45 protein-coding genes, 1 tRNA gene and 1 other RNA gene are annotated in these 44,116 nt (G+C 66.6%); 33 read left to right on the forward strand and 14 right to left on the reverse strand.

What is annotated here, in order from left to right; translation table 11 throughout:
• Positions 1 to 210, reverse strand: a 210-nt coding sequence (locus tag AZH51_RS14690; protein ID WP_291525596.1) for a hypothetical protein, incomplete at its 3' end; no start/stop codon positions are given.
• Positions 211 to 219: 9 nt separating this feature from the next.
• Between AZH51_RS14690 and ffs the strand changes: the two genes are divergently transcribed.
• The 6 genes from ffs (at position 220) to AZH51_RS14720 (ending at position 6,280) form a co-directional block, all read left to right on the forward strand.
• An RNA gene (gene ffs, locus AZH51_RS14695) (signal recognition particle sRNA small type) lies at positions 220 to 316 on the forward strand.
• A 43-nt stretch (positions 317 to 359) separates the two neighbouring features.
• On the forward strand, positions 360 to 2,558 hold the full coding sequence (locus AZH51_RS14700; RefSeq protein ID WP_291525598.1) for a DNA polymerase III subunit gamma and tau: 2,199 nt from the start codon (positions 360 to 362) through the stop codon (positions 2,556 to 2,558).
• A complete protein-coding gene (locus tag AZH51_RS14705) occupies positions 2,559 to 3,227 on the forward strand; it encodes a 1-acyl-sn-glycerol-3-phosphate acyltransferase (protein ID WP_291525599.1) in 669 nt (222 codons plus the stop codon).
• An 18-nt stretch (positions 3,228 to 3,245) separates the two neighbouring features.
• The gene (gene recR, locus AZH51_RS14710; protein ID WP_291525600.1) at positions 3,246 to 3,842 is read left to right on the forward strand and encodes a recombination mediator RecR; all 597 of its coding nucleotides are present in this window, start codon (positions 3,246 to 3,248) and stop codon (positions 3,840 to 3,842) included.
• 114 nt (positions 3,843 to 3,956) lie between these two features.
• Positions 3,957 to 5,225 carry an aspartate kinase gene (locus AZH51_RS14715; protein WP_291525601.1) on the forward strand — a complete coding sequence of 423 codons (1,269 nt, stop codon included), beginning with the start codon at positions 3,957 to 3,959 and terminating at the stop codon, positions 5,223 to 5,225.
• On the forward strand, positions 5,222 to 6,280 hold the full coding sequence (locus AZH51_RS14720; protein ID WP_291525602.1) for an aspartate-semialdehyde dehydrogenase: 1,059 nt from the start codon (positions 5,222 to 5,224) through the stop codon (positions 6,278 to 6,280). The genes AZH51_RS14715 and AZH51_RS14720 overlap by 4 nt, the downstream gene beginning before the upstream one ends.
• Positions 6,281 to 6,286: 6 nt before the next feature.
• On the opposite strand, the gene AZH51_RS14725 is transcribed toward AZH51_RS14720, so the two are convergent.
• Together AZH51_RS14725 and AZH51_RS14730 are read right to left on the reverse strand one after the other, a co-directional pair.
• Positions 6,287 to 6,763: a DUF2269 family protein gene (locus AZH51_RS14725; protein WP_291525603.1), complete on the reverse strand. Its 477-nt coding sequence runs from the start codon at positions 6,761 to 6,763 to the stop codon at positions 6,287 to 6,289.
• A 25-nt stretch (positions 6,764 to 6,788) separates the two neighbouring features.
• The gene (locus AZH51_RS14730) at positions 6,789 to 7,970 is read right to left on the reverse strand and encodes an acyl-CoA dehydrogenase family protein (protein ID WP_291525604.1); all 1,182 of its coding nucleotides are present in this window, start codon (positions 7,968 to 7,970) and stop codon (positions 6,789 to 6,791) included.
• Positions 7,971 to 7,994: 24 nt separating this feature from the next.
• On the opposite strand from AZH51_RS14730, the gene AZH51_RS14735 reads away from it, so the two are divergent.
• From AZH51_RS14735 to AZH51_RS14800, 14 genes are all read left to right on the forward strand, one after another.
• On the forward strand, positions 7,995 to 9,017 hold the full coding sequence (locus AZH51_RS14735; RefSeq protein ID WP_291525605.1) for a DUF2332 family protein: 1,023 nt from the start codon (positions 7,995 to 7,997) through the stop codon (positions 9,015 to 9,017).
• Positions 9,014 to 9,922 (forward strand): FkbM family methyltransferase, encoded by a 909-nt coding sequence (locus tag AZH51_RS14740; RefSeq protein ID WP_291525606.1) that lies wholly within the window; start codon positions 9,014 to 9,016, stop codon positions 9,920 to 9,922. The genes AZH51_RS14735 and AZH51_RS14740 overlap by 4 nt, the downstream gene beginning before the upstream one ends.
• Positions 9,923 to 9,972: 50 nt before the next feature.
• On the forward strand, positions 9,973 to 11,061 hold the full coding sequence (locus AZH51_RS14745) for a glycosyltransferase family 4 protein (protein ID WP_291525607.1): 1,089 nt from the start codon (positions 9,973 to 9,975) through the stop codon (positions 11,059 to 11,061).
• Entirely contained in the window at positions 11,027 to 12,157 is a 1,131-nt protein-coding gene (locus tag AZH51_RS14750; protein ID WP_291525608.1) for a glycosyltransferase, read from the forward strand. Before AZH51_RS14745 ends, AZH51_RS14750 begins: the two co-directional genes overlap by 35 nt.
• Entirely contained in the window at positions 12,154 to 13,047 is an 894-nt protein-coding gene (locus AZH51_RS14755; RefSeq protein WP_291525609.1) for a WcbI family polysaccharide biosynthesis putative acetyltransferase, read from the forward strand. Before AZH51_RS14750 ends, AZH51_RS14755 begins: the two co-directional genes overlap by 4 nt.
• Positions 13,044 to 14,021: a hypothetical protein gene (locus AZH51_RS14760; RefSeq protein WP_291525610.1), complete on the forward strand. Its 978-nt coding sequence runs from the start codon at positions 13,044 to 13,046 to the stop codon at positions 14,019 to 14,021. Before AZH51_RS14755 ends, AZH51_RS14760 begins: the two co-directional genes overlap by 4 nt.
• Positions 14,018 to 15,229: a glycosyltransferase family 2 protein gene (locus AZH51_RS14765; protein WP_291525611.1), complete on the forward strand. Its 1,212-nt coding sequence runs from the start codon at positions 14,018 to 14,020 to the stop codon at positions 15,227 to 15,229. The genes AZH51_RS14760 and AZH51_RS14765 overlap by 4 nt, the downstream gene beginning before the upstream one ends.
• Complete coding sequence (locus AZH51_RS14770) at positions 15,226 to 16,200, forward strand: glycosyltransferase (RefSeq protein WP_291525612.1); 975 nt, start codon at positions 15,226 to 15,228, stop codon at positions 16,198 to 16,200. Before AZH51_RS14765 ends, AZH51_RS14770 begins: the two co-directional genes overlap by 4 nt.
• Complete coding sequence (locus AZH51_RS14775) at positions 16,197 to 17,072, forward strand: glycosyltransferase family 2 protein (protein ID WP_291525613.1); 876 nt, start codon at positions 16,197 to 16,199, stop codon at positions 17,070 to 17,072. Before AZH51_RS14770 ends, AZH51_RS14775 begins: the two co-directional genes overlap by 4 nt.
• 7 nt (positions 17,073 to 17,079) lie before the next feature.
• Positions 17,080 to 18,141 (forward strand): LLM class flavin-dependent oxidoreductase, encoded by a 1,062-nt coding sequence (locus tag AZH51_RS14780; RefSeq protein ID WP_291525614.1) that lies wholly within the window; start codon positions 17,080 to 17,082, stop codon positions 18,139 to 18,141.
• Positions 18,142 to 18,181: 40 nt separating this feature from the next.
• A complete protein-coding gene (locus AZH51_RS14785; RefSeq protein WP_291525615.1) occupies positions 18,182 to 18,412 on the forward strand; it encodes a DUF433 domain-containing protein in 231 nt (76 codons plus the stop codon).
• 194 nt (positions 18,413 to 18,606) lie between these two features.
• Complete coding sequence (locus AZH51_RS14790) at positions 18,607 to 18,795, forward strand: hypothetical protein (RefSeq protein ID WP_291525616.1); 189 nt, start codon at positions 18,607 to 18,609, stop codon at positions 18,793 to 18,795.
• 21 nt (positions 18,796 to 18,816) lie between these two features.
• Positions 18,817 to 19,086, forward strand: a complete 270-nt coding sequence (locus AZH51_RS14795; protein WP_291525617.1) for a hypothetical protein — start codon at positions 18,817 to 18,819, stop codon at positions 19,084 to 19,086.
• 2 nt (positions 19,087 to 19,088) lie between these two features.
• The gene (locus tag AZH51_RS14800) at positions 19,089 to 19,571 is read left to right on the forward strand and encodes a pyridoxamine 5'-phosphate oxidase family protein (protein ID WP_291525618.1); all 483 of its coding nucleotides are present in this window, start codon (positions 19,089 to 19,091) and stop codon (positions 19,569 to 19,571) included.
• Here the strand turns inward: AZH51_RS14800 and AZH51_RS14805 are convergent.
• Positions 19,568 to 20,053 (reverse strand): 2'-5' RNA ligase family protein, encoded by a 486-nt coding sequence (locus tag AZH51_RS14805; RefSeq protein WP_291525619.1) that lies wholly within the window; start codon positions 20,051 to 20,053, stop codon positions 19,568 to 19,570. The genes AZH51_RS14800 and AZH51_RS14805 overlap by 4 nt on opposite strands.
• A 53-nt stretch (positions 20,054 to 20,106) precedes the next feature.
• Between AZH51_RS14805 and AZH51_RS14810 the strand changes: the two genes are divergently transcribed.
• Both AZH51_RS14810 and AZH51_RS14815 read left to right on the forward strand, forming a co-directional pair.
• A complete protein-coding gene (locus AZH51_RS14810) occupies positions 20,107 to 21,060 on the forward strand; it encodes a cation diffusion facilitator family transporter (protein WP_291525620.1) in 954 nt (317 codons plus the stop codon).
• A complete protein-coding gene (locus AZH51_RS14815) occupies positions 21,057 to 22,502 on the forward strand; it encodes a cryptochrome/photolyase family protein (protein WP_291525621.1) in 1,446 nt (481 codons plus the stop codon). Before AZH51_RS14810 ends, AZH51_RS14815 begins: the two co-directional genes overlap by 4 nt.
• A gap of 33 nt (positions 22,503 to 22,535) precedes the next feature.
• Here AZH51_RS14815 and AZH51_RS14820 read toward each other — a convergent pair whose 3' ends face one another.
• The 5 genes from AZH51_RS14820 to AZH51_RS14840 all read right to left on the reverse strand — a co-directional run bounded on the left by AZH51_RS14820 (position 22,536) and on the right by AZH51_RS14840 (position 26,276).
• Positions 22,536 to 24,014, reverse strand: a complete 1,479-nt coding sequence (locus AZH51_RS14820; protein ID WP_291525622.1) for a hypothetical protein — start codon at positions 24,012 to 24,014, stop codon at positions 22,536 to 22,538.
• A gap of 51 nt (positions 24,015 to 24,065) precedes the next feature.
• Positions 24,066 to 24,728 carry a TNT domain-containing protein gene (locus AZH51_RS14825; RefSeq protein WP_291525623.1) on the reverse strand — a complete coding sequence of 221 codons (663 nt, stop codon included), beginning with the start codon at positions 24,726 to 24,728 and terminating at the stop codon, positions 24,066 to 24,068.
• A gap of 55 nt (positions 24,729 to 24,783) precedes the next feature.
• Entirely contained in the window at positions 24,784 to 25,032 is a 249-nt protein-coding gene (locus tag AZH51_RS14830; RefSeq protein WP_291525624.1) for a hypothetical protein, read from the reverse strand.
• A gap of 135 nt (positions 25,033 to 25,167) precedes the next feature.
• A complete protein-coding gene (locus tag AZH51_RS14835; protein WP_291525625.1) occupies positions 25,168 to 25,416 on the reverse strand; it encodes a hypothetical protein in 249 nt (82 codons plus the stop codon).
• Between the two features lie 50 nt (positions 25,417 to 25,466).
• Complete coding sequence (locus AZH51_RS14840) at positions 25,467 to 26,276, reverse strand: DNA-formamidopyrimidine glycosylase family protein (protein ID WP_291525626.1); 810 nt, start codon at positions 26,274 to 26,276, stop codon at positions 25,467 to 25,469.
• 40 nt (positions 26,277 to 26,316) lie between these two features.
• On the opposite strand from AZH51_RS14840, the gene AZH51_RS14845 reads away from it, so the two are divergent.
• Positions 26,317 to 27,699: an ADP-ribosylglycohydrolase family protein gene (locus tag AZH51_RS14845; RefSeq protein ID WP_291525627.1), complete on the forward strand. Its 1,383-nt coding sequence runs from the start codon at positions 26,317 to 26,319 to the stop codon at positions 27,697 to 27,699.
• On the opposite strand, the gene AZH51_RS14850 is transcribed toward AZH51_RS14845, so the two are convergent.
• Complete coding sequence (locus AZH51_RS14850) at positions 27,696 to 28,709, reverse strand: LacI family DNA-binding transcriptional regulator (RefSeq protein ID WP_291525628.1); 1,014 nt, start codon at positions 28,707 to 28,709, stop codon at positions 27,696 to 27,698. The genes AZH51_RS14845 and AZH51_RS14850 overlap by 4 nt on opposite strands.
• Positions 28,710 to 28,922: 213 nt before the next feature.
• Here AZH51_RS14850 and AZH51_RS14855 point away from each other — a divergent pair, with 213 nt between their 5' ends.
• The 7 genes from AZH51_RS14855 to AZH51_RS14885 all read left to right on the forward strand — a co-directional run bounded on the left by AZH51_RS14855 (position 28,923) and on the right by AZH51_RS14885 (position 38,477).
• Positions 28,923 to 31,487 carry a LamG-like jellyroll fold domain-containing protein gene (locus tag AZH51_RS14855; RefSeq protein WP_291525629.1) on the forward strand — a complete coding sequence of 855 codons (2,565 nt, stop codon included), beginning with the start codon at positions 28,923 to 28,925 and terminating at the stop codon, positions 31,485 to 31,487.
• Positions 31,488 to 31,698: 211 nt separating this feature from the next.
• Positions 31,699 to 32,790 (forward strand): ABC transporter substrate-binding protein, encoded by a 1,092-nt coding sequence (locus tag AZH51_RS14860; protein ID WP_291525630.1) that lies wholly within the window; start codon positions 31,699 to 31,701, stop codon positions 32,788 to 32,790.
• A 72-nt stretch (positions 32,791 to 32,862) separates the two neighbouring features.
• A complete protein-coding gene (locus AZH51_RS14865; RefSeq protein WP_291525631.1) occupies positions 32,863 to 34,452 on the forward strand; it encodes a sugar ABC transporter ATP-binding protein in 1,590 nt (529 codons plus the stop codon).
• Positions 34,449 to 35,414 carry an ABC transporter permease gene (locus AZH51_RS14870; RefSeq protein ID WP_291525632.1) on the forward strand — a complete coding sequence of 322 codons (966 nt, stop codon included), beginning with the start codon at positions 34,449 to 34,451 and terminating at the stop codon, positions 35,412 to 35,414. Before AZH51_RS14865 ends, AZH51_RS14870 begins: the two co-directional genes overlap by 4 nt.
• A complete protein-coding gene (locus tag AZH51_RS14875) occupies positions 35,411 to 36,424 on the forward strand; it encodes an ABC transporter permease (RefSeq protein ID WP_291525633.1) in 1,014 nt (337 codons plus the stop codon). The genes AZH51_RS14870 and AZH51_RS14875 overlap by 4 nt, the downstream gene beginning before the upstream one ends.
• Before the next feature lie 8 nt (positions 36,425 to 36,432).
• On the forward strand, positions 36,433 to 36,876 hold the full coding sequence (locus AZH51_RS14880) for an RbsD/FucU domain-containing protein (RefSeq protein ID WP_291525634.1): 444 nt from the start codon (positions 36,433 to 36,435) through the stop codon (positions 36,874 to 36,876).
• A 218-nt stretch (positions 36,877 to 37,094) separates the two neighbouring features.
• On the forward strand, positions 37,095 to 38,477 hold the full coding sequence (locus AZH51_RS14885; protein WP_291525635.1) for a hypothetical protein: 1,383 nt from the start codon (positions 37,095 to 37,097) through the stop codon (positions 38,475 to 38,477).
• Positions 38,478 to 38,558: 81 nt separating this feature from the next.
• Here the strand turns inward: AZH51_RS14885 and AZH51_RS14890 are convergent.
• Together AZH51_RS14890 and AZH51_RS14895 are read right to left on the reverse strand one after the other, a co-directional pair.
• Positions 38,559 to 38,632 (reverse strand) — tRNA-Pro (locus AZH51_RS14890).
• A gap of 79 nt (positions 38,633 to 38,711) precedes the next feature.
• Positions 38,712 to 39,641, reverse strand: a complete 930-nt coding sequence (locus AZH51_RS14895; protein ID WP_291525636.1) for a metallophosphoesterase — start codon at positions 39,639 to 39,641, stop codon at positions 38,712 to 38,714.
• 55 nt (positions 39,642 to 39,696) lie between these two features.
• On the opposite strand from AZH51_RS14895, the gene AZH51_RS14900 reads away from it, so the two are divergent.
• A complete protein-coding gene (locus tag AZH51_RS14900; protein WP_291525637.1) occupies positions 39,697 to 40,146 on the forward strand; it encodes a GatB/YqeY domain-containing protein in 450 nt (149 codons plus the stop codon).
• Between the two features lie 27 nt (positions 40,147 to 40,173).
• Positions 40,174 to 40,494: a hypothetical protein gene (locus AZH51_RS14905; protein WP_291525638.1), complete on the forward strand. Its 321-nt coding sequence runs from the start codon at positions 40,174 to 40,176 to the stop codon at positions 40,492 to 40,494.
• A 7-nt stretch (positions 40,495 to 40,501) separates the two neighbouring features.
• On the opposite strand, the gene AZH51_RS14910 is transcribed toward AZH51_RS14905, so the two are convergent.
• A complete protein-coding gene (locus AZH51_RS14910) occupies positions 40,502 to 42,763 on the reverse strand; it encodes a transglycosylase domain-containing protein (protein WP_291525639.1) in 2,262 nt (753 codons plus the stop codon).
• A 306-nt stretch (positions 42,764 to 43,069) separates the two neighbouring features.
• Between AZH51_RS14910 and AZH51_RS14915 the strand changes: the two genes are divergently transcribed.
• The gene (locus tag AZH51_RS14915; RefSeq protein ID WP_291525640.1) at positions 43,070 to 43,384 is read left to right on the forward strand and encodes a WhiB family transcriptional regulator; all 315 of its coding nucleotides are present in this window, start codon (positions 43,070 to 43,072) and stop codon (positions 43,382 to 43,384) included.
• Between the two features lie 16 nt (positions 43,385 to 43,400).
• On the opposite strand, the gene AZH51_RS14920 is transcribed toward AZH51_RS14915, so the two are convergent.
• The coding region (locus AZH51_RS14920) for an ArsA-related P-loop ATPase (protein ID WP_291525641.1) at positions 43,401 to 44,116 on the reverse strand (716 nt) is incomplete at its 5' end.

A 44,116-nucleotide genomic window follows, 5' to 3' on the forward strand; every position in this document is an offset into this window, starting at 1 on the left:
CACCGTCTCCTTGCCCTCGGCGATCTGCCGCCAAAATCGGCGCTGGTCACCACGCAACGGTCCAAGCCGGGACATCCACATCACCCATTTCAAATCAGGGTGTTGCGCTGACCCTTTGAAGCTGCCGCTGCAACCGACCTGCAGAACGTCGATCCCCTGCAGAACGGCGGTGCGACCGGGCAGGACTTGGAGCCGCGTCACCCCGCGCATTACTCTCAGGGTGGTCCCTCACGCGGTGGTACCTCACTGAACTCCCCCAGGGCAGGAATGCAGCAAGGGCAGGTGAGCTCTTCCAGGTGCGTGAGGGATCTTCACATCCGCGATCCCAGCCTGTCGGTCACCGCTACTAGATTGGCCGGGTGAGCATCGCCCTGTACCGCCGCTACCGTCCTGAGAACTTCGCGGACGTGATCGGCCAGGAGCACGTCACCGTGCCGCTGATGCGGGCTCTCGAGACCGGCCGCGTCAACCACGCCTACCTGTTCAGCGGCCCGCGCGGCTGCGGCAAAACGACCAGTGCCCGGATCCTGGCCCGCTGCCTGAACTGCGAGCAGGGGCCGACCCCGACGCCGTGCGGTGTCTGCGAATCGTGTGTCGCACTGGCCCGTGGTGGCCCGGGCACGGTCGACGTCATCGAGATCGACGCGGCCAGTCACGGTGGTGTCGACGACGCCCGTGACCTGCGCGAACGTGCCGCCTTCGGCCCGGCGCAGAGCCGCTACAAGGTCTACATCATCGACGAGGCGCACATGGTGACCTCGGCTGGCTTCAACGCCCTGCTGAAGGTGGTCGAGGAGCCACCGGAGCACGTGAAGTTCGTCTTCGCGACGACCGAGCCGGAGAAGGTCATCGGCACCATCCGGTCGCGGACCCACCACTACCCCTTCCGGCTCGTGCCCCCCGCGCGGCTGGCCGACTACCTCGCCTCGCTCTGCGAAGCCGAGGGCATCGCGGTCGAGCCGGGCGTGCTGTCCTTCGTGACCCGGGCCGGCGGCGGCTCGGTGCGTGACTCGTTGTCCGTGCTCGACCAGTTGATCGCCGGTTCCGGTCCGGAGGGTCTGACGTACGCCGGGGCAGCGAGTCTGCTGGGCTTCACCGACTCCGAGTTGCTCGACGCCACGATCGACGCCTTCGCCGCGGGCGATGGCGCCGCCGTCTTCGGCCAGGTCGACAAGGTGATCGAGTCCGGGCACGACCCCCGCCGGTTCGTCGAGGACCTTCTGGAGCGGTTGCGTGACCTGATCCTGGTGGCTGCCGCCCCCGAGAGTGCCGCGCAGGTGCTGCGCGAAGTGCCCGAGGACCAGTTGGCGCGGATGCGGGAGCAAGCAGCGGCGTATGGCGCGGCCTCCCTCTCCCGGGCCGCGGACGTGGTCAACACCGGGCTGACCGAGATGACCGGCGCCACCAGTCCCCGCCTGCAGTTGGAGTTGATCTGCGCACGCGTGCTGCTGCCTGCCGTGTCAGGCGAGGAGGGGTACGCCGCTCGCCTGGATCGCGTCGAACGTCGCCTCGACATGGCCGGGGCTGGCGCACCTTCGGCGCCGGCGAGCGCACCTACAGCATCTGCGGCGGTGGCAGCTACACCGACGGCCACGACGAACGGCGACAGGGTACGACTTCGTGACGGGATGCCCCACGATTCTGCTGATGCTGGGTCATCGCGTCCCAAACCCGCCGAAGGACCCGCCGCCGAAGGATCCGCGGCCGAGGAGCCGGTGGTCGCGCCAGAGCCAGTCGTCGCCCAGGGTGCCGACCCGGGAGCGGTGACGCTGGAGATGGTGCGCCGCGCGTGGCCCGATGTCGTCGAACGCGTCAAGGGCATGCGCCGGGTGACCTGGTCGATGGTGACCCAGCATGCGCGCGTCAGTGAGTTCGACGGCCGCACCGTCGTACTCGGGATCAGCAACCAGGGTCTGGCCAACGGTTTCGACGGCGGCTCCCACGCGGCGCTGATCCAGCAGGCGATCCGGGACGAACTCGGCGCCGACGTCCGCGTGACCGCACGCTTCGAGGCAACCGGCAACCCGCCAACCCCGCCTGCGAGCACCGCCCCCGACAACAGTCCGCCCGTCAACGCCCCGTCTGCCAACGCCGGAGCACCCGAACCGGTTTCGCGGCCGGAATCAGGCCCACCCGCATCACACCGGGACACTCGCCCCACCCAGCAACAGGAGTGGTCCGCCAACACCGCGGCGGCACCCGACTGGGCCCAGGACACCGCCGGCGAGGCGGACCTCGTGCCGACCGAGGGCGACGCCGAGCCGGCCACCAGCCAACCGGCCGGCAGCCCACCACCCGCCAGCGAGGCGGCCGACGACATCGAGGCGCGGCGGGCCACCGCTGCCAACGGTGCCGACAAAGCGCGCACCGCGGCGCGCGAGGCGATGGCCCGGCAGCGCGACCGGGGTGCGCGCGGTGCCGAACCGGTGGCGGAAGCCGATCCCATCGAATCCCTGGACGACGAAAACATCGACGTACAAGGCGAATTGGGCATTCCCGTCGTGCAGAACCTGCTCGGCGCCAAGATCATCGACGAACAGGTCGACGGGCGGCCCTAGGTGCTCTACCTCACCTCCCGAGCGGTCGTTGCGCCGCTGATCAAAGCAATCTGGCGACCCACGATCGAGGGCCGCGAGAACGTGCCGGCAACCGGTGGGGTCATCCTCGCCAGCAATCACCTGTCGTTCATCGACTCGGTCGTCATCCCGCTGGCCGCGCCCCGGCAGGTGCACTTCCTGGCCAAGGACTCCTACTTCACCGGCACCGGCGTCAAAGGCACCGCGTCGCGCGTTTTCTTCACCAGCATGGGCATGGTGCCGGTCAACCGCGACGACTCCCGCGCCGCGATCAAGTCGCTGGAGGTGGGCCTGAAAATCCTGCAGGACGGCCATGCCTTCGGCATTTACCCCGAAGGCACCCGGTCCCGTGACGGCCGCCTCTACCGCGGCCACACCGGGGTGGCCTACCTGGCGCTGACCGCGCAGGTCCCGATCGTGCCGGTCGCAGTGATCGGAACACCCGACGTCCAACCGGTCGGCTCCAACCGGGTGCGCAGGGCCCCGTTCACGGTCCGGTTCGGGACCCCGCAGACTCCGCACACGACGTACGCCGATCTGCCGGCTGGCAAGGCCCGGCGCCTCGCGACGGATGACGTGATGGACGCTATTGCCGCGCTGTCCGGGCAGGAACGGGCCGGCGAGTACAACGAGCACCCGGTCGAAACCTGACCCGTCTACCCTGAGCATGTGTATGAAGGCGTCCTGCAGGATCTGATCGACGAACTCGGCCGGCTGCCCGGCGTCGGCCCGAAGTCCGCGGGACGGATCGCCTTCCATCTGCTGCAGGCCGAACCGACGGACGTGCAACGACTGATCGACGTGCTCGGCACCGTCAAAGAGGTGCGGTTCTGCGAGCGCTGCTTCAACATCGCCGAGGGGCCGTTGTGCCGGATCTGCATCGATCCGCGCCGCGACGACACGCTGCTGTGCGTGGTCGAGGAACCCAAGGACATCGTCGCGATCGAGCGCACCGGCGAGTTCAAGGGCCGCTATCACGTGCTCGGTGGCGCCATCAACCCGATCGACGGCATCGGACCGGGCGATCTCCACCTGACCGAACTGATGCGACGCCTCGGTGCCGAACCCGTTGCGGAACTCATCATCGCGACCAACCCGACGATCACCGGTGAGGCCACCGCGACGTACCTGATGCGCCAGGTGCAGGGCATGGGCCTGACGGTCAGCCGGCCCGCCTCCGGTCTGCCGGTGGGCAGCGATCTGGAATTTGCCGACGAGGTGACCCTCGGGCGGGCATTCGAAGGCCGCCGCGCGATCCAGGTGTAAGACTTCCGCCCGGTCCCGTCATCTGGTCGGGCGGAAAAGGCACTGGTCAGGGGGCCGTAAAATCTTCGGTGCACGGGGAGTCCGTGCGTGCCCTGATCCGAAAGTGCCCCACTCGTGAGCCTTGTTGTCCAGAAGTACGGCGGCTCATCCCTGTCCGACGCCGACAGCATCAAGCGCGTCGCGCGGCGCATCGTCGACACCCGCAAAGCGGGCAACCAGGTGTGCGTCGTGGTCTCGGCCATGGGTGACACCACCGACGACCTGCTCGATCTCGCCGATGCCGTCTCCCCGGCCCCGCCGGAGCGCGAACTCGACATGCTGATGACCGCGGGGGAGCGCATCTCGATGGCCCTGGTGGCGATGGCGATCGCGAACCTGGGAGACCGTGCGCGCTCCTTCACCGGGTCTCAGGCCGGCGTCATCACCGAGGACGTGCACGGCAAGGCCCGGATCATCGACGTCACGCCGGGCCGGATCGTCGAGGCACTTGACGCGGGCGACATCGTCATCGTCGCGGGCTTCCAGGGCGTCAGCCAGAACACCAAGGAGATCACCACGCTGGGTCGTGGCGGCTCCGACACCACCGCGGTCGCGCTGGCCGCGGCGCTGAAGGCCGACGTCTGCGAGATCTACACCGACGTCGACGGCATCTTCACCGCCGACCCACGCATCGTGCCCACCGCCCACAAGATCGACCGCATCACCAACGAGGAGATGCAGGAGATGGCGGCCTCGGGAGCCAAGGTGCTGATGCTGCGTTGCGTCGAGTACGCCCGCCGGTTCGGCGTGCCGATCCACGTGCGCAGTTCGTTCAGCCACCACGAAGGCACCTGGGTCATCGACAACGAAGGAGAACCTGGAGTGGAAGACCCGATCATCGCCGGTGTCGCACACGACCGCAGCGAAGCCAAGATCACCATGGTTGGTCTGAAGGATGAGCCGGGCAAGGCCGCGCAGGTCTTCCAGATCATCGCTCAGGAGCAGATCAACGTCGACATGATCGTGCAGAACGTGTCCGCGCTGGACACCAACCGCACAGACATCTCCTTCACGTTGCCCAAGACCGACGGCCAGCTCGCGGTGCAGGCGCTGCAGGCGAACCGCGACGAAATTGGTTTCGACACACTGCAATTCGATGACCAGGTCGGCAAGTTGTCGCTGATCGGGTCGGGCATGCGCAGCCACCCCGGGGTCTCCGCGACGCTCTTCCAGGCGCTCGCCGACGCCGGCATCAACATCGAAATGATCTCCTCCTCGGAGATCCGCGTGTCCGTCGTGACGCGCGACGACCAACTCGACGACGCCGTCCGCGCGGTGCACTCCGCCTTCGGGCTGGACTCCACCGATGGAGAGGCTGTCGTCTACGGAGGGAGCGGGCGATGAGCCTTGGTGACGAGAACGGTCTGCACGTCGGAGTGGTCGGCGCCACCGGCCAGGTAGGCGGGGTGGTGCTGCAGTTGCTGCAGGACCGCGACTTCCCGCTGGCCTCGCTGCGCCTGTTCGCCTCGTCGCGTTCGGCCGGCCGGGAGATCGAGTTCGGCTCCAATCGGTTGGTCGTGGAGGACGTTGCCGACGCTGACCCCAGCGGGTTGGACATCGCGATCTTCTCTGCCGGTGGGTCGACCTCCCTGGCCCAGGCGCCGCGGTTCGCCGCTGCCGGGGTCACCGTCATCGACAACTCCTCCGCCTGGCGCAAGGACCCCGAGGTGCCGCTCGTGGTCACCGAGGTGAACGCCCCGGAGATCGCCGACCCGCCCAAGGGCATCATCGCCAACCCGAACTGCACCACGATGGCCGCGATGCCGGTGCTCAAGCCGCTGGCCGACGAGGCCGGGCTGGTGCGCCTGTTCGTCTCCAGCTACCAGGCCGTGTCCGGTTCCGGGCTGGCCGGTGTGGAGGAGTTGGCCGGCCAGGTCCGCCAGGGCGTCGAGGGCAACCTCGAGGGATTGACGTACGACGGATCGGCCGTTGATCTCGGACCCGCCAAGAAGTACGTCGCGCCGATCGCCTTCAACGTGCTGGCGCTCGCGGGTTCCATCGTCGAGGACGGCTCGGGGGAGACCGACGAGGAGCAGAAGCTGCGTCACGAATCGCGCAAGATCCTGGGCCTGCCGGACCTGCTGGTGTCTGGAACCTGCGTGCGGGTGCCGGTCTTCAGCGGCCACTCGCTGTCGATCCACGCCGAGTTCTCTGCACCGATCACTCCTGAGCGGGCCACCGAAATCCTTTCTGCTGCAGCAGGAGTGGAAGTTGTGGACGTGCCCACTCCGCTGGAGGCGGCAGGCGCCGACCCGTCGTACGTCGGACGGATCCGTCAGGACCAGGCGGTCCCGGACGGTCGCGGCTTGGTGCTGTTCGTCAGCAACGACAACCTGCGCAAGGGCGCGGCGCTGAACACCGTGCAGATCGCCGAGCACATCCTGGTCGCCCGCGCCTGAACTGGATCAGTGGCCCGGCTGCCACACCATCAGCGCGACCACCACAGCCATCAGGATCCCGACGACACCGCCACTGGCAGCGACCCGGGCGACTGCTGAAGAAGGTGTAGGTTCGGCGTCGACCGCGGATGCGGCGCCGGCAAGGGTGAAGGCGTCACTGGCCTTGTCGAGCGCGGGAACGACGACAGCAATGGCGATTCCAGCGGCAATCAGCCACAGCAGCAGTGAAATCCAGATCCACGGCTCGCTGAACGAGGCGACCTTCTTGCCGGTGTACGGCGAGGTCGACGACATCAGGCCGAAGCCGAAGATGACGGTCAGGATCGACGCACCGGCGTAGACCTTGGTCATGCGTGACGACGCGGCGATCGCTTCGGGGTCGGAGCGGCGCAACCCGCGGGATGCAGTGGTGACCGCGTGGACGAGCGGGCCGATCGCGAAAATAGCGGTCAGCAGGTGCAGGAAGAGCATGACCTTGAACATGCTCCAACCCTACGGGCGGGCCGGCTCAGCGGAAGGCGTTAGCGCCGGTCAGTGCCTGCCCGATGATCAACTGGTGCACCTCGGGGGTGCCTTCGTAGGTCAGCACGGACTCCAGGTTGTTCTCATGCCGGATCACCGGGTAGTCCAACGTGATGCCGTTGGCGCCCAGGACCGTGCGGCAGGTGCGGGCGATCTGGATGGCCTCGCGGGTGTTGTTGAGCTTGCCGACGCTGACCTGCTCGTTGCTCACCCCACCGTTGTCCTTGGTCCGGCCCAGGTGCAGCGCGAGCAGGATGCCCTTCTGCAACTCCACGGCCATGTCAGCCAGTTTCGCTTGTGTCAGTTGGTAACTCGCGAGCGACTTGTCGAAGACCGTACGGGTCTGCGCGTAGTCGATGGCCGTCTCCAGGCAGTCGCGAGCGGCGCCGATCGAGCCGAAGACGATGCCGAAGCGTGCTTCGGACAGACAGGTCAGCGGACCGCGCAAACCCTTCACCTCCGGCAGCACCGCATCGGCCGGCAGTCGCAGGTCACTGAACGACAACTCCGCAGTCACCGAGGCCCGCAATGACATCTTGTGCTTGATCGGATGGGCCTCGAAACCTGCTGTGTCCGTGGGGACTACGAAGCCGCGGATCTTGTCGTCGGTCTGCGCCCACACCACCGCGACGTCCGCCACCGAGCCGTTCGTGATCCACATCTTGGAGCCGTTGAGGATCCAGTCGTCACCGTCGCGGGTGGCCCGGGTGCGCATCCCGCCGGGGTCGGAGCCGAAGTCCGGCTCGGTCAGACCGAAGCAGCCCAGCGCCTCACCGGCCGCCATCCGGGGCAGCCATTCCTGCTTCTGCTCCTCGCTGCCGAAGGCGTGAATCGCCTTCATCGCCAGCGATCCCTGCACCGATACGAGGCTGCGCAGACCGGAGTCGGCGGCCTCCATCTCCAGGCACGCCAGGCCGTATTCGGTGGCGGTCGACCCCGCGCAGCCGTACCCGTCCAGGTGCATCCCGAGCAGCCCGAGGGCACCCAGTTCCTTCGCCAGATCCCGCGCCGGGACAGTTCCCTCCTCGAACCACTGCGCCAGGTGCGGTCGCAAGCGGTCGTCCGCGAATCGGCGTACGAGAGCGATCAGGTCACGTTCGGACTCGGTCAGCTGCTCGTCGACGCCCAGCAGATCGGACAGGGCTTTGTTCGAAGAGATCACGCTCACATCCTGCCACCGTAGGCTGGGTATATGACTGGCTGGTACGACGCGTCCGCAACGTTGCGGGCGTTCGCTGCCGCCACCCCGGACTATCCGACCAGTGCCCTCTACCGGGCGTTGTGCCAGGGCATCGCGCATGGCTCGTACGCCGAGCGCGAAGCCTTCGAGTCCCTCGCCGCCCGTGGGTGGCCGGTGGTGGGCGCTGCCGACGTGGACCTGTTGTTGCGGGCGGTCCACTACACGGTGTTGCAACGGCGCGGCCGCGACGAACTGGCGCACTACTACGCCTCCGCCGGGGGGCGGTTGCAGCCGGACGCGCGGGCCCAGCAACTCTTCGTGGAGTTCCTGCGAGATCACCGCACCCTGCTACTGGACACCCGCCTGTTGCCCCGCGAGGCCAACGACCCCGAACCCGGCTGGCGGATGCTCAACGTGCTCGCGACCTACGCCGAGGGGGCACCGATGCAGCTGGATCTGCTGAATGTGCACGCCCGTGCCGGGGTCGAGGTGGTCACCGATCTGGTGGGGCGACCGGCCGGCGGTTCGTTGCTGTCGCCGCACCGTGTGGTGCGCCGCAGGGGCTTCGACCCGGCGCCACAGCGACTCGCCGACCCACGGCTGCGGGACTGGTTGATCGCGCACTGCCCGCCCGACGATGCCGAACGCTGGGACCGTATCCACGAAGCGGTAGACCGCGCGATGGCGCTGGAAGTGGTTGTGGGACAAGGAGATGCGATTGGAGTGGCGCAGCGGTTGCGACCGGCCGACGGTGCCGTTCCGGTGGTCTTCGGCTCGGACCTGCAGGCCCAATTGCCGCTGCTGGAGGCAGCGATCCGGTCGCGCACGGGCCGCACGATCTGGCTGGTGGACGACCACGCGCCGTACCTGTCCCAGATCTCCTCGGACCCCAAGCTCGCCCGACTCGACGATCAGGCCCGGGTCACGCTGTTGCGGGAGTACCTCGACGGACAAGTCGTCGGTTCGCTGTGGGGTGCGGACTGGGTCGTGGGCGGCTGGATGGCGTTGCGCGGCTCGGAAGAAGGAGTCGCATGACCGACGGTCCTCGGCCCGCGTTGGAGGAATACCGCAGGGCCAGTGACACCGGGAGTCTGCAATCGCTGGCTGGGTTGCTGGGCGATCCGGAACCCGTGCGGATCGTCGACATCGGCGCCAACCCGATCGACGACGAGCCGCAGTATGCCTCGCTGCTGGCCACCGGGCTCGGGCGCGTCGTCGGCTTCGAACCCCAGCGCGAGGCGTTGGCCAGACTGCAGCAGTTGGCCGGACCCCACGAGACCTATCTGCCCTACGCAGTCGGCGACGGGGACACCCACGAGCTACGGATCTGCGCCTCGGACGGCTTCAGCAGCCTCCTGGAGCCCGACCCGCGACAACTGGACTTGCTCACCGACTTCCCGAAACTGGCGCAGGTTGTCGACCGGGAACAGGTCGCCACCGTGCGCCTGGACGACATCGAGGAGATCGACGGGGTCGATCTGCTGAAGATGGACGTCCAGGGTGGCGAGCTCGCGGTGCTGGAGGGAGGTCGGGAGCGGCTTCGCGACTGCGTTGCGGTGCAGACGGAGGTCGGATTCCACCGGCTCTACGAGGGTGCTCCGACGTTCGGCGACGTCGATCGGGTGCTGCGCGAGCTGGGCCTGCGACCGGCGGCGTTCGTCAGCGTCCGCACCTGGCCGTTGGCACCCACGCAGTGGGCCGACTCCTGGGAAGCGGATGCGCGGCAACTGGTCGAGGCGGACCTGCTCTACGTCCGGGACCTGACAACAACGGCGGACTGGACCGCCCGGCAGCTGAATTCCCTTGCCCTCATTGCCCATGGCGTCTACCGGTCGGTAGGCATCACGCTGCGCTGCCTGGACCAACTCACCCGTGCGGGTGATATGCCAAAGGATGCGCTGGCGGCCTACCGGGCCCTGATCGGGCCATCTGCTGGGTAACTTGCCAGGGGGCCGAGGGTCGGCTTGCTATCGACAAGTCGGAGGCCTGGGTGCGGATCCTGCTGATCGGTCACACGCGATTCGCGATCGGTCCGCCATTCGCAGGTGGGCTGGAAAGCGCGACGTGGCATCTGGCCGACCGGCTGTCGGCGGAAGGGCACGACGTCACGGTCTTCGCGGCGCCGGGCACCAATTGCGGGCCCGGCGTAACGGTCATCAATCCAGTGGCCCCGCAACCGCCGTCGCGCTCGATGGAGTCCATGGGTAGCGGTGACCATGTCGTGGTGCACCATGCGTACCTGGAGTTGATGCTTCAGCTGCAACGCACCCAGCCGTTCGACATCGTGCACAACCACAGCCTGCATTACCTGCCGATCGCCCTCAGCGGTCTGCTCGACGTACCGGTCCTGACGACATTGCACACCCCGCCCATCGCATGGATGGAGTCTGCCTTCCAGTTGGCTCCTGCCAAGGGTCAACATGCCTGCGCTGTCAGCGGTTTCACCGCAGCATCGTGGGATCACGTCATCGACGCTGAGGTGGTCCACAACGGAGTCGACACCGACGTGTGGCGACCGGGCCCCGGTGGTGATGACCTCGTCTGGTCGGGGCGGATGGTGCCGGAGAAGGCGCCGCACCTGGCCATCGAGATCGCCCGCCGCGCGGGCCGGGCCCTGCACCTGGCCGGCCCGATCAGCGACCGGCGGTACTTCAGCGAGCAGGTACTGCCGCTGCTGGGCGGTCCGATCCGCTACGCCGGGCATCTGGCCGAGGACCGTCTGTCCGACCTGGTCGGTCGATGCGCTGCCGCGCTGGTGACCCCGGTCTGGGACGAGCCGTTCGGGCTCGTGGCCGCCGAGGCCATGGCCTGTGGCACGCCCGTGGTCGCGTTCGCGCGGGGCGGTCTGCCCGAGATCCTCGGCGTCGACGGTGGAATCGCTGTGCCCGCCGGCAGCGTCGGGGCTGCGGCCGAGGCGGTGGGTGAGGCCCAGGCGCTCTCCCGCATCCGCATTCGGCGGCGCGCGGAGCGACACTTCTCGGTCCAGCGGATGAGCGCTGACTATCTCCGCACCTACCGGCGAATCATACTGGGAGGGAACGACTTTGCCTCTGCTGGAGCGCATACCTACTCCGCTTGATCGTGACCGCGGACTGCGGGTTCTGACGATTCCCGGCGACCACCGGTACGTGCGGTTCGCCATCGGCACCGACGCCGCGGCGGTGACCGTGGTCCCTGATCGCGGGCCGGAGCAACACCCGTGGGCGCCGTCGCCCGCATTGGTGCCGGACTGGCTGCGACAGCACCGCCAGCAGTTCGACCTCGTCCATCTGCACTTCGGCTTTGAGGGTTGTTCTCCGGACGAACTCGCCACCTGGGCGAGGACACTGCAGAGTCTGCACCTTCCACTGGTCATCACGGTGCACGACCTCCAACTGCCGCACCAGCGCGATCAGCGCGTCTACCGCCAGCAGTTGGCGGTGCTCCTCGCCGCAGCGGACGTACTGGTCACTCTCACCCCCGGGGCCGCTCAGCAGATCCGGCGCGAGTTCGGCCGGCAGGCGTTGGTGCTGCCCCACCCCCGGATGGTCTCGCTGGCCATGATCCGCGGGAGTGCTCGCGTCGTGCCTGACCGGATCCGGGTGGGCATTCATCTGAAAAGCCTGCGGGCCAACGTTGCTCGCGGGTGCGTGCCTGCGGTCGCTGGGGCTGTGCGCCGGTTGCGGGAGGACGGGCACGACGCACAACTGGTCGTCCATGCCCACCCGGAGATCCGGGACGAGGGCTTCCCCCGGTACGACGCGTCAACCCTGGCGCTGCTGGACCAGGTGGCCGCGCTGGAGGGTGTCGAGGTCGTGTGGCACGAGCGGTTCACCGATCGCGAACTGTGGGACTACCTGCGGGGACTGCAGGTGTCGGTGCTGCCGCACCGGTGGGGGACCCATTCAGGATGGTTGGAGGAATGCCGCGATCTCGGTGTCGTGCCGGTCGCCGGGAACGTCGGGTATCTGGCGCAACAGTCCGGCGCGCACACGTTCGACTGGTGCGGTGACGACCCCGAGCCGCACTCCCTGCAGGTAGCCCTGTCCGCTGCGGTCGCCGAGGCTGCGCGCGGTCGCAGTGTGAAGCAGGCCGCGAGGTGGGCAGCGCACCGTGAGCGAACCGATCGCGGTAGCCAACAGGTGCATCGGCGGCTCTACGAAGACCTGGTGCAGGCGAGAGCAGGTGCCCGGTGAACGCGCCCGATGCCCGGACCCAGCATTACGGCACGTTCTACGGCCTGACGCCGCTGCCGGAGAACTTCGCGGTGGTGCACGGCAACTGTCAGGCCGAGGCGATCCGGATCCTGCTGGACGACAGTGTGCCGGCAACGGTTCGCGTACCGCCGGTGCACGAACTCGTCGACAGCGACATGGAACACCTCGAGCGCACCTATCGCGCCGCGAAGACACTCATCGCCCAGCCGGTGGCCGACGGCTACCGGGGACTGCCGCTTGGCACAGCGCAGGTGCACGCGTTGTTGCCCGACGGTGCCCCGCTAGTGATGTTCCCGGTGCTGCGGTGGAGCGGGCTGCACCCATATCACGTGCTCGCCCGCTCGGCGCAGGTGCCGGACCCTCCGGTGGTGCCCTATTACGACGTCCGGACGATCGCCCGGGCCGCCGGTCTGCCCGAGCCGGGGCTGACGCTGCCCGGCATCCGGCAGGTCGCTGCACGCAGCCGCGCGGAATTGACTGTGCGCCAAGCACGCTCGCACACCGTTCGCGCTGACGACCTCTTCGAAGCAGCTGGCTCCCGGGCCACCAACACCATCAATCATCCGGGTAACGCCGTACTGATAGGTGTCGCGCGTCGCATCCTGGAACGGCTCGGCGTCCCGGACGGTGTCACCGATCCCGGCCGGGAACTCCTGCGGTCGATCTATGCACCGATCGAGCCCGCGACCCTCGAGGCGTTGGCCCTGGAGGCTGAACCCCGAACGCACTGGGTCGTCGACGGCGAGCCGGTCGACGACGACGTCATCGCCCAGGCCCACCTGGAGTGGCTGCGGGATCAGCCCGAGGCTCTGGAGTTAGCGACCCGCGCCGCAGTGACATGGACCGACCAGCAGACGGAGCCGCAGTGAGCGGGCCGCCTGTGCACGTCCTGGTCGGCCCGCCGCGGCACGGTGTCGTGCGACATGGCCAGGTGGTGGCCGAAGCCGGCACGGGGCAGGTGCACGCGAGCCCGGAGCCGCCCGATCCGGGTCTGGTCGCCGGCCGCAGGGTGATCGTGCAGTTCACCGACCGGCTCTTCGGCACCGATGCCGTGCACGCCGCGGCGGTCCTGGATCGGATGCTCGCCGGTGCGGACCGCCGCGTGGTGGTCCTGCATGACCTGCCGCAGATCAGCGACGGCGCCGCGTGGGACCGGCGGCGAGCTGGCTATGCGCGGGTGGTCGCGTGCGCTGACGTCGTCGTGGTCAGCAGCCAGCACGAGGCGCGGCTGCTCGCGGACCTGGCACCCGGCGTACGTCCCGTGGTCATCCCGTTGCCCATCGATCCCTCGCCGTACGCCGATCGGGCGCCTTCGGTCGGCGCCGCCGGCCGGGCGGCGGCCGACCCGGTCGTCGGGGTGCTGGGCTACCTCTACCCGGGCAAGGGCCTGGAGCAGGTCATCGACGCCGTCGCGGGATTGTCGGTGCGGGTGGTGAACCTGGGAACGGTTGCCGCCGGGCACGAGGACCTGCTGCCGGCGTTGGCGGCCAGGGCGCGGGCCCAGGACATCGATCTGACGATCACCGGTTGGCTGGCCGACGCCGAACTCGGAGCGGCCCTGACGGCCGTCGACGTCCCGGTCGCGCCCCATCAGCACCTCTCCGCTTCGGGATCCATCAACACCTGGCTGGCCGCAGGTCGCCGACCGATCGCCCCGGAGTCCTCCTACGCGACCGAACTGGTCGGGCGAATGCCCGGTTCGCTGCGTGTCGTGGCCGGTCCGGGGCAACTGCGGCGGGCGATCCAGGACGCCATCGTGCAACCGGCGCTGACCTGGCTGGACCAGGTGGCCATCGGGCCGAGCAGCGCCCAGGTCGCAGCCCGGCTGGAGGCCCTCGCGTGAGCAATCCGTTGGTGAGTGTGGTGGTGCCCTATTACAACGCCCCGCAGCGCCTCGAGCGATTGGTAGCGGGCCTGCGGTTGCAGACTCTGCCGACGGAGCAGTTCGAGGTCATCGTCGCCGACGACGGGTCACCGCAACCGCCGCGCATCGAGTGGGACGGCCTCACCGGGCAGGTCGTGCGGCAACCCCGGCGTGGGTTCCGGGCGGCTGCGGCGCGCAACCTGGGTCTGCGTACGGCGATGGGTCAGGTGGTCTGTTTCCTCGACGCCGACCTGGTGCCGGCCCGCGATTACCTGGAGCAGATGCTGCATGCCACCACGCCTCGCAGCGTCGTGGTGGGCACTCGTCGGCACGTGGATCTCACCGACTGGGCCGGCGACGAGGTGCGCGACTGGCTGCGCGGCGACGGGCAGCCACCGCCGCAACTGACGGATCCAGAATGGCTGGCACAGGGCTATCGGGACACCGACGATCTTCGTGCGGCCGATGACCTGTCCTTCCGCTTCGTCATCAGTGCGGTGATGAGTGTCGACCGTCAGTTCCTCTGCAGCATCGGCGGATTCGACGAGAGCTTCGTCGCGTACGGCGGTGAGGACTGGGAGCTGGCGCAGCGGTGCTGGCTGGCCGGCGCGACCCTGCGGCATCTGCCCGAGGCGGTCGCGTGGCATGACGGTCCCGACATCGCCGGGCGCCCCGACGACCTCGTGACGCTGAAGAACTACGAGACCGCCCATCTGGCGACCCGCCTGACCCATCCCGCGATCCGCGGCAACGGACTCGTGCACGCCATCCCCGATGTGGTCATCGAGGCTGATGTGGGCGACTGGACGCTGGGTCAGGTGCTGGTGGCCGTGCCTAGTTGGCTGGGTAGCAACGACGCCGGGGTCTGGTTCGGCGGCAGCGCCGATGAAGCGTCGTTGCGTGCCCTGGGGGGCGACCCGCGGGTGCACGCCGGCGAGCCCCCGCAAGAGGTCGTCGACCGCTGCCGGTTCCGCGTCCGGATCCACGAGCCCGTGCAACTGACGATGCCCTGGCTCGACGCCATCGCAAGCATGGGCGCGCGCGGCGGCCACGCGGTGACGGTGCAACACACCAGGGATCGGGCGATCTTCGGCGCAGGGCGGAAGACCGCGGTTCTGAAGGAGCGCGCGACGTTGCCGGTCGTGGCGCAGGTCGTCGCGGAGCGCGCCCGCGCGAGCGCGTCGTGATCGGGTTCTACGTGCACCACGTCGGCGGGGGTCACCTGGCCCGGGCCACCCAGATTGCTCGCGAATTGCACTGTCCCATCACCGGTTTGAGCACTCTTCCGCGCCCTGACGGGTGGCCCGGTGAGTGGCTGCAACTGCCGCCCGATGACCCCGCCGAGGATGACACCGCTGCGCCCGAAGCACAGACCGATGCCGGGGGAGCACTGCACTTCGCGCCGCTGCGCCCCGGATTCCGCGCGCGGCAACGGGCGGTCGCCCAGTGGGTTCTCACTGCCGCACCCCGCGCGGTACTCGTGGACGTCTCGGTGGAGGTGGCGGCGCTCTTCCGGCTGCTCGCCGTCCCGGTCGTGGTCACCGCGATGCCGGGTGATCGCAGAGATCGCGCCCACCGGTTGGGGTACGACCTGGCCAGTGCCATCATCGCTCCCTGGCCGGCCGCCGCGCACCCCGACTCGGTCGCCGGGGGTGACCACACGACGTACGTCGGGGGGATCTCGAGGTTCGCCGGACGTGAACCCGATCCGCAGTTGCGGGAGACCGGTCGAGCGTTGGTCATCTGGGGATCAGGCGGCGCGGATCTGACCGCCGCACAGCGCAATTCATTGATGTCGGGCGCGCCGGACCACGAGTGGGTGATCGCGTCGGACCTGCCCCCGGAGCAGCTCTGGCTGGAGCTTCAGCGGGCCGAGGTCGTGGTGTCCCACGCGGGTCAGGGGGCGGTCGCCGACCTGGCGGTCGCCCGCGCACCGGCGGTGGTGTTCGCCGACGAGCGGCCGCACGGGGAACAGCAGGCGACGGTCGGGGCGCTGCGCCGACTCGGTCTGGCCGTTGGCGCTCCGACCTGGCCTGAGGTCGGGCAGTGGCCGCACTTGTTGTCCGGTGCCATCGACGTCGGCGGCCGGCACTGGTCGAGCTGGCTGGGCAGCGGGGCCGCGGGGGCGGCACAGGTACTGCGGGAGGTGGCAGCGTGATCGCCGTGCTGACGATCGTGCACGGCCGCCATGAGCACCTGCGCAACCAACGGCGGGCGCTGCTCACCAGTGAGCGTGCTGCGGACCTGCACGTCGTGGTGGCGATGAACGATCCTCAGGTACGCCGAGCGCTGAGTGACGTCGAGGGTTACGGGCCGCCCGTGGTGTTGGCGCAGGTCGCTGCCGATCCGGTCGGCCTACCGCTGGCGGCGGCTCGCAATCGTGCCGCCGAGATCGCGTTGGATGGCGGGGCCGACGTCTTGGTGTTCCTCGACGTGGATTGTCTGCCGACGCCGTCGCTGATCGGGCAGTATGCACACGCCGTCGGTGAACGGCGCGGCGCCGGGCAGTACCCGGCCGTATGGTGCGGAGCGACGGCTCGCCTGCCACGCATGGAGGGCCCGGGTGACTACCCGGTGGCCGCACCCGAGGTCCTGTCGGTGATGGCGGTGCCGGACCGGGACCGACCCGTCCTCGATCCCGGTGAGGTGCTGGTCGAGCCCGACCTCACCAGGTTCTGGTCACTGAACTTTGCTCTGGGGTGGTCGGATTGGACAGCGATCGGTGGGTTCGACACGGCGTACGTCGGGTACGGAGGCGAGGACACCGACTTCGGGCAGCGGCTGGGACGGTGCGGTGGATCGATGATCTGGACCGGTGGCGCCGCCGCACTGCACCAATGGCACGAGACGCAGAGTCCGCCCGTGTCGCACCTCGACGACATCGTGCGCAACGCGAACCTCTTCGCGCAGCGGTGGGGCTGGTGGCCGATGGGCGGGTGGCTGGAGGGGTTCCGGGAGCAGGGGCTGGCGTATCAGGATGGAACAGGGTGGCACCTCGCCGCGGAACATCTGACCAGGAAAAGTAGTTGAAGATTCTATGAAGGCATTCGGATTCCTCAGTTTCGGTCATTACGGCCGCTTCCCCGGCTCCCAGACCCGCGATGCGGCCGCCGCGTTGAAGCAGGCCGTCGAGCTCGGCGTCGGAGCGGACTCGATCGGCGTCAACGGCGCCTACTTCCGCGTCCATCACTTCGAGCGGCAGGCCGCAGCGCCGATCCCGGTGTTGTCGGCGATCGCGGCACGCACTTCCCGGATCGAGGTGGGTACCGGTGTCATCGACATGCGTTACGAGAACCCGCTCTACCTGGCCGAAGAGTTGGGCGCGCTGGATCTGCTCAGCGACCAACGCATCGCGATCGGCATCTCGCGGGGTTCACCCGAGACCGCAGTGCGCGGTTACGAGGCGTTCGGCTACACCGGCGCCCAGGACCCGCGGGGCGGCGACATCGCGCGCGAGAAGTTCGCGACGTTCCTGGCTGCCATCCAGGGCGCGGGAATGGTGGACGCCGACCCGCAGCGAGCACCCCAGGGCACCCGACTGCCGGTCCAACCGCACGCACCGGGTCTGATCGACCGCATCTGGTGGGGTTCGGGCACCCGCGAGACGGCGGAGTGGGTCGGCAAGCTGGGCCTGAACCTGATGTCCTCGACCCTCCTGACCGAGGCGAACGGTGAGTCCTTCGCCGCCCTGCAGAAGGAGCAGATCGACCGGTTCCGCGCGGCGTACGCCGAGGCCGGCCACACCGGGTCGCCGCGAGTTTCGGTGTCCCGCAGTGTGTTCCCCATCGTGAACGCGCAGGATGCCGCCTACTTCGGGCAGGCGAACGACGGCGACCAGATCGGGGTCATCGACGGGTTCCGGTCCACGTTCGGTAAGACCTACGCGGCCGAGCCGGACAAGCTGATCGAGCAGTTGCAGCAGGACGAAGCCGTCATGGCTGCGGACACATTGATGCTGACGATTCCCAACCAGTTGGGAGTCGACTACAACCTGCACGTGCTGGACAGCTTCGCCAAACACGTTGCGCCGCAGTTGGGTTGGGAGTCCAATACCGAAGGTCCGGTCACGGGCGAGCCGGTTGCGGCTGTCAACGCTTGATGCGTATCCATGGCGGCTCATACCTCGTAAAATGTCGGGTATGAGCCGTCTTGACCGTGTCACGTCCGACCCGGACATCTGTCATGGGCAGCCGGTCGTGCGCGGGCTTCGCTACCCAGTCAAGTTTCTGTTGGATCTGCTGTCCTCGGGCATGACGTACGACGAGATTCTCGCAGATTATGAGGATCTGGAGCTGGATGACCTCCTGGCGGCGTTGGAGTACGGCGCGTTGATGGTTGGCGGCGAGCCGGTCGCAGCTGTCAACGCCTGATGCGTCGTCAGGTCGCCGTCCGCGGAGACGCCCCTCTTGAGGTGGCGTGGCATCGGTACGTCGACCTGGACGCATGGCCCGATTGGTCGCCGCAGATCCGCGGGGTTCTTTGCGATCAGCGCACTCTGGCCCCTGGACTGAGGGGGACCGTCCAGGGGTTGCTGGGAGTTGGTGTCCCGTTCGAGGTGCTGTCAGTGGATACCGCTGCGCGGCAATGGGTTTGGCGCGCAAGCCTGCTCGGGTCGGCCGTCGAGATGACCCATCTGCTGAGGACCGATGGCGACCAGACGGTCGCGACGTTGATCGCGGAGGGTCCGGCGATCGTCGTACTGCCGTATCTGCCGTTGGCGACTGTGGCCTTAGGGAGGCTCACACGCGCCTGATGCGTTCCTACTGTCGGGAGCATGACAAGTGACAGCACATCCGAGGCAGAGATGAGCGCGGCCGTCGAGGCCGCCCAGAAGGTGGTCGACACGGTCACCTCGTGGGATTACAGCGCGACGGACGAGAAGATCGAGGACAAGTTGCTCGAGGGTCTGCAGGCTGCCGGGGTGAGCGTGTCGGACACCGAACGTGACCGGTTGCTCGACGAGATCTCCGCGTTGAAGCAGGACGAGACAGCCGGGACACCACAGGTCCAAGAGGCGCGGCCGAGCTCGGCGGAGGTGGTGTGACCATGGCGCGCGACGAAGACCTGAAGACCATCCACGACCTCATCAAGGACGAGAAGGTCGCCATGGTGACGACCCGCAACGAGGGCACCGGCGCCCTGACGTCCCGGCCCATGACGACCCAGGAAGCACAGTTCGACGGGACGCTGTACTTCATCGTCACGGCCGAGGCCGGAACCGTTTCGGACCTGCAGTCCGCGGCTCCGGTGAATGTCGCCTACCGCAGCAGCAGCGCGTTCGTCTCGCTCAGCGGCACCGGTCGCGTCGGGTCGGATCCAGAGAAGGCCAAGGAACTCTGGGACGACTCTGTCGCAGCGTGGTTCGAGGTCGGCCCGGAGGATCCGCAGGTGCAGGTCCTCACCGTCGAGGTCGATGGTGCGGAGTACTGGAGCGTCGAGAACAAGGCGGCGTTGATGATCGACCTGGTCAAGGCCCGGGTCACCGGCAAGCGCCCCGACGTCGGTGAGAACGACACCGTCGATCTCTAGATAGGTCGCACCCGCCGGGTCTGGGGATCCCAGTGGGTGATGGCCGCCAGTGTCACCTCTCCTGGTACGTCGATCAGCACGTCCCGTGCGCGCGTCACCTGCGTGGGTGATAGGCGTCCGGACAGCGTGATGTGTGGGGTCCACGGCCGATCTCGGTGCGGGTCGCCGGCTCGCTCACGTAGCTCCTGAACCTTGTTGTCCAGCCAATCGCCGCCAGTGAGTAGCAGGTGGGTGATGTTGCTGGTGTCGAAGAAGCGCAACCCGGCCACCGGGAGAGTCATTGGCAGGCGGTCAGCCAGCGACTCGGCGTACGTGATGCAGGCAGGCGAGAAGGCGGGAGCAGAGGTGAGGGTCAGGTGCGGTCGGTTCGAGGAGGATCGGTGATCGCCCCGCGAGGGTAGTCCCGCGTCCTGTAGCCGCGACCAGAGGTCACGGACGCGGGCGTCGTCCGCAGCGATGAGGACGGCATCCAACGACTGCATGGCCAAAGGCTAGGTGCCCGTTGGGCGGGTGGGGCAGCGACTACGCTCGAATGGTGGCAGAGGATACGGCCGGCAGCGAGAGTCTGGTCACCGTCGTTATCGCCTTCACCGCGAATTTGCTGATCGCAGTGGCGAAGTCGGTGGTTGCAGCCATCACGGGATCGGCGTCGATGCTGGCCGAGGCAGCGCACTCCTGGGCTGACACCGGTAACGAGATCTTCCTGTTGATCGGTGAGCGCAAGTCGGCCCGACCTGCCGATGACACCCACCAGTTGGGCTACGGCCGGGTGGGCTACATCTGGTCGATGTTTGCCGCGTTCGGCCTCTTCAGCGTCGGTGCTGCGGTGTCGATCTGGCACGGCATCTCAGCACTGCGCAGCCCGGGTGAGCCCGACACCGACTACGTGTGGGCCTACGTCGTGCTGGCGGTCTCTGCCGTCCTTGAAGGGATCTCCTTCCTGCAGGCGTATCGGCAGACCCGGGAGGGCGCTCGGCGCAGTCGGCTGGATCCCCTGCGGTACATAGCCGTGACCTCGAATCCGATCCTGCGAGCCGTCTTCGCCGAAGATGCCTCGGCACTGATCGGCATCGTCCTGGCCGCTATCGGCATCGGTTTGCACCAGATCACCGGGAACGCCGCCTGGGACGCGATCGGTTCGATCGCGGTGGGCATCCTGCTGGGCTGTGTCGCGATCTTCCTGATCGGGCGCAACATGGATTTCCTGACCGGAGAAGGAGTTCCGGCGCCTATCCGCAACACGGCTCTGATCGCGCTCACCGAGCACCGCTTCGTGGAGCGGGTCAGCTTCCTGCGGATGGAATGGGTCGGCGCATCGCGGATCTACCTGGTGGGTGCGGTGGACCTGGTGGGCGACCAGGTTGAGCACGACGTCGCTACGAAGCTGGCCATGGTCGCCGACGAACTCCAAGAGCACCCGCTGATCGAACGAGCGGTGCTCACCCTGAGTCGACCGGACGATCCGACAACGCTGCTCCCGACCCCGTGACCGACGTCATCGTCATCCTGGGCAACCAACTGGTCCCGGGGCATCCGGCGCTGCGAAAGCACCCGGACGCAACAGTGGTGATGATCGAAGCCGACGACGTGTGCCGGGCCCATCGCTACCACCAGCACAAACTGATCCTGGTGCTCGCCGCGATGCGCCACTACGCAGCCGGCCTGACCCGGGACGTGGACTACACGACGTACGAGCCGGGTAGCACCTTCCGCTCGGTGCTCGCCGACCGACTGGCCGCGCACGGTGCGACCCGGCTGATCTGGATGCAGACCAGCGACCGGGGGCCGAACGAGCTGTTCCGGGAGTTGGCGGGCGAGGTGGGGTGCGAAACGGTCGTCTATCCGAACGCCCAGTTCCTCACCACCCCGGAGGAATTCGCGTCCTGGGTAGGGGACACGAAGTCTCCGCTGATGGAGAACTTCTATCGCTGGCAACGCAAGCGGCTGGACATCCTGATGGACGGAACTTCCCCTGAAGGCGGTCGGTGGAACTACGACGACGAGAACCGGCACCCGCTGCCCAAGCAGCGTCCGGCAATCCCGCCGCTACCCGGCGTACGGGCCACGCAACACGTCACAGAAGTCGCCGCGCTGGTCGCCGAGCACTTCGCCGACCATCCCGGGCGCAGTGACAACTTCTGGTTACCCACGACACGGACCCAGGCGTTGCGCTGGTTGGACGCCTTCATCGACGAGCGGCTGGAGTCGTTCGGGCGGTACGAGGACGCGATGGCTGCTGACGAGCCGTTCCTCTTCCACTCAGTTCTGTCCCCGCTGATCAACCTCGGCCTCCTGCTGCCGGGCGAGTGCGTCGAGGCGGCGATCGAGGCGTATCACGCACGGGACCTGCCGCTCAGCAGCGTCGAGGGCTTCGTGCGGCAGGTCATCGGCTGGCGGGAGTTCATGTTCGGCCTCTACTGGACACGAGGAGCGGCATTCAACCGGAACTTCTTCGACTTTCGCAAGCCGCTGGAAGACTGGTGGTTCACCAATCACGATGTGCCACAGGACCTTCCGGTGCCGTTGCGGGTGTGCCTGGACCGCGTGCACGAGTACGGCTACTCCCACCACATCGAGCGCCTGCTGGTGTTCGGCAACTGGTTCCTGACCTCGGGCTACCAGCCGCGTGCGGTCTACGAGTGGTTCATGAGTATGTACGTCGACGCGTACGAGTGGGTGATGGTCCCGAACGTGCTGGGGATGAGCCAGTACGCCGACGGCGGGATGCTCGCGACCAAGCCGTACATCGCCGGCGGCAACTACCTGCAGAAGATGGGCAACTGGTTCGGGTCGGCGAAGGAGGCCAAGGACTCCGAATTCACCTCGCGCTACTGGCAGTTTCTGGCGGACAACGACGACAAGCTATCGGGCAACCACCGGCTTGCCCTGGTGCTGAAACAAGCTCGGGCACGGGCCCGGGGCTCTGGCTGACTCGCCGCCAGCGCGACGTGCCCGGTCCAGGTGTTAGGGGCGGGGATGAAGGTAGACGATGGCGTCTGAGTGTTGCGGTTCGAGGGCTTCGATCAGGGCGTCGTAGGTGGCTTGGTCGTCCACGTGCCACTCGTTGCGGGAGGTTGTTGGAACGACGTCATGTTGGCGGCTGGCCTGGAAGGCCCAGGTGTTCTGGAGGGCCAGTCGTGCTCGGGGGTCTGTGCGCAGCAATGGTCCGTACCCGCCGAGGCTGGTCAAGTACACCTCCACCGGTCCGGTGGGGGTGTTGCGCCATACGTGGCCGTGGAACCGGACAGGCTCGGCGCGCGGGTGATCGACAACGTAGGTGGGTATGGAGCCGTCGGGTTGGGGCACAACTCCGGTGATGTACTCACGGAACGCCGGGTCTGGTTCTGGCAGGGAGTCAAGGAACTCTGGTCGGCTCGGGCTCAGTGGCTTCACCACACCTGTGCCGGTGAGGAACTCGCGGGCCCGGGCGACGGTGTCAGGGGTCAGATCAAACAGCACTCCGCCGCTCAGTGGTTGAACGTTGGTGGCGCCTGATCCGGTCAGATCGTCAGGAGTGCGACCTTTTATCCAGTTCTTGATTCCGATCGCCGGCAGGTCGTGCGGCCCGTCTGGGTCACGGGCTTGCTGTCGGAACTCAGGGGTGGACAGCTCAGCGGTTGACACCGGTAGTAGGTGCACGGCGAGCCGCAGAGCAGCAGTTTGGAGGGTCCACGATTGGGAGTCCTCCTCGCCTTGGATGCTGACGATGAGGCTGACACGAGTCGCCAGCCCGTATCGTTCCCAACTCGTGCGTACGGCGAGGGTACGGCCCTCGATCATGGTGGCCGGCCACACGCTCCATGTCTTGCCGTCATCGGGGTGGATTGCGCGGGAGACACCCTGGCCCACGCCCTCGGGGTAGCGGGGCTCGCCACCAGCTCGCACAAGATCGGCCGCACTGGTGATCGGCCCGAAGCCGGTGACCTGCCAGGTTATGCCGCCCAGGTCGGCAGAGAATTCCTGGAAGAATCGCCATGCCTCGATAGAGAACTGGGGGAGGTCGACTTTCCCCCACCCTTCGGCGAACAATGACAGCCCACCCATGGCGGTCATCGGATCGAGAACGACGTTCGTATCTACGTGGTCCCAAAGTATCGTCGGATCGAAAGGCTCCCAGTCGGCCAAGAGGGTATCGACACTGAGCCCCGGCGTGAGGATCCTGCCGCGTGACGCATCCTCATCCAGGATCCACCACCTGCCATCACCGCTGAACTCCTCAGCAACCAGCAACCCCACTTCGGCGTTCTGGCTTTCAGTTCCATCTGAGGTGATGACGCGCGGTGCAAAGATCACGCTGAAGCCGGGCAGTACAGGAATCTGGAACTCAACTTCATCACGTTCGGGGAAAGTGACAACGGCACAGTCCGGCCATCTACGACGCAGTGAGTCAGAAAATTGTTGTGCCGATGGCCAGCTAGTGTCGGGTGAACTGACGATGAGCACTCTCATGGTGATCTCCGTGATGCCTCACGAGTGCTTCCGCTGTACCCGTTGTCACTGAGTCGACGGCAGGCTGCCGATCTCATCAAGGTACCCAGCGTCATAGAGCCAGCGGGCACTTCGAGGCAGCTTGATTTTGATGCCGCCACCGGGTTGACCGAACCACGGGACCACCGGCCCTGCGATGACGTTGCGATCGATGGGATTGCGGACCCGGTAGACGTGGTAGGCGAGCATGATCTCGGTCGGGGCCAGGGATCGCTGGTCCAGCGGCGTACCGAATACGAAGGTGCCCTGGGCGGATTCGTGACCGAACACGTCGATCATGTCCCCGGGTTGCAACACGACCGGCACAGGCCCAGCGTGTTCCGGCTCCCACGCAGCGCGGATACGTTCGGTCAGAGCCGCAGCCGCCGCGTACGCGGCTTTCGCGTCCGCCGGACCGAGGTCGAGCTTTTCCACCGGACGGGTGAGCAGATGGTGCAGGGCGTTTGCCGCCAAGCCCAGCGTCTCGTAATCGTCATACAGCGCCAGCTGGTTTCGCTCAACACCGCCGACGAGCCATCGCTGCCCTTCGCCCGAAGTGAGGATCCAGGTGTCGGACTCGTTGTAGCGCCCCACATCTTCCGGGGTCAGGACAATTCCGACGTCGGACGGATCTACCCCGGCTTCGGCGAGCGCAGATCTGACGGCGTCGAGCGGACTAGATGTCGTCATCGTGGAGAATCCATTTCCGGTAGACGAGGTTGAACTGCATCACTTCTTCGCGGTCTCAATCGTCGTGTTTCACCCAATGGTGGTAAACGTATTCGCACACCTCGGCCTCGGTGGCGAACTTTCGGCGGCCATACAACTTCCCGCGCTCGCTCGCGTATGCGTGCCACACTCCATCAACCTCAGCGACCGTCACCTTGCCCTCGGGGTTCAGCTCGATGTCGGGGCCAGGAAGAATCAGAAGGCCCGATGAGTTGCCATCGGCCGCAACGAACGCTTCTCTGAGTTTGGCCACGGTGTCGATCATTTCGGTGTTACCTCCCTCTGGTCCTCACCCGTGTTGCCGCCACGTGGGGTGGGTGCCCAGTCGGGACGGTCGTGATCGACAAGTGCACGCACGAGTTGGTTTGACGCTTCCATGACAGCCTCAAATGCATGAGTCTCAGTCGTCATATTTCACCCAATGGTGGTAGACGTACTCGCACACCTCGGCCTCGGTCGGGAACTGCCGGCGGCCATACAACTTCCCCCGCTCGCTCGCGTATGCGTGCCACACTCCGTCAACCTCAGCGACCGTCACCTTGCCCTCGGGGTTGAATTCAATGTCGCGGCCGGGGAGGATCAGCAGCCGCGATGAGTTGCCATCGGACGCGGCGAACGCTTCCTTGAGTTTGGCTACGGTGTCGATCATTTCGGGCTCCACCTTCCCCATGGAGACTGTTTCCGATGCTAGCCCCGATCTCACCCGGGTTGATCCACCGGGCACCAGTACGTCGTGCGGCCACCCACCGTGCCACGTGAGAGTGCCGCTCCGCAGCGTGGGCAATGTCCGGATTTGCCTCGCGCCCGGGCGAATTCGCCGGTGTGCACTCCGCCGTGGCTGACCGCGAAACGGATCGCTGCGCGAAGATCGCGGCGCAGACGGTCCAGTTCCGCCACCGACAGGTCGCTTGCCGCTCGCCGGGGATCCAGCCTTGCGCGCCAGAGCGCTTCGTCTGCCAGCAGGTTGCCGACGCCGGCCACCACCGACTGGTCCATCAGGCGTGCTTTCACGGGGGCGTTGCTGCGGTGGAAGCGCTCACGGAAGTCCTCGCGGGTGATGTGTTCCGCGTCCGGGCCGAGCGCCGTACGGGCAGGATCCAGACGGGCCCGACCCAGGCGGCGCTTGTCGTGCAGCGCCAGCCCGCCGCCGTCCTCGAACGTGATGCTGAACCGGGTCCACGACGGGTCGTCCCGGCCGCTGCGCAACCGCTCGGGCAGGTAGTCCCCGCCCTCGTCGACGCGGCCGTCGGGGCCGGTCACCAGGATGCGGCCGCTCATCCCCAGGTGCAGGCCGAGTTCGGGGCCGTCGTCGGAGGTCTCCACCCACATGGTCTTGCCCTGCCGGTGGGCGGCGGTCAGTTCGCGGCCGACCAAGGCGGCACGGATGTCGCCTGGCGCGTGGGGGCGGCACTCGTAGGTGTCGGTGTCGTCGACATCGGCGATGCGCCGGTGCAGCGCGGACCGTTCGATGGTTGCGCGGGCGCTTTCGACCTCAGGCAGTTCCGGCACGACGCCCAGTCTCGCCCATGGGCTGGGGGAGGATGACCCCGTGGAGTACATCTCGGATCTCGACCGTCGGTTCGGCATCTCCCAGGAGCCGTACAGCCGCACCCTGCACGAGTTGACCCAGGCGGAAGAGACCGGGCACGACGTGTCGACGTTGCGTGCCGCGGTGAGTGCGCTGTCGTCATCGGGCGCGGATGATGCGCAGTTGGAAGTGATCTACGCGCAGATTCCGCAAGAGCCGGTGGCTGGCTGGCCGTACTACGAGCCCTCCGACCTTGACGCGATCGTTGCGGCGCTGCCCGCGTCCTCCCCGCCTGCGGCGACCGATCGTCTTGATGACCGCCTGCGAGGTGCGTGGTACGGGCAGATCGTCGGCAACATGCTGGGTAAACCGGTCGAATTCGGTTGGAGCCGAGGCGATCTGAAGGACTACCTGGTTGCTCAGGGCGCGTACCCGCTGCAGGACTACGTGCCGATCTCCGACCAGGAACTCGCCCGGCTGTCCGCCGGTGGACGGCACGAGGACATCTGGCGCCCCGAGGTCCGCGGCTTTGTCCCGGGCGCGATGGACTACGCGGCAGTGTCGCGCGGCCGGATCGACGGCGGGGTCCGCGATGACGACATCGACTGGAGCATCCTCAACCTGGCCTTGCTGGAGGAGTGCGGGACCGGTTTCACGGCCTACGACCTGGCCCGCACCTGGCTGACCCGGATGCCGGTCTACCAGACCTACACAGCCGAGCGCGCGGCGTACGACAATCTCGTCCGGGAGGTGCCGCTCGAGCACGTCGGCGCCTTCCACAATCCCTACCGCGAATGGATCGGCGCGCTGATCCGCGCTGACGTCTTCGGGTACATCAACCCCGGAAACCCCCGCGCCGCAGCGCTATTGGCGCACCGCGACGCCCATCTGTCGCACCGGGCGAACGGGATCTACGGCGAGATGTGGGCGGCTGCCCTGGTCGCGTCAGCCTTCACCGCACCGACACCGATCGCCTCGCTCGAGGAGTCCCTGCGGCACATCCCGCCCACCTCGCGGCTGGCCCACGAGGTGCGTGCCGTCCTCGCCGACTACACGGCGGGGCGCAGCTGGGACCAGGCGATGGACGCGCTGGACGCGCGCTACGCCGGGATGAGTTGGATCCACACCCTGAACAACGCGGGTGCCCTGACCGCTGCCATCGCGTACGGCGCGGGGGACTTCAGCGCCACGATCGGCCTGGCCGTGCTGGCCGCCCTCGATACTGACTCCATCGGCGCCACGGCGGGCTCCTGGGCGGGCGCGTTCAACGGGTACGACGCCCTGCCGTCCCACTGGATCGATCCGCTCGAAGGGCGCACGCGCAGTGCGGTTTTCGGGTTCGGTGAGGTGCAGATCGAGGACTTGGTTCGCCGTACCGCAGCTGTCTCGGTGGTCGCCGACTAGCCTGCGTGCCGCCCCGTTGTAGCGCGAGCTTCGAGACGGTAGGACAGCTCGACGTCTCGCGCGTTCTCGCGGGCGGCGTGCGCTTCGAACCGTTGGCCGACCAAGGCAACCGCGGCTTCGGCGATCCCCGCCTTGTCCGGGACGACCGTCGACAGCGGGGGATTGGTGAACTCCGTCTCCTCAGACCCGTCGAAGCCGATGATCGCCACATCGTCAGGGACCGACCGGCCGGCCGCGAGCGCTTGGTGCAGCGCCCCTACCGCGAGTTGGTCGTTGAGGCAGAAGACCGCCTCGGGCGGCTCGGGCAGTCGCAAGAGCCGGGCCATCGCGGCTGCCCCGTCGGCCCGGTGGAACTGGTCGACGCCCACGACGTAGTCGTCGGGGACAGCTAGTCCGGCGGTGGCGAGGGCCTCGCGGTACCCACGCAATCGTTGAACCGCCGTCTCTCGGTGCGGCAACTCACCGATCGCCGCGATGCGCCGGCGGCCCGTGTCGATCAGATGCTGCACGGCCGCCCGGGCGGCCGAAACGTTGTCGATACCCACGTGGTCCAGTGGCAGCCCGATCTCATGCTCGCCGATGAGCACCAGCGGGAAATGCGGATCGAGCTGTCGAAGGTCCTCCGCGGTGACCGCCTCCAGGCTCAGGATCGCACCGTCCACGACATGCGATCCCAGGCCGGCGACGAGTTCGTGCTCGCGCTGCCGCGTGCCGAAGGTCTGTTCGACCAGCACCGTCCAGCCGCGGCGGTGCGCCGCAGCGATCACCAGGGCAGACAGTTCGCCGAAGTAGGGGATGCCGAGCTCGGGCACGATCAGCGCGAGGAAGCCGGTCCGCCCGCGACGCAGATTGCGCGCGCTGATGTTGGGACGGTAACCCGTTGCCGCCAGGGCCTTTTCGACCTTCTCCCGGTTCGTCTCGGTCACGAACGAATAGCCGTTGACCACGTTGGAGACGGTCTTCACCGAGACGCCGGCCAGTTCGGCGACGTCCTTGAGGGTCACGACCATCGGTGTCTCCTTCCACAGAGCGCAGGCGGCCCGGGCCGGGTGGGTGTGATCACGTCAATCTGATCATCGTCTCGGGGCTCGCACCGATGATATGGGTCGGATCGGGGGTTTACAACGCTGTTCCAACGATGTAAACCAGCTAGGTGGTTGCTGTGGTCCAGATCACATACCCGTTGCAGCAGCCTCCCGACGTCCTCGATCCCAGGAGTCCTGATGTCCCGACCGCCGAACCCCCTCGCATCCCCGCACCACCGTCCCGTGGCCCACGTCGTACGCCGATGGGCCAGCTTGCTGGTCGCGGCGTGCGTGGGACTGGCGATGCTGCTGCCCGTGACGGCGCGGGCAGATGACACACCACCCCAGCCGCCGACGTGGAGCGGAAAAGTCGCTCCCCTGAACACTCCGTGGACCACGCAGGTCACCCCGGACAATGCGCTGCCGGACTATCCCCGGCCGCAGCTGGGCCGGCCTTCGGTGGCTGCGCCGGAGTGGACGAACCTGAACGGACTGTGGCAGTACCAGCCGACGGACGGCTACAGCTCGCTGCCGTTCGGAAAGAATCTGAAGCAACAGATCCTGGTGCCCTACCCGACGGAGTCTGCGTTGTCGGGGATCCAGGCACATTCCGACTTCATGATCTACCGCCGGACGGTTAGCGTGCCGGCCGCCTACACGGCCGGTGGGCGCCACGTCCGGTTGAACTTCGGGGCGGTCAGTTACGAGGCATCGGTCTACGTCAACCGCACCCTGGTCGCCCATCACACCGGCGGCTACACCGCGTTCAGCGCGGACATCACCAGTGCCCTGAAAAAGAGCGGCACGAACGAGATCCTGGTGGCTGTCCATGCACCGGTCGACGGTGCGGACATCCCGGTCGGCAAGCAGAGCCTGAAGCCCGGTGGCATCTTCTACACCGCGTCATCCGGGATCTGGCAGACGGTGTGGATGGAACCGGTTCAGCCGGTCAGCATCGCCACCGTCGTCGCCACACCCCGTTCCAATCTGAAGGCATTCGACGTCAAGGCGACGTTCAACGGCTCGGCGGCCAACGCAACGCTGAAGGTCACGGCCTTTGCGAACGGCAAGGCGGTCGCATCATCATCGGGAAGTGCGACCGGCACGTTCCGGCTGAATCTGCCCAAGCCACGGCTGTGGTCGCCGACCGACCCGTTCCTCTACACCTTCAAGGTGTCGCTGACCAAGAATGGCCGCACCGACACCGTGGAGTCCTACGCGGGGCTGCGCACGATCGCGGTCAAGAACGTCGATGGCAAGCAGCGCATTGTGCTCAACGGCAAGCCCACCTTCTTGCTGGGCACGCTCGACCAGGGGTTCTGGCCTGATGGCATCTACACGGCGCCGACCGACGATGCCCTCAAGTTCGACATCCAGAAGACGAAAGACCTGGGCTTCAACACGATTCGTAAGCACATCAAGGTCGAGCCGGCCCGGTGGTACTACTGGGCCGACAAACTGGGGTTGATGGTCTGGCAGGATGCGCCGTCGCTACCCGCAGGCGAGGGCAGTGGCAACAACGCCAGCGCCCAGGCCGACTTCCGCTCGGAGGTCACGGCCATGGTCAACCAGCTCAAGGGCGAGACCTCCATCATCGGCTGGATCCCGTTCAACGAGGGTTGGGGCCAGTGGAGTATCCAGGCTGCGGCAGACGTCACGACCCAGATCAAGGCGATCGACCCGACGCGCCTGGTGAACTCCCGCAGCGGCGCGAACTGCTGTGAGACGCCTGGCGACCCCGGAAGCGGAAACATCATCGACTGGCACGTCTACCAGGGCCCGGCACTGCCCGCCCCGGACGCGACCCGGGCCTCCATTGACGGTGAGCACGGTGGCCTGACCCTCAGCGTCGAAGGTCACCGCTGGCCGGGTGCTGATGTGAATCCGTATGGTTCCGTTCCGGATTCGGCGGCGTTGACCAAGGGGTACGTCGAGAACACGGCGGTCCTGCGGGACGTCGGCGCGCCGTACGGGCTCTCGGGAAGCATCTACACCCAGATCACGGACGTCGAAAACGAGCAGAACGGGTTGTTCACCTACGACCGCAAGGTCGAGAAGCCGGACGAGGCGGCTGTGCGGGCGGTTAACCTGCAGACCATCGCGGCCGGCTCCCAGCCCATTCCGCAACCGCCGGCCGGGACCCCGGGCCTGGAGGGCGTGGGGCACTGGAAGCTGAATGACGGTTCGGGTACGACGGCCGCGGACTCCGCGGGCGACCACCCGTTGACGCTGGCTGGAGCGACCTGGAGCCCGGACGGTCTGGTCTTCAACGGGTCGGCCAGCGCCGAAACGCAGGCGCCGGTGCTCAACACGCGTGGGACCAACTTCTCGGTTTCCGCGTGGGTCAGGGCCGACCAGTTCGGTGGTGCCTTCCAGACCGTGGTGAGCGAGGACGGCGACAATAACAGCGCGTTCTTCCTGCAGTACTCAGGACAGGACCAACGCTGGGCGTTCTCCTTCGTCGGTGCGCGAGCCATCGCCGCCGACCTCGGCCAACCGGTGGCCGGCCGGTGGTATCACCTGGTTGGCGTTCGCGACACTGTCGCCTCGACCCTGAGCATCTACGTGGACGGGCAGAAGGCTGGCACGACCAGCGTGCTGGGCACCGCCGACGTGGGCACCGGCCCGTTCGCCGTGGGCCGGGGCAAGTACGGCGGTAAGCCGGTCGACTTCCTGACCGGGACCGTCGATGACGTGCGTGCCTACGACCGGGCGCTGTCCGCCGACGAGGTGGCGGCACTGTTCACGGCAGGTCGTCCCTGACCGGGTCGTACCACCCTTCGTGACGCCGTGGGGACGCAACCGGGCTGCGGCCGCGTCCCCACGGCGTCGAAAAGGCCCGGACAACGGTTCAATAACGACCGTGACCTGGCTCACAAAATTGTCTTTACAACGCTGTTCCAACGATGTAACACTGTCCGAGGTTGCCCGCACGCTCGCCTGACCGGCGAACGCACTGCCCGAAGGAGCGCAGATGAACCACCTCATGTCCCACCGCACCCGGCCGGTGGCTCTGGCTATCGGTGCCGTCATGGCCCTGTCCCTCGCTGGCTGCTCCAAAGCAGAAAACGCCGGTGGATCGACCGCCGGTGGGTCGGCTACTGGTGGTGGCCCTGCCGCGTCAGCCGCCGCCAGCCAGAGTTCCGGCGGCGACTGCACGATCGCCCAGACCGGTTATCCCAAGATCGATCTGACCAAGGCCAAGGTCGGCTTTTCCCAATCGGAGAAGGAGGGCAACCCGTTCCGGATCGCCGAGACCCAGTCCATCAAGGATGAAGCGGCCAAACTCGGGATCACCAACCTGCTCACCACGAACGCCCAGAGCGACCTCAACAAGCAGATCAGCGACATCAAGTCGATGCTGGCCCAGGGCGCGCAAGCCCTGATCGTCGCTCCACTGAACTCCGATGGATTGCAGCCGGCTCTCGATGCGGCCAAGGCCAAGAAGGTGCCCGTCGTCACCATCGACCGGCTGGTCACCTCGAAACCGTGCACCGACTACCTCACCTTCATCGGCTCCAATTTCGTTCAGCAGGGCCAGCGTGCTGCGGACGCGATGGACAAAGCGACCGGAGGAAAGGGCGAGGTGGCCATCCTCCTGGGTGCCTCCGGCAACAACGTGACGACCGACCGCACCAAGGGCTTCAAGGACGAACTGGCCAAGTACCCCGGCCTGAAGGTCGTCGTCGAGCAGACCGGTGAGTTCGACCGGGCCAAGGGCCAGTCGGTGATGGAGCAACTGATCCAGAGCCACCCGGAGATCACTGCCGTCTACGCCGAGAACGACGAGATGGGCATCGGCGCCGTCAATGCGCTCAAGGCGGCGGGCAAGAGCCCGGGCAAGGACGTGAAGGTCGTGTCCATCGACGGGACCAAGAACGCCGTCCAACTGATCACCAAGGGCGAATACAACGCCGTGATCGAGTCCAACCCCCGCTTCGGTCCGCTGGCGTTCAAGGCACTGCAGGACTTCGAGGCAGGCCAACCAGTTCCGAACAAGATCGTCATCAGCGACGACCAGTACGACTCCAGCAACGCGGCGCAGAAGGTCAACAACGCCTACTGATGCGCCGTCGGTAGTTCTGCGGGCGGTGGGCCGGACCGGCCCACCGCCTCGCTGATCCCTAAGGAGTGAAGGATGACGCAGTCTTCGCAGCCGACACTGCAGGTGCACGGCGCGACGAAGCGGTTCGGTGGCACGGTCGCGCTCGACGACGTGACGTTCGAGTTGCAGCCCGGCTCAGTGCACGCGCTGATCGGGGAGAACGGCGCCGGGAAGTCGACGCTGATCAAGGTGCTGACCGGCGTCTATCAACTCGATGAAGGCGACCTGCGGCTGCGCGGTGAGCCGGTCCACTTCGCTGAGCCGGCCGACGCCCAACGTGCCGGTATCTCCACCATCTACCAGGAAGTGAATCTGATCCCGCTGCGCAGCGTCGCCGCGAACATCTTCATGGGCCGCGAACCGACCCGCTTCGGCTTGGTGGACAAACGGCGCATGGAGCGGGAGGCCGCCGAGCATCTCGACCGGCTGGGGATCGAGGTCGACGTACGCCGACCGGTCGGGTCGCTCGGTCTGGGCGCCCAGCAGATGGTGGCCCTGGCGCGGGCCGTGTCCACGGCGGCGGACGTCGTCATCATGGACGAGCCAACCTCCTCCCTTGAACCGCGGGAGGTCGCCACCCTGTTCTCCGTGATCGAGCGGCTGCACCAGCAGGGCATCGCCATCATCTATGTCTCGCACCGGCTGGATGAGTTGTACGCCGTGTGCGACACCGTCACGGTGCTGCGGGACGGGCGCCGTGTACACACCGGCCCCCTGGCGGAGCTGCCCCGCCTGGAACTGGTCTCGATGATGTTGGGCCGGGACGCGGGGGAGGTCCGGGCGCACGGCGCGACGACCTTAGGTGAACGAGGTCACGAGGTGGATGAGTCGGCCCCGTTGCTCCTGGAGGCCGACCACCTGCGCAGCCGCGGCCGGATCGAGGATGTCACCGTCCGGATCCGACCCGGTGAAATCGTCGGTCTGGCAGGCCTGCTCGGATCGGGCCGCAGTGAGACGGCCCGCACGATCCTGGGCGCACTGCCGCGTGACGGCGGTGACGTGACTGTTGCCGGGCAGGCGGTTCCTGGCGGCAACATCGCGGCGTCGATGCGCGCTGGGATCAGCATGCTGGCCGAGGACCGCAAGACCGACGGGATCATTCCGCACCTGTCCATCCGCGACAACATCTGTCTCGCAGCGCTTCCCGCGCTGTCTTCGGCCGGACTGGTCAATCGCGACAAGCAGGACGCGCTGGTGCGCGATCTGATGCAGCGACTACGGATCAAGGCGTCCGGACCGGATCAAAAGGTCGTCGAACTGTCCGGGGGCAACCAGCAGAAGGTGCTTCTCGCGCGATGGCTGGCAACCCATCCCAAGGTCTTGTTGCTGGACGAACCCACGCGGGGGATCGATGTGGGAGCCAAGGCGGAGGTGCAGGCTCTGATCGAAGAGTTGGCCCGCGACGGACTGGGGGTGCTGCTGATCTCTTCGGAACTGGAGGAAATGGTTGACGGCCCGGATCGGGTGGTCGTGCTGCGGGACGGCCGTTCGGTGCTCGAACTGGATGAGCAGGAGGTCACCGCGGACCGGATTCTCGGCGCGTACGCCGCGGACGGCGAACCAACCTTCGAGGAGATCATCGAAGAGGCAGCCGTCGGGTCTGATGGGGACGAGCCACGATGACTCAGTTATCAAACAGGACAGTCGGTTTCGACCGATCACGAGCCGCCGGGTGGGCGCAGGAGTACGGCGTCTACGTCGCCGTCGCCGTCCTCTTCCTGGCCAACGTCGTCTTCACCGAGAACTTCCTGTCCGGGGCCAACGTGCGCACCCAACTTATCCAGGCCGCGCCCGTCTGCATCGTTGCGCTCGGCATGGCCCTGGTCATCGGCACCGAGGGCGTTGACCTCTCGGTCGGGTCCGTGATGGCGCTGGCTGCGGCGGTGATCCCGCTCTATCTGGGGTACGGCGTGGTCCCCGCCATCCTGGTGGCTCTCGTCGTCGGTCTGGCGGCGGGGCTCCTCAACGGCTTCTTGGTGGCCTTCCTGCGCATTCAACCAATCGTGGCAACGCTGGGCCTGTTGGTCGCCGGGCGTGGCCTGGCGCTGGTGATTGCCGGCGGCCAGTTGAAGGACATCGACGACCCCAATTTCCTCCAGCTGGGGACCGGTGACGTGCTGGGGGTGCCGATCGTCGTACTCGTGGCTGCTGTTCTCTCTGTAGTGGTGTGGTTCGCGGTGAGCCGCACGACCTTCGGGCGCCGCCTGGTTGCTATCGGCGACAACCGGCGTGCCAGCACGCTGGCCGGGCTGCCGGTCCGGCGGGTGCTGGTCACGGTCTACGCAATCAGCGGCGTGCTCGCGGCGATCGCTGGGGTACTGGCCACGGCCCGGCTGGGCGCGGGTGATCCGGGCAACGCCGGGCAGTTGATGGAGCTGTCGGCCATCACGGCGGTCGTGGTGGGCGGAACCCCGTTGTCCGGCGGGAAGGTTCGGATCCTGGGGACGATCATGGGTGCCCTGTTGATGCAGTTGGTGCGAGCAACTCTGATCAAGAACAACCTGCCGGACTCGACGGCGCAGATGGTGCAGGCGGCAATCATCGTCGTCGCGGTCTACGCAACGCGCGAACGGAGCACGCGATGAGCACATCGACCGCGGTACGCGACGACGCAGAGCACGACGCCGGTTCACCCCGGGTGCGTCGGCAACTGTTGGCGAGCCTGATCCAGCGACAGGGTGCAGCCGCAGTCCTTGCAGCGGTGGTGGTGATCGCCTGGTTGACGTTGCCCTCCTTCGGGACGACGGAGAACCTGCAAGACATCGCCTTGCAGAGTTCCTTCCTGGCGGTCATCGCCCTCGGGATGACGTTCGTGATCATCACCGGTGGGATCGACCTGTCGGTGGGCTCGGTATATGCACTGGGTGGGGTGGTCGCTGCGTGGGCTTCCCAGTACGGACTGCTGGCGGCGATCGCACTGCCTGTGTTGCTCTGTGGCGCAATAGGATTCGTCAACGGTTTCTTGGTGTCACGCGCTGGCCTGCCGCCGTTTATCGTGACGTTGGCGACGCTGTTGTTCGCGCGCGGGCTGCTCTTGGCCCTCACCGACGAGGGATCGACGACGTTCACCATCAAGGACGATGCGGTCATCAGCCTGGGTAGTTCGTCGTTCCTCGGCCTTGGCATCCCGGTCTGGATTGCCCTGGTGCTGTTCGGGATCGGTGGAATCATCCTGCGGCGCACCCGCTTCGGGGAGGCGGTCTTCGCGACCGGAGGTGCCGAAGGATCAGCGGTGTTGATGGGTCTTCCGGTCCGACGGGTCAAGCTCCTGGTGTACGTGATGAGCGGGGCGCTCGCCGGCTTCGCGGGCGTGCTCACGGCCGCCTACCTGCAGTCGGGAGTCACGGTCATCGGTGTCGGGACAGAACTGGATGCGATCGCTGCGGTGGTCATCGGTGGCACCCTGCTGACCGGCGGCGCCGGCACCCTGATCGGAACGCTCGTCGGCGTGTTGCTGCGCAACGTGATCGGCAACGTCATCAATCAGATCGGCGGGCTCGACAGCAACATCCAGTCAGTCATCAGCGGCGTGTTCCTCCTGGTCGTCGTGGTTGCCCAGCGGCTGCTTGCGCGGTCCCGGTCGGAAACGGAATAGAGGTTGTTGTGCTCAACTCGTCGTTGATCCACCCGCAGATCCTGGCCGCACTCGCCGCGGCGGGCCACGGAAGTACCGTCCTGATCGCCGATGCGAACTACGCGCACAGCACCGGAACCCGACCCGGGGCGACGATCGTCCATCTCAATCTCAGCCCGGGCACCGTGACGGTCGATCAGGTGCTCGCTGCGGTGATCGCCGCGACTCCTATCGAGCGGGCGACAGTAATGGCACCGGACGATGGCAGTGAGTCGCCGGTGCGCGATCGGTATGCCGGGCTCATCGGGGAGGGGGTGCCGGTCGACGTCGCGCCCCGCGTCGATTTCAAGGCGGCCTGCCGCAGTGAGGATCTCGCGCTGACGGTGGCTACCGGCGACGACCGGTACTACACCAACGTGCTCTTGACGATCGGCGCCGTGCTGCCCCGCGATTCGACGTTGACCGCAGGCTAGCTGCCCCCGCGGCCTGCGGCACGTCTCAGACCTGCCGGGAATCGTGAAGGTGACCAAACACCGGCGATGTGGCTATCGGCAGTGATCGTTCCGGGGTCTTCATCCAGAACTATAGAAGGAATCATGCTGCCACCCGTATATGATCTTGACCTACTGGAGAACACCTGGAAATAAGTGCCCATGGTGCCGTGATTGAACATCCCCGAAGTTGAGGAGATATGGTGCATCCGTTTCGGATGTTCTATGACGAACGGTACGATCTCGGCCATCCCGGTCGTTACGACGTGAACGCAATGGTTCACCGAGACTTGTCGTGGCAGGTCGCCGACGGGGCTCACATCGAGTTCCTATCTCCAGGTGGAAAGCCACGAGTGACGGTTCGGTCGGTCGGCCTCGGTTACCAGCACGCACTCGAGATCAAGCTGCGCGGCTGGAGTCCGACCGATCTTGATGACGCGGCGGCCAGGGTTGTGCTTATCCTCACGGCACGGAAGATCACTGAGATGTGTGCGGCTGAGTGGTCGCTTGCGTCGGTCACTCCCGCGCCGCTCACTGAGTCCGAACTGGACTACGTTCGCGCGAATCCAGAATTTCTCTCTCGCAACACTATTGATCTGTCGACTCCAGAATTTGCCGCTGCGCTGACTGCAAACGGTCCGAGGTACCGGAGCCTGCCCAACCCCAGCGAATTGTTCGCGCGTCATTTCACTGCCCCGTTCTACGATTCCTGGGTCGACCTGAGATCTCCGTTCGTGAGCGATGACGCGCGCGCAATGGCGGCCTGGGCGCAGAATCATGATGAGGTCGCCAATAGGGGGTTTGGGGTCTTCGATCTGATGGAGGGCAGTGGTTATATCGATGCTTGGTTCGATGGTGATCGGTACATGGGTGAGTCGTTTGAGCCCGACGATGGGTTTCTCTGGCTTTCGGAGGTCCGTGGAACTGTGCGAACGGTGTCAGCGGCGTTTGTGCTGTTGCGCGTCTGTGGCCGAATTGACCCCCGGGGTAAGCGCCAGGCCGAGCAGGGGTTGTTACGGTTGATCGGGTTGTTGGATGAGCATGACGGACTGGTCCGTCAGCTCGCGGACCTGCGGTCGTGGGATGTGTCGTGGAGTGACGGGGACGCACATCGACGTCGCCTCGAAAACGAGGAAGTTGCACCAGCACACGATCTACCTGCGGTCACCCAGTGGACCGAAGACTTGCCTGTGCCTCACCCGGCATTCATTGCGCATGCCAGGTCGGCGGTGTACGACGACTTCGGGTCGGAGTTCGCCCCGTTCGGTAGTGACGAAGGGTTCGACGCAATTCATAACCTCTATGACCGGCTACCCACGCTGCCTCCTGGGTTCACTTTGCGCGAAGTGGTCGGAGCTGATTGGCCGGTGCTGCTGGACGGAATCGCGGGGGCCATCGATGAGATCTTGAACGCGGCACCACATTTGATTGGTTACGGTTTCGCCATATTGCGCAGCACTGGACGGATCGACCCAGAGGGTCGAGAAGTTGTCCTAAGAGCACTGCGGGGGATGTTGAGTGCTGAACCCGGCGCTGCGGAACTAGGACAACTGATTGCCGATCTCGACGCTTGGCCGACCTGAGTTGGACGTCCAGCAAGGCGCACCTCAAACGAAAACCGGCTCTGACCTGCGTTTCCGCAGGTCAGAGCCGGTTTCACCGAGTCGGGGTGACAGGATTTGAACCTGCGGCCTCTTCGTCCCGAACGAAGCGCGCTACCAAGCTGCGCCACACCCCGTGGCGCTCACCCGGACGTGTACATCACCGGGCAGCGAGAGGAAACGATACCTTCTGCCCCCGCTGATCTCACAATCGGGTCAGTCGCGGGGGACCAGTGTGATCAGGTTCGCCTCCGGTCGGCAGGCGAAGCGCACCGGTGCGTACTTGCTGTGCCCCAGTCCGGCGGAAACCTGCAGGTATGCCGGGTCAGCCGGCGCCGGGACGCCCGCCTCCGCACGGGGCCACCAGCGCGACAGTCCCGAGGCGCGCGAGGTGTCCAGGTCGCAGTTGGTGACCAGCGCTCCATAGAACGGCACACGCACCTGACCGCCGTGCGTGTGCCCCGCGATGATGAGCGACGCACCATCGGCCGCCATCGGGTTCAAGACCCTGGTGTACGGCGCGTGCACGACCCCCAGGGTGGCTGCCACGTCCGCTGCGGCCGGCCCCGCGACCTCGTCGTACTGGTCCCGTCCGATGTGCGGGTCGTCGACGCCGACCAGTTCGAGGCACATGCCATTGGCTTTGATGGTTTCTCGTTGGTTGCGCAGATCCAGCCAGCCCTCGCTGGACAGCCCGGTGATCAGCTCATCCACCGGCAGCTTCTCCGGCTGCCGCTCCACGGCAGTCACCCGCCGATCGGCGAAGTAACTGAACGGGTTCTTGAACCACGGGGCAAAGTAGTCATTCGAGCCGAGCACGAACGCACCGGGCAGGTGCAGGAACGGCTCCATCGCCTCCAGCACGAACGGCACGGCGTCCAGGTCCGAGCAGTTGTCCCCGGTGTTCAGGACCAGGTCCGGCTCAAGGCGCGCCAGTGAGCGCACCCATTCGATGCGGCGTCGCTGTCGGGGGACCAGGTGCAGGTCCGAGATCTGCAGGATCCGGACCGGTGCCGACCCGGGCATCAGCACCGGCACCGTGAGCGAGCGCAGCGCGTACCAGTTGCGTTCGACCAGGGTGCCCCACGCCAGGGCTCCCGCGCCGGCGCCGACGACGCCCCCGGCGGTGATCAAGGCAGGACGCATCCGGCCATTCTTGCACCGGGTAAACCGGCTGGACGAAGGTGGCAGGATTGCAGATATGAGCCTCAAGGAGACGTTGCGCGCAGACCTGACCACGGCGATCAAGAGCCGTGACCAGGTGAGCGCAGCGACGCTGCGGATGACGCTGGCCTCGATCAGCAACCAGGAGGTCGCCGGCGACGCACACCGCGACCTGTCCGACGACGAGGTCCTGGCCGTCATCACCAAAGAGGCGAAGAAGCGGCGGGAGGCCGCCGCGGCGTACGACGATGCCAAGCGCCCGGAGCTCGCCGACGGCGAACGCGCCGAGCTGGCCGTGCTCGAGGGCTACCTTCCCGAGCAACTCAGCGACGAGGACATCGACGCCCTGGTCGCCAAAGCCGTCGAGCAGCTCGGCGCCAACAACATGAGCGCCATGGGCGCGGTCATGAAGATCGTTCAGCCGCAGATTGCCGGACGGGCCGAGGGCGGTCGGGTGGCCGCCGCCGTACGCCGAGCGCTCGCCTGATCTGACACCGGGCCAAGGTGCCCCGCCGTGCGGTGGATCGGGTACTCCGCCCTCGGGTGGGCGGTGTTGTGGGCGTGGCACGCCGTGCGAAGCATCCGCCGCGGTCGCTTCGGTACCAGCGGCTGGCTCATCGTCGCGGTCGGTCCACCGGTGGTGGCGTTCGCCCTGGGTATGGCATCGGAACACACGCCCAAGGTCGACTATGAATCAGTTGATGTTCAGCCGCACGACGTATCGGGTCAGTTGATGTTGCTGGCCGGCGGATGGGTCGTGATCTGGTGCGCGGTTCTCGCCCTGGAACTCGTCGTGGCCATCGTCCGCGCCGTGCGCGATCCTGGCCTCGAGTAGCCAGCGGTCAGTCGGTGCTCGACGAATCGTTGGATGAGTTCGAGTTGCCGTTCTGTTGGTAGCCGGAGTACGAGCTCATGTTGTGACCCTTGATGATCGAGCCGGTGTTTGCCCAGTTCGGATCGTTCTTGTGGCTGGGATCGTCATACATGCTGTCCGGCGGCTCCGGGAACTGTTGGACCGGTGTGCCCTTCAGGATCGAGTCCATCACGGTCTTCCAGATGGGCGCGGCCAGGGTGCCACCGAAGATGGTGCCCTTGTAGTAGGTGTTGCCGATCCGCAGGTCGGTCAGGTAGTTGGTGTTGGTCGAGATCGACCCCACCCAGATCGCGGTCACCAGCGACGGGGTGTAACCCACGAACCAGGTCTGGACCGCGTTGTCGGTGGTGCCTGTCTTGCCGGCGGCGGGGCGATTGTTCGCCAGCCCGGCGTTCTCGGCCGTGCCGTTCTTGTCGAAGACGGCCTCCAGCACCTTGGTGGTCGCTGCGGCGACGTCCTTGGACATGACCTGCTTGCAGGCGCCGACCTTCAGGGCCATCGGTTTGTTGTTGGAGTCCAGGATCTGTGACACCGGTCGCGGCTCGCAGTACTTCCCGCCCGAGGCGATGGTCGCGTAGGCGTTGGCCAGGGTGAGCGGGGTGACGTCGTTGGATCCGAGGATGATGCCCGAGGGCACCCGGGCCAGCGGTTTGTCCGCGCCCTGCACCAGGCCGACCTTGGTCATCGTGTCGGCGATCTTGCACACCCCGACGCCCGAGCCCAGGGTGGCGAACGCGGTGTTGACCGACTCGCCCAACGCCTGCGACAGGCTCATCAGCCGTGGCGGCACATAGACGTCGTTGCCGACCAGCCACGGCGGGTCGCCCCTGCTCAGACCGCACGCGTCCGGGAACTCCCGGTGGGTGAAGGCGCGGACCGGGATCGTGCCCTTGTCGCCGGCCTTGCCGTTGTAGGACGGCAGGTTGATCGAACTGTCGATCTTGTAGCCGCTCTCCAGCGCGGTGATCACCGCGAAGGCCTTGGCCGTGGAACCGATCTGGACCCCGCCGTTACCACCGCTCGGCGTCGTGAAGTTCACCGTGGTGTTGCCGGCGCCGGACTTCAGGGAGTACTTGGTGTTCTGGCCACTGGCCAGGATCAGACCCGTACCCGGCTGGATGATGATCCCGGCGGCATCGACCTTGGCGGAGTTGCCGACCGGCACCTTGGCCTTGATCGACTTGTCCAACACGGCGGCGTACGCCGGGTTGAAGCTGGTCTTGATGGTCAGGCCGCCGCTCTTCAGCGTCCCTTCCCGTTGCTTCACGGTGGCACCCAACGCTGGCTGCTGCTTGAGCCATTGGGTCACGTAATCGCAGAAGTAGGGGTATTTCGAGGTGGCGCAGCTACTGCTGATGTCTTTGACCTTCAGCATCTTCTCGATCGGGGTGTTGACCGCGTCGGTGAACTGCTTCTGGGTGATGTAGCCCTGATCGAGCATCTTCTGCAGCACCACGTTGCGCCGGGCGATCGCTGCCTTCGGATTGTTGACCGGGTCAGTGGTGCCGGGCTGGTTGACCACACCAGCCAACAGTGCCGACTCGGCGACGGTCAGCTGGGAGGCCGGGACACTGAAGTAGTGCTGCGCGGCGGCTTCGATGCCGTAGACCTGATCGCCGTAATAGACCAGGTTGAGATAGCCGTCGAGGATCTGGTCCTTGGTGTACTTCTGCTCCAGGCTGATCGCGTACTTCAACTGCTGGAGCTTGCGGACGTATCCGGCCATCCCCGACTGGGTGATCTGCTGCTGGGCGGCCGAGGTGTCCCCGGAGCTCAGCGCTTGGTCCTGCAGGGCCACCTTCACGTACTGCTGGGTCAAGGTCGAAGCACCCTGAACGCCTGAACTGCTCAACTGGTTGGAGGCCACCGCCCGCAGCAGGCCCCGTGGGTCGACACCGCCGTGCTGGTAGAACCGCTCGTCCTCGATGGCGATCTGCGCCTTCCGCATGATCGGGGCGATCTTGCTCAGGGGGACCACGATGCGGTTCTCGTTGTACGGCGTGGCGATGACGGTGTTGTCCGCCGCGAGGATCCGGGACTGCTGGGCCAGCGGGTTCATCTGGAAGTCGCCGGGCAGGTCGTTGAACATCTTGATGCTGCCGGTCGTCGCCTTTCCGGCAGCCCCGAGCGTGGGCAGCGCGAGGCCCGCAACGACCAGTCCCATGAGCAGGGAGACGAGAACGAACGCACCCAACAGCGTGAGCACGTTCGAAAGACGGTTGCGCGGCATGTTTTCCAGGGTAACCCGGCTCGTGGGGCGATTCCTGAACGTCCGCAGCCACCCGCCGCGTCCGGCTACTGGTCCGGACCAGGATTCTGTGAGAAGCCTGTGTATTCGGTTAGGCAATGACCCAGTTTCGGCCGGAGTGCTGTGGATAACACTTCACAAAGCGACCTGGCTCACAGGTAAAGACTAAATTTGGTAAAGTAAAGGTCTAGTAAAGACCGCTGGTCAGGCCTAGCCTTCAAGGCGGACAAGGAGGTCCGAAGACATGTTTCGGCAGTGCCTTGAGCACGTGAACGATCGGAGAGTTGGATGACGGCGATTGCCTCCCGACCTACCACCTGGGACGAGAACTGGGCCTCCCGCGCTGTGTGCCGTAGCTCCTCTGCGGCGGATGACCTGTTTGCCAAAGGTGCCGCTCAGCAAACCGCCAAGGCCATCTGTCAGAAGTGCCCCGTCGTGGCTGAGTGCTTGGCCGATGCGTTGGACAACCGCACCGAGTACGGCGTGTGGGGCGGGATGACCGAGCGCGAGCGCCGCGCTCTGCTGCGGCGGCGTCCCGAAGTGCGGTCCTGGGCACAACTCTTCCGCCTCGCCCGGCAGCAGGACAGCGAGCGCGCCAGCTGACGAAGCGTCGGTTCGATCACCGCGCCAGTTCCGCACCAATCTCCCGCAACTGATCCAGGTCGTTCACGTCCGTCGCCTGCGTCGCCACCTCGACCAGAGCTAATTCCGGCTGCGCTGCCCGGAAGCGGGCGATTGCCGCCTCATGACGCTGTCGTACTGTCTCCGATTCCGCGTGCAGCAGTAGAAGTCCCGCGGTGTCCATCGGCTGCCAGCCAGAGCCCGGCCGACGCGGCTGTTCCTCCATGACTGCGGCAGCGGCCAGCGCCCGGGGTCCGCTGAGCCCGGAGACCAGGGCCGGCTGCACCCGGTTGACCACCACACCGGCCAACGGCATGTGATCATCGGCGAGGCGCTGGGTGAAGTACGCCGCCTCGCGCAGCGCCTCACGGTCGGGGGTGGCCACGACCAGGAACGCCGTACTGGGAGCCGCCAGCACGGCGTACGTCTGCTCGGCGCGCTCGCGGAAGCCACCGAACATCGTGTCCAGGGCCGCCACGAAAGTCTGGACATCGGATAGCAGTTGGCCGCCCACGATCTTGGACAAGACACCGGAGATGGTGTTCAGCCCGGCCGACATCACCTTCAGATAGACCTTGCCACCCGCCTTGGCCGGTGCCATCAGGATCCGGATGAACCGACCATCGAGGAATGAACTGAGTCGCTTGGGGGCGTCCAAGAAGTCCAGTGCCGACCGCGACGGTGGTGTGTCGACGACGATCAGATCCCAGGCCG

This window comes from Branchiibius sp. NY16-3462-2 (genome assembly GCF_001594145.1).
GTDB lineage: Bacteria > Actinomycetota > Actinomycetes > Actinomycetales > Dermatophilaceae > Branchiibius.

Excerpts from the sequence above, each read along its gene's own strand:
- AZH51_RS14720 (WP_291525602.1), top strand. The coding sequence starts at position 5,222 with ATGAGCCTTGGTGACGAGAACGGTCTGCACGTCGGAGTGGTCGGCGCC.
- AZH51_RS14725 (WP_291525603.1), bottom strand. The coding sequence starts at position 6,763 with ATGTTCAAGGTCATGCTCTTCCTGCACCTGCTGACCGCTATTTTCGCG.
- AZH51_RS14735 (WP_291525605.1), top strand. The coding sequence starts at position 7,995 with ATGACTGGCTGGTACGACGCGTCCGCAACGTTGCGGGCGTTCGCTGCC.
- AZH51_RS14740 (WP_291525606.1), top strand. The coding sequence starts at position 9,014 with ATGACCGACGGTCCTCGGCCCGCGTTGGAGGAATACCGCAGGGCCAGT.
- AZH51_RS14780 (WP_291525614.1), top strand. The coding sequence starts at position 17,080 with ATGAAGGCATTCGGATTCCTCAGTTTCGGTCATTACGGCCGCTTCCCC.
- AZH51_RS14785 (WP_291525615.1), top strand. The coding sequence starts at position 18,182 with ATGAGCCGTCTTGACCGTGTCACGTCCGACCCGGACATCTGTCATGGG.
- AZH51_RS14795 (WP_291525617.1), top strand. The coding sequence starts at position 18,817 with ATGACAAGTGACAGCACATCCGAGGCAGAGATGAGCGCGGCCGTCGAG.
- AZH51_RS14800 (WP_291525618.1), top strand. The coding sequence starts at position 19,089 with ATGGCGCGCGACGAAGACCTGAAGACCATCCACGACCTCATCAAGGAC.
- AZH51_RS14805 (WP_291525619.1), bottom strand. The coding sequence starts at position 20,053 with ATGCAGTCGTTGGATGCCGTCCTCATCGCTGCGGACGACGCCCGCGTC.
- AZH51_RS14825 (WP_291525623.1), bottom strand. The coding sequence starts at position 24,728 with ATGACGACATCTAGTCCGCTCGACGCCGTCAGATCTGCGCTCGCCGAA.
- AZH51_RS14830 (WP_291525624.1), bottom strand. The coding sequence starts at position 25,032 with ATGATCGACACCGTGGCCAAACTCAGAGAAGCGTTCGTTGCGGCCGAT.
- AZH51_RS14835 (WP_291525625.1), bottom strand. The coding sequence starts at position 25,416 with ATGATCGACACCGTAGCCAAACTCAAGGAAGCGTTCGCCGCGTCCGAT.
- AZH51_RS14850 (WP_291525628.1), bottom strand. The coding sequence starts at position 28,709 with ATGGTCGTGACCCTCAAGGACGTCGCCGAACTGGCCGGCGTCTCGGTG.
- AZH51_RS14855 (WP_291525629.1), top strand. The coding sequence starts at position 28,923 with ATGTCCCGACCGCCGAACCCCCTCGCATCCCCGCACCACCGTCCCGTG.
- AZH51_RS14860 (WP_291525630.1), top strand. The coding sequence starts at position 31,699 with ATGAACCACCTCATGTCCCACCGCACCCGGCCGGTGGCTCTGGCTATC.
- AZH51_RS14865 (WP_291525631.1), top strand. The coding sequence starts at position 32,863 with ATGACGCAGTCTTCGCAGCCGACACTGCAGGTGCACGGCGCGACGAAG.
- AZH51_RS14870 (WP_291525632.1), top strand. The coding sequence starts at position 34,449 with ATGACTCAGTTATCAAACAGGACAGTCGGTTTCGACCGATCACGAGCC.
- AZH51_RS14875 (WP_291525633.1), top strand. The coding sequence starts at position 35,411 with ATGAGCACATCGACCGCGGTACGCGACGACGCAGAGCACGACGCCGGT.
- AZH51_RS14885 (WP_291525635.1), top strand. The coding sequence starts at position 37,095 with ATGGTGCATCCGTTTCGGATGTTCTATGACGAACGGTACGATCTCGGC.
- AZH51_RS14895 (WP_291525636.1), bottom strand. The coding sequence starts at position 39,641 with ATGCGTCCTGCCTTGATCACCGCCGGGGGCGTCGTCGGCGCCGGCGCG.
- AZH51_RS14900 (WP_291525637.1), top strand. The coding sequence starts at position 39,697 with ATGAGCCTCAAGGAGACGTTGCGCGCAGACCTGACCACGGCGATCAAG.
- AZH51_RS14910 (WP_291525639.1), bottom strand. The coding sequence starts at position 42,763 with ATGCCGCGCAACCGTCTTTCGAACGTGCTCACGCTGTTGGGTGCGTTC.
- AZH51_RS14915 (WP_291525640.1), top strand. The coding sequence starts at position 43,070 with ATGACGGCGATTGCCTCCCGACCTACCACCTGGGACGAGAACTGGGCC.